Origin of the sequence: uncultured Pelagimonas sp., from assembly GCF_947498515.1 — a bacterium.
Lineage (GTDB): Bacteria > Pseudomonadota > Alphaproteobacteria > Rhodobacterales > Rhodobacteraceae > Pelagimonas.
Genome location: NZ_CANMKO010000010.1, coordinates 114,241 through 162,263 on the forward strand (window position 1 = coordinate 114,241; position 48,023 = coordinate 162,263).

51 protein-coding genes and 1 tRNA gene (1 of these 52 running past the window's edge) are annotated in these 48,023 nt (G+C 55.0%); 18 read left to right on the plus strand and 34 right to left on the minus strand.

The genetic code is table 11. The features are described 5' to 3' along the window. A protein-coding gene (gene hpaR, locus Q1A43_RS18280; RefSeq protein ID WP_299924315.1) for a homoprotocatechuate degradation operon regulator HpaR crosses the window boundary here: on the minus strand, nucleotides 1-264 show its 5' portion. Its footprint begins 186 nt before the window's first position; the window shows 264 of its 450 coding nt (coding positions 1-264); it begins with the start codon at nucleotides 262-264; its stop codon lies beyond the left edge, outside the window. 469 nt (nucleotides 265-733) lie between these two features. Here hpaR and napF point away from each other — a divergent pair, with 469 nt between their 5' ends. The 9 genes from napF (at nucleotide 734) to Q1A43_RS18325 (ending at nucleotide 8,399) form a co-directional block, all read left to right on the plus strand. Next, entirely contained in the window at nucleotides 734-1,264 is a 531-nt protein-coding gene (napF, locus tag Q1A43_RS18285; protein ID WP_299924312.1) for a ferredoxin-type protein NapF, read from the plus strand. After that, nucleotides 1,258-1,545 carry a chaperone NapD gene (locus Q1A43_RS18290; RefSeq protein ID WP_299937568.1) on the plus strand — a complete coding sequence of 96 codons (288 nt, stop codon included), beginning with the start codon at nucleotides 1,258-1,260 and terminating at the stop codon, nucleotides 1,543-1,545. The genes napF and Q1A43_RS18290 overlap by 7 nt, the downstream gene beginning before the upstream one ends. A gap of 12 nt (nucleotides 1,546-1,557) precedes the next feature. After that, on the plus strand, nucleotides 1,558-4,047 hold the full coding sequence (napA, locus tag Q1A43_RS18295; protein WP_299937570.1) for a nitrate reductase catalytic subunit NapA: 2,490 nt from the start codon (nucleotides 1,558-1,560) through the stop codon (nucleotides 4,045-4,047). A 26-nt stretch (nucleotides 4,048-4,073) separates the two neighbouring features. Next, complete coding sequence (gene napG / locus Q1A43_RS18300; protein ID WP_299937573.1) at nucleotides 4,074-4,934, plus strand: ferredoxin-type protein NapG; 861 nt, start codon at nucleotides 4,074-4,076, stop codon at nucleotides 4,932-4,934. Further along, nucleotides 4,931-5,851: a quinol dehydrogenase ferredoxin subunit NapH gene (gene napH / locus Q1A43_RS18305; protein ID WP_299924303.1), complete on the plus strand. Its 921-nt coding sequence runs from the start codon at nucleotides 4,931-4,933 to the stop codon at nucleotides 5,849-5,851. Before napG ends, napH begins: the two co-directional genes overlap by 4 nt. Nucleotides 5,852-5,885: 34 nt before the next feature. Beyond that, nucleotides 5,886-6,329, plus strand: a complete 444-nt coding sequence (locus tag Q1A43_RS18310) for a nitrate reductase cytochrome c-type subunit (protein WP_299924300.1) — start codon at nucleotides 5,886-5,888, stop codon at nucleotides 6,327-6,329. Nucleotides 6,330-6,350: 21 nt separating this feature from the next. Further along, nucleotides 6,351-7,049: a NapC/NirT family cytochrome c gene (locus Q1A43_RS18315; protein ID WP_299937575.1), complete on the plus strand. Its 699-nt coding sequence runs from the start codon at nucleotides 6,351-6,353 to the stop codon at nucleotides 7,047-7,049. Nucleotides 7,050-7,080: 31 nt separating this feature from the next. Then, the gene (locus Q1A43_RS18320; protein ID WP_299924294.1) at nucleotides 7,081-7,620 is read left to right on the plus strand and encodes a DUF2478 domain-containing protein; all 540 of its coding nucleotides are present in this window, start codon (nucleotides 7,081-7,083) and stop codon (nucleotides 7,618-7,620) included. Between the two features lie 146 nt (nucleotides 7,621-7,766). Next, entirely contained in the window at nucleotides 7,767-8,399 is a 633-nt protein-coding gene (locus Q1A43_RS18325; RefSeq protein WP_299924291.1) for a 50S ribosomal protein L25/general stress protein Ctc, read from the plus strand. 65 nt (nucleotides 8,400-8,464) lie between these two features. On the opposite strand, the gene Q1A43_RS18330 is transcribed toward Q1A43_RS18325, so the two are convergent. The 3 genes from Q1A43_RS18330 to Q1A43_RS18340 all read right to left on the minus strand — a co-directional run bounded on the left by Q1A43_RS18330 (nucleotide 8,465) and on the right by Q1A43_RS18340 (nucleotide 11,309). After that, nucleotides 8,465-10,066, minus strand: a complete 1,602-nt coding sequence (locus Q1A43_RS18330; protein WP_299937577.1) for an ATP-binding protein — start codon at nucleotides 10,064-10,066, stop codon at nucleotides 8,465-8,467. 419 nt (nucleotides 10,067-10,485) lie between these two features. Further along, on the minus strand, nucleotides 10,486-10,896 hold the full coding sequence (locus Q1A43_RS18335; protein ID WP_299924285.1) for a cytochrome c: 411 nt from the start codon (nucleotides 10,894-10,896) through the stop codon (nucleotides 10,486-10,488). A gap of 5 nt (nucleotides 10,897-10,901) precedes the next feature. Further along, entirely contained in the window at nucleotides 10,902-11,309 is a 408-nt protein-coding gene (locus Q1A43_RS18340; RefSeq protein ID WP_299937579.1) for a cytochrome c, read from the minus strand. Nucleotides 11,310-11,472: 163 nt separating this feature from the next. On the opposite strand from Q1A43_RS18340, the gene Q1A43_RS18345 reads away from it, so the two are divergent. Then, a complete protein-coding gene (locus Q1A43_RS18345) occupies nucleotides 11,473-11,907 on the plus strand; it encodes a DMT family transporter (protein ID WP_299937581.1) in 435 nt (144 codons plus the stop codon). Nucleotides 11,908-11,917: 10 nt separating this feature from the next. Here the strand turns inward: Q1A43_RS18345 and Q1A43_RS18350 are convergent, their stop codons facing one another. Both Q1A43_RS18350 and Q1A43_RS18355 read right to left on the minus strand, forming a co-directional pair. Then, a complete protein-coding gene (locus Q1A43_RS18350) occupies nucleotides 11,918-12,601 on the minus strand; it encodes an ABC transporter ATP-binding protein (RefSeq protein ID WP_299937583.1) in 684 nt (227 codons plus the stop codon). 83 nt (nucleotides 12,602-12,684) lie between these two features. After that, nucleotides 12,685-13,932, minus strand: coding sequence for a lipoprotein-releasing ABC transporter permease subunit (locus tag Q1A43_RS18355; protein WP_299937663.1), 1,248 nt, complete (start codon nucleotides 13,930-13,932; stop codon nucleotides 12,685-12,687). A 173-nt stretch (nucleotides 13,933-14,105) separates the two neighbouring features. Here Q1A43_RS18355 and Q1A43_RS18360 point away from each other — a divergent pair, with 173 nt between their 5' ends. From Q1A43_RS18360 to Q1A43_RS18370, 3 genes are all read left to right on the plus strand, one after another. Next, nucleotides 14,106-14,435 carry a DnaJ family domain-containing protein gene (locus Q1A43_RS18360; RefSeq protein ID WP_299937585.1) on the plus strand — a complete coding sequence of 110 codons (330 nt, stop codon included), beginning with the start codon at nucleotides 14,106-14,108 and terminating at the stop codon, nucleotides 14,433-14,435. A gap of 39 nt (nucleotides 14,436-14,474) precedes the next feature. Further along, nucleotides 14,475-15,587, plus strand: a complete 1,113-nt coding sequence (locus Q1A43_RS18365; protein WP_299937587.1) for a pyridoxal phosphate-dependent aminotransferase — start codon at nucleotides 14,475-14,477, stop codon at nucleotides 15,585-15,587. 145 nt (nucleotides 15,588-15,732) lie between these two features. After that, nucleotides 15,733-15,954 carry a histidinol phosphate aminotransferase gene (locus Q1A43_RS18370; protein ID WP_299924265.1) on the plus strand — a complete coding sequence of 74 codons (222 nt, stop codon included), beginning with the start codon at nucleotides 15,733-15,735 and terminating at the stop codon, nucleotides 15,952-15,954. Here the strand turns inward: Q1A43_RS18370 and Q1A43_RS18375 are convergent. Then, entirely contained in the window at nucleotides 15,951-17,147 is a 1,197-nt protein-coding gene (locus Q1A43_RS18375) for an aminotransferase class V-fold PLP-dependent enzyme (protein WP_299937589.1), read from the minus strand. The two genes, Q1A43_RS18370 and Q1A43_RS18375, sit on opposite strands and share 4 nt — an antisense overlap. A gap of 154 nt (nucleotides 17,148-17,301) precedes the next feature. Here Q1A43_RS18375 and Q1A43_RS18380 point away from each other — a divergent pair, with 154 nt between their 5' ends. Together Q1A43_RS18380 and Q1A43_RS18385 are read left to right on the plus strand one after the other, a co-directional pair. Beyond that, nucleotides 17,302-18,012, plus strand: a complete 711-nt coding sequence (locus tag Q1A43_RS18380) for a tyrosine-protein phosphatase (protein WP_299937592.1) — start codon at nucleotides 17,302-17,304, stop codon at nucleotides 18,010-18,012. Next, on the plus strand, nucleotides 18,009-19,757 hold the full coding sequence (locus tag Q1A43_RS18385; protein ID WP_299937594.1) for an ABC transporter ATP-binding protein: 1,749 nt from the start codon (nucleotides 18,009-18,011) through the stop codon (nucleotides 19,755-19,757). Before Q1A43_RS18380 ends, Q1A43_RS18385 begins: the two co-directional genes overlap by 4 nt. Before the next feature lies 1 nt (nucleotide 19,758). On the opposite strand, the gene Q1A43_RS18390 is transcribed toward Q1A43_RS18385, so the two are convergent. Then, nucleotides 19,759-20,436: a TIGR04283 family arsenosugar biosynthesis glycosyltransferase gene (locus tag Q1A43_RS18390; protein ID WP_299937596.1), complete on the minus strand. Its 678-nt coding sequence runs from the start codon at nucleotides 20,434-20,436 to the stop codon at nucleotides 19,759-19,761. A 61-nt stretch (nucleotides 20,437-20,497) separates the two neighbouring features. Here Q1A43_RS18390 and Q1A43_RS18395 point away from each other — a divergent pair, with 61 nt between their 5' ends. Further along, nucleotides 20,498-21,235, plus strand: coding sequence for a folate-binding protein (locus tag Q1A43_RS18395; RefSeq protein ID WP_299937599.1), 738 nt, complete (start codon nucleotides 20,498-20,500; stop codon nucleotides 21,233-21,235). A gap of 24 nt (nucleotides 21,236-21,259) precedes the next feature. Here Q1A43_RS18395 and Q1A43_RS18400 read toward each other — a convergent pair whose 3' ends face one another. Continuing rightward, complete coding sequence (locus tag Q1A43_RS18400; protein WP_299937602.1) at nucleotides 21,260-21,718, minus strand: GNAT family N-acetyltransferase; 459 nt, start codon at nucleotides 21,716-21,718, stop codon at nucleotides 21,260-21,262. Between the two features lie 88 nt (nucleotides 21,719-21,806). Continuing rightward, nucleotides 21,807-22,370, minus strand: a complete 564-nt coding sequence (gene efp, locus Q1A43_RS18405; RefSeq protein ID WP_299924245.1) for an elongation factor P — start codon at nucleotides 22,368-22,370, stop codon at nucleotides 21,807-21,809. A 216-nt stretch (nucleotides 22,371-22,586) separates the two neighbouring features. On the opposite strand from efp, the gene Q1A43_RS18410 reads away from it, so the two are divergent. Further along, nucleotides 22,587-22,907, plus strand: a complete 321-nt coding sequence (locus Q1A43_RS18410; RefSeq protein ID WP_299924242.1) for a DUF6280 family protein — start codon at nucleotides 22,587-22,589, stop codon at nucleotides 22,905-22,907. A 104-nt stretch (nucleotides 22,908-23,011) separates the two neighbouring features. Here Q1A43_RS18410 and Q1A43_RS18415 read toward each other — a convergent pair whose 3' ends face one another. The 3 genes from Q1A43_RS18415 to Q1A43_RS18425 all read right to left on the minus strand — a co-directional run bounded on the left by Q1A43_RS18415 (nucleotide 23,012) and on the right by Q1A43_RS18425 (nucleotide 26,374). Further along, nucleotides 23,012-24,196 carry a hypothetical protein gene (locus Q1A43_RS18415; RefSeq protein WP_299937605.1) on the minus strand — a complete coding sequence of 395 codons (1,185 nt, stop codon included), beginning with the start codon at nucleotides 24,194-24,196 and terminating at the stop codon, nucleotides 23,012-23,014. A gap of 72 nt (nucleotides 24,197-24,268) precedes the next feature. Continuing rightward, a complete protein-coding gene (locus Q1A43_RS18420) occupies nucleotides 24,269-25,696 on the minus strand; it encodes a TolC family outer membrane protein (protein WP_299924238.1) in 1,428 nt (475 codons plus the stop codon). Between the two features lie 24 nt (nucleotides 25,697-25,720). Continuing rightward, complete coding sequence (locus tag Q1A43_RS18425; protein ID WP_299937608.1) at nucleotides 25,721-26,374, minus strand: protein-L-isoaspartate O-methyltransferase; 654 nt, start codon at nucleotides 26,372-26,374, stop codon at nucleotides 25,721-25,723. Between the two features lie 185 nt (nucleotides 26,375-26,559). Between Q1A43_RS18425 and Q1A43_RS18430 the strand changes: the two genes are divergently transcribed. Further along, a tRNA-Cys gene (locus Q1A43_RS18430) sits at nucleotides 26,560-26,633 on the plus strand. Between the two features lie 125 nt (nucleotides 26,634-26,758). On the opposite strand, the gene Q1A43_RS18435 is transcribed toward Q1A43_RS18430, so the two are convergent. The 21 genes from Q1A43_RS18435 to Q1A43_RS18535 form a co-directional block, all read right to left on the minus strand. Further along, nucleotides 26,759-29,863, minus strand: coding sequence for a type I restriction endonuclease subunit R (locus tag Q1A43_RS18435; RefSeq protein ID WP_299937610.1), 3,105 nt, complete (start codon nucleotides 29,861-29,863; stop codon nucleotides 26,759-26,761). Beyond that, nucleotides 29,856-31,037 carry an AAA family ATPase gene (locus tag Q1A43_RS18440; protein WP_299937613.1) on the minus strand — a complete coding sequence of 394 codons (1,182 nt, stop codon included), beginning with the start codon at nucleotides 31,035-31,037 and terminating at the stop codon, nucleotides 29,856-29,858. Before Q1A43_RS18440 ends, Q1A43_RS18435 begins: the two co-directional genes overlap by 8 nt. A gap of 27 nt (nucleotides 31,038-31,064) precedes the next feature. Next, entirely contained in the window at nucleotides 31,065-32,186 is a 1,122-nt protein-coding gene (locus Q1A43_RS18445; RefSeq protein WP_299937616.1) for a restriction endonuclease subunit S, read from the minus strand. Continuing rightward, on the minus strand, nucleotides 32,183-33,733 hold the full coding sequence (locus Q1A43_RS18450) for a type I restriction-modification system subunit M (RefSeq protein ID WP_299937618.1): 1,551 nt from the start codon (nucleotides 33,731-33,733) through the stop codon (nucleotides 32,183-32,185). Before Q1A43_RS18450 ends, Q1A43_RS18445 begins: the two co-directional genes overlap by 4 nt. Then, nucleotides 33,730-33,924, minus strand: a complete 195-nt coding sequence (locus Q1A43_RS18455; protein WP_299937621.1) for a helix-turn-helix domain-containing protein — start codon at nucleotides 33,922-33,924, stop codon at nucleotides 33,730-33,732. Before Q1A43_RS18455 ends, Q1A43_RS18450 begins: the two co-directional genes overlap by 4 nt. 164 nt (nucleotides 33,925-34,088) lie before the next feature. Then, on the minus strand, nucleotides 34,089-34,316 hold the full coding sequence (locus Q1A43_RS18460; protein ID WP_299937624.1) for a hypothetical protein: 228 nt from the start codon (nucleotides 34,314-34,316) through the stop codon (nucleotides 34,089-34,091). A 68-nt stretch (nucleotides 34,317-34,384) separates the two neighbouring features. Further along, the gene (locus tag Q1A43_RS18465; RefSeq protein ID WP_299937627.1) at nucleotides 34,385-34,747 is read right to left on the minus strand and encodes a hypothetical protein; all 363 of its coding nucleotides are present in this window, start codon (nucleotides 34,745-34,747) and stop codon (nucleotides 34,385-34,387) included. A 17-nt stretch (nucleotides 34,748-34,764) separates the two neighbouring features. Next, nucleotides 34,765-35,160 carry a hypothetical protein gene (locus tag Q1A43_RS18470; protein ID WP_299937629.1) on the minus strand — a complete coding sequence of 132 codons (396 nt, stop codon included), beginning with the start codon at nucleotides 35,158-35,160 and terminating at the stop codon, nucleotides 34,765-34,767. Between the two features lie 13 nt (nucleotides 35,161-35,173). Beyond that, nucleotides 35,174-36,871, minus strand: a complete 1,698-nt coding sequence (locus Q1A43_RS18475) for a relaxase/mobilization nuclease domain-containing protein (protein WP_299937631.1) — start codon at nucleotides 36,869-36,871, stop codon at nucleotides 35,174-35,176. Then, complete coding sequence (gene mobC, locus Q1A43_RS18480; RefSeq protein WP_299937633.1) at nucleotides 36,865-37,221, minus strand: plasmid mobilization relaxosome protein MobC; 357 nt, start codon at nucleotides 37,219-37,221, stop codon at nucleotides 36,865-36,867. The genes Q1A43_RS18475 and mobC overlap by 7 nt, the downstream gene beginning before the upstream one ends. Nucleotides 37,222-37,334: 113 nt before the next feature. After that, a complete protein-coding gene (locus Q1A43_RS18485; protein WP_299937635.1) occupies nucleotides 37,335-38,120 on the minus strand; it encodes a hypothetical protein in 786 nt (261 codons plus the stop codon). A 275-nt stretch (nucleotides 38,121-38,395) separates the two neighbouring features. Continuing rightward, complete coding sequence (locus tag Q1A43_RS18490; protein WP_299937638.1) at nucleotides 38,396-38,584, minus strand: AlpA family transcriptional regulator; 189 nt, start codon at nucleotides 38,582-38,584, stop codon at nucleotides 38,396-38,398. Nucleotides 38,585-38,640: 56 nt separating this feature from the next. After that, nucleotides 38,641-39,231 carry a hypothetical protein gene (locus tag Q1A43_RS18495; RefSeq protein ID WP_299937640.1) on the minus strand — a complete coding sequence of 197 codons (591 nt, stop codon included), beginning with the start codon at nucleotides 39,229-39,231 and terminating at the stop codon, nucleotides 38,641-38,643. Next, nucleotides 39,218-40,483, minus strand: a complete 1,266-nt coding sequence (locus Q1A43_RS18500) for an integrase arm-type DNA-binding domain-containing protein (protein WP_299937642.1) — start codon at nucleotides 40,481-40,483, stop codon at nucleotides 39,218-39,220. The genes Q1A43_RS18495 and Q1A43_RS18500 overlap by 14 nt, the downstream gene beginning before the upstream one ends. A 653-nt stretch (nucleotides 40,484-41,136) precedes the next feature. Beyond that, nucleotides 41,137-42,693 carry an acyl-CoA dehydrogenase family protein gene (locus tag Q1A43_RS18505; RefSeq protein WP_299937644.1) on the minus strand — a complete coding sequence of 519 codons (1,557 nt, stop codon included), beginning with the start codon at nucleotides 42,691-42,693 and terminating at the stop codon, nucleotides 41,137-41,139. 3 nt (nucleotides 42,694-42,696) lie between these two features. Next, nucleotides 42,697-43,164 carry a DUF3237 domain-containing protein gene (locus Q1A43_RS18510; protein ID WP_299937647.1) on the minus strand — a complete coding sequence of 156 codons (468 nt, stop codon included), beginning with the start codon at nucleotides 43,162-43,164 and terminating at the stop codon, nucleotides 42,697-42,699. Beyond that, the gene (locus tag Q1A43_RS18515; protein WP_299924161.1) at nucleotides 43,161-44,033 is read right to left on the minus strand and encodes an amidohydrolase family protein; all 873 of its coding nucleotides are present in this window, start codon (nucleotides 44,031-44,033) and stop codon (nucleotides 43,161-43,163) included. Before Q1A43_RS18515 ends, Q1A43_RS18510 begins: the two co-directional genes overlap by 4 nt. Before the next feature lie 11 nt (nucleotides 44,034-44,044). Next, nucleotides 44,045-45,862, minus strand: coding sequence for a feruloyl-CoA synthase (locus tag Q1A43_RS18520; protein ID WP_299937651.1), 1,818 nt, complete (start codon nucleotides 45,860-45,862; stop codon nucleotides 44,045-44,047). A gap of 3 nt (nucleotides 45,863-45,865) precedes the next feature. Then, complete coding sequence (locus Q1A43_RS18525; protein WP_299937653.1) at nucleotides 45,866-46,348, minus strand: MarR family transcriptional regulator; 483 nt, start codon at nucleotides 46,346-46,348, stop codon at nucleotides 45,866-45,868. A gap of 4 nt (nucleotides 46,349-46,352) precedes the next feature. Then, a complete protein-coding gene (locus tag Q1A43_RS18530; RefSeq protein ID WP_299937656.1) occupies nucleotides 46,353-47,120 on the minus strand; it encodes a crotonase/enoyl-CoA hydratase family protein in 768 nt (255 codons plus the stop codon). 11 nt (nucleotides 47,121-47,131) lie between these two features. After that, the gene (locus Q1A43_RS18535; protein ID WP_299924147.1) at nucleotides 47,132-47,896 is read right to left on the minus strand and encodes an SDR family NAD(P)-dependent oxidoreductase; all 765 of its coding nucleotides are present in this window, start codon (nucleotides 47,894-47,896) and stop codon (nucleotides 47,132-47,134) included. Nucleotides 47,897-48,023 lie beyond the last annotated feature (127 nt).

The following is a 48,023-nucleotide window of genomic DNA, read 5'->3' on the forward strand; positions in this document are numbered from 1 at the left end:
GATCAAACCCTTTTCGGTCATCGCCCGCACAATCCGCGTTAGACTAGGCAAAAGCAAACTGGCGCGTTCCGACACTTCGGTGGCGTCAATTGACCCGGCTTCGGACACCACGCGCAACACCCGCCATTGTTGTTCGGTGATCCCGTCTTCCACCAAAATCTTGCGGATTGGGGCCATGATGCTTTCACGGGCGCGGATCAACGAAATCGGGAGCGAGCGCGACGTTGGGGGAAGTTTTGGTTTGCCTGTCATGACATCTGCCATTGTCGATCCACTATCAATTTTGGGCGCACCCTAAATTGCTTTCGATGTTAATGGAAGGGAGCCATAAACCGCAGGCGCGGCAATGGGGTTGCGGGCCCCCGAGGCAGCGTGGCAGGCCCGGTGAAACGCCCTCTTGGTCGCACCCAACAAAAGTCAATTCCTGACTGATTTTCTTATGAAAGCACCAACGAATCAATTCATTGGTAATGCAACGGAAAAACCGGCCAAAACTGAAGATGTGAGATATTGGCACATTTTTTCTCAATTTCTTTAAAACGAGTTCAATCTAAACAAACATTCCCCATACAGCTTAAATTATGAGCAATTTCATGACACTATAATCAATTCAAAAAATCGAATATTATCAATCGCTTGTGACATGAGAGATACATCTTTGAACATGACATAAGTCAATTCGCCGGATTTTGCACAGGAGTACAGCTTGTCCCAAGCCAGATTGGGGCACGCAATGCAACATCAGCCAAAACGACGCGCATTTCTAAAGGGACGGATCAACCGGCCCCTTGCTATGCGTCCGCCCGGTGCCTTGGAAGAGGAAGCTTTCGAAGACGCCTGCACCAAATGCGGTGACTGCGCGACGTCGTGCCCCCAAAACATCATCAGCTTTGATAGCGACGGATTGCCAACCGTCGATCTAACAGTGGCGGAATGCACCTTTTGCAATGTCTGCGCCGAAGTCTGTGAACCAAAGGCCATTGATTATGCCGATAGCTGGGACTGGCGCGCCCGCGCCGATGACAGCTGCCTGTCGGCCAATGGCGTGACCTGCCGCACCTGCGAAGACCAATGCGATCAACAAGCGATCGGGTTCAAGCTTCAAACCGGTGGCCGCTCCGAGGCCCAATTCAACACCGACGCCTGTACTGGGTGCGGGGCCTGTGCCGCCGCCTGCCCGTCTGGCTCGATCAAGTTTTACACCCCCAAAAACGCAAGCCCTCATTCGGGCCCCAACCCAGAAGGAAAGGCAAAGACATGCTGAATATTTGCGGTTGCCTTGTCCACGTGATGCCGGGGATGGCCGATAGTGTCATCGAGGCCATCAACGCGACGGACGGCGGCGAAGTCCACGCCCATGAAAACGGGCGTATTGTCGTGACCGTCGAAGATGCGGGCAACAAGCTCGCTTCGGACCAGATCATGGACATGCACCAGATCCCCGGCGTGCTCACAGTCACGCTGACTTATCACCATTTTGAACCGCTTAACGAAGCGCCCAATGTAACGCCCGGCCTGCAACAGGCCGCCGCGCCAGCTCTCTGAGGAGGCCTAGCCATGACACTAAAAACCGACCGTCGTAAATTCCTAAAGGCATCGGCCGCAGCGGCCACCGCCTCGGCCGCTGGCATTACCCTGCCCAACGCCGCCGCCGCCCAAGTGGGCACACCTGACATTCGCTGGGACAAAGCCGCCTGCCGTTTCTGCGGAACGGGCTGTTCTGTTCTGGTTGGGGTCAAAGATGGCCGCGTCGTTGCGACCCAAGGTGATCCGCAAGCCCCAGTGAACCGTGGTCTGAACTGCATCAAGGGCTATTTCCTGTCCAAGATCATGTACGGCAAAGACCGCCTGACCACGCCGCTTTTGCGCAAGTCAAACGGCGTCTATGACAAAAACGGCGAATTCGAACCGGTAAGCTGGGACGAAGCCTTTGATGTCATGGCCGAAAAGTGGAAAGACTCGATCAAGAAGAAAGGCCCAACCGCCGTTTCTATGTTCGGCTCGGGCCAGTGGACCGTTTGGGAAGGTTATGCCGCCGCCAAGTTCATGAAGGCCGGTCTACGTTCCAACAACATCGACCCCAACGCCCGCCACTGTATGGCCTCGGCGGTAGTCGGCTTTATCCGCACCTTTGGCATTGATGAGCCGATGGGCTGTTATGACGACCTTGAGCACGCCGATACCTTTGTGCTTTGGGGCTCCAACATGGCCGAGATGCACCCGATCCTGTGGTCGCGTCTCACCAACACCCGTCTGACCAAGCCCGGTGCCGAAGTGCACGTGTTGTCGACCTTTGAACATCGCTCGTTTGAGCTTGCTGATAATGGCATGATCTTTACGCCACAGTCGGATTTGGCGATCCTGAACTACATCGCCAACTACATCATCCAGACCGGCGCGGTGAACAAAGAGTTCGTTGAAAAGAACGTCAACTTTACCAAAACCGCCACCGACATCGGCTATGGTCTGCGTCCAACCCACCAGTTGGAAAAAGACGCCGAAAACTCTGGTTCCGGCAAACTGACCCCAATGACCTTTGAGGAATATGCCGAAGCTGTTTCGGAATATACCGTTGAAAAGGCCGAAGAACTCTCTGGGGTTCCTGCCGCCAAGCTCGAAGCGCTGGCCAAACAATACGCCGATCCAAACCGCAAGGTTATGTCTCTCTGGACCATGGGCTTTAACCAGCACACACGCGGTTCCTGGGTCAACTCGCTCATGTACAACGTCCACCTTCTGGTTGGTAAAATCTCTGAGCCCGGCAACTCGCCCTTCTCGCTCACAGGTCAGCCATCCGCCTGTGGCACGGCGCGTGAGGTCGGCACCTTTGCCCACCGTCTACCCGCCGACATGGTTGTCGCCAAAGAAGCGCACCGTGATTTCGCCGAAGACAAATGGATGCTGCCCAAAGGCACCATTCCACCCAAGCCCGGCTTTCACGCCGTGTTGCAGCACCGCAAACTCAAAGATGGTGATCTGAACTGTCACTGGGTGCAGTGTAACAACAACCTGCAAGCCGCGCCGAACATGAACGAAGAAGGGTTCCCGGGCTATCGTAACCCCGAAAACTTCATCACCGTGTCTGACCCTTACCCAACCGTCACCGCACTGGCCGCTGACCTGATCTTGCCCACCGCCATGTGGGTCGAGAAAGAGGGCGCATACGGTAACGCCGAACGCCGCACCCAATTCTGGCGTCAGCAGGTGGATGCACCGGGTGAAGCCAAGTCTGACATGTGGCAGGTGATGGAATTCGCCAAACGCTTCAAGGTCGAAGACGTCTGGCCCGAAGAGCTGATCGCGCAGAAGCCGGAATATCGTGGCAAAACCATCTACGAGATCCTCTACGAAAACGGCAAGGTCAACAAATACCCGCTTTCCGAAACCGCCGAAGGGTTCAACAACGACGAATCCACCCACTTTGGCTACTACGTCCAAAAAGGTCTGTTCGAAGAATATGCCGAATTTGGTCGCGGCAAGGCGCACGATCTGGCGGACTTTGACACCTACCACAAGGCGCGCGGTCTGCGTTGGCCGGTCGTAGATGGCAAGGAAACCCTGTACCGCTTCCGCGAAGGCTATGACCCCTACGTCAAAGAAGGCGAAGGCGTCAAATTCTACGGCAAACCCGATGGCAAGGCGAATATCATCTTCGCCCCCTTCGAACCCGCCGCAGAAGAGCCCGATGAAGAATATGACCTGTGGTTCGTCACCGGCCGCGTTCTTGAACACTGGCATTCGGGCTCGATGACCCGCCGGGTTCCCGAACTACACCGCTCCTTCCCATCGGCTGTGGTGTTCATGCACCCGGCGGATGCCAAGGATCGTGGCCTGCGCCGTGGGCAAGAGATCAACGTCTCGACCCGCCGTGGCGAAGTTCTGTCGCGGGTGGAAACCCGTGGCCGGAACAAGATGCCACGCGGCGTTGTCTTCATGCCTTGGTTCGACGAAGGCCAGCTCACCAACAAGCTGACCTTGGACGCCACTTGCCCGCTCTCGAAAGAGACCGATTTCAAGAAATGTGCATGTAAAATCGAACGCGCATAACGCGCTGATTTAACGGAGAAAAGACCATGTCCGCCCCGAAAAGCAAAAAGCCAATGGATCGGCGTCGCTTCCTTAAGGATGCGTCGCGTGGTGTCGCGGGTTGCGCTTTGGCGGGCATGGGTTTGACGCAATTTGTTTCGGATGCCCGCGCCTTGCCGGCGCAAGCCATCCGTCCGCCAGGGGCGCTTGAGGAGAGCGATTTCCTGGCGGCCTGTATCCGTTGCGGGCTTTGTGTCCGCGACTGTCCCTATGACACGCTGAGCCTCGCCGAACTCGGGCTTGATGGCCCGGCCACAGGGACCCCGTTTTTCACCGCCCGCGACGTCCCTTGTGAGATGTGCGAAGACATCCCCTGTGTCGTCGCCTGCCCCACTGGCGCGCTTGATCACAACCTCACCAACATCGACGATGCCGATATGGGCGTTGCGGTTTTGATCGACGAAGAGGCCTGTTTGAACGCCCTCGGCCTGCGCTGTGACGTCTGTTATCGGGTTTGCCCCGTCATCGACGACGCGATCACACTGGAACTGCGCACCAATGAACGGTCTGGTGCCCACGCGATCTTTATGCCGGTTGTGCACTCTGACGCCTGCACCGGCTGTGGCAAATGCGAAAAATCCTGTGTTCTGCCGGATGAAAGCGCCATCAAAGTGCTTCCCAAACGCATCGCCCAAGCCCATAGCGCCGACCACTACAAACTCGGCTGGGAAGAGAACAACCCGCTGGTGGATGAACTCATCGACCTGCCCGACCGCCTGCCCGGCTCGGGCACCGACAACCTTGCCGCGCCCGGTGGCTTCCTGCCCGGCGATCTGCCTGATCCGTCGATGGAGGGCGGCTTTACCTCGGGCTTCAAACTGCCCGGAACCGGGGGGGCAGGCCAATGAGCGACAAGACAAAACTCCCCGTAGGGTACGAGGCGATCCGCGACAAAGGTTGGCTTAACGCCCATAAATTCCTATTGCTGCGCCGCGCCAGCCAGCTGTTTTTCCTCGCCCTTTTCCTGCTTGGTCCATGGTTTGGCATTTGGTGGTTCAAGGGCAATCTCTCTGGCTCTCTAACCTTCAACTTCCTGCCTCTCACCGACCCCTTTATCACCCTTCAGGGCATGGTCGCCGGGCATTGGCCGGCGCTGACCGCGCTGATCGGCGCGTTGATCGTTGGTGTCGCCTATGCAGTAATCGGCGGCCGGGTCTATTGTTCTTGGGTTTGTCCGATCAACCCCGTCACCGATGGCGCGCATTGGTTGCATGACAAGCTTGGCATGACCAAAGGCTGGCAACCAAAGAAAGAGACCCGCTACTACGTGCTCGGCATGGTTCTGATCGTCTCGATGCTCACTGGCACCATCGCTTGGGAGTTTGTGAACCCGATTAGCATGGTCCATCGCGGTTTGATCTTTGGTGTTGGCTTTGCTTGGGCCTTTGTGCTCGCGGTCTTCCTGTTCGACTTCGCCGTGTCGCGTCGCGGCTGGTGTGGCCATCTTTGCCCGGTCGGCGCCTTTTACGGCTTGCTTGGCACCGGCTCGGTTCTGCGCGTCACCGCCAACAAACGCGAGGCCTGCGACGATTGCATGGATTGCTTTGCCGTCTGCCCTGAAATGCATGTCATCACCCCGGCCCTGCGCGGCTCTGACGATGACACCCCCCTTATTCTGTCGCCCGATTGCACCAATTGCGGACGTTGCATTGATGTCTGTTCGGTCGACGTTTTCGAATTCACCCACCGTTTCGACGACACGCCCGCCCCTGGACGCGTTCGTCAAAAATCAACCCCTGCGCCAAAGGCCGACAAGGCGGCCTGAGCAAGCCCGTCTGGGCATATAGAGGAGAAATGATATGAAAAAGCATAGCCTTATCAGCGCCCCGATTGTCGCCTTGACCGTCTCGGCCCTGCTTGTAGCAGGCGTCGCATATGCGCAGCAGTCCAGCGTTCAGACATTGCGGGGCGCCGACATCGACGAACCCGTGGCTGTCGATCAGGTCCACCGTCAGGATGACAGCGGCCGCTTTACGCGCAACTATCGCCAACAGCCGCCGCTGATCCCGCATTCAACCGAACAGTATCAGATCGATCTGAATGCCAACCAGTGCCTGACCTGCCATGACTGGAGCCGCGCCGGTGATCGTGGGGCCCCGACCCTGTCGATGACCCACTATATGGGCCGTGACGGCGAACAGCTCGACAGTGTCGCTGGGACCCGTTGGTTCTGTACGCAATGTCACGTTCCACAGGCAGACGCGCCGGCGCTGGTCGACAACGTCTTTGAACCCTCGAACTAAACCGCGCAGAGGAGCTGACTGATGTCTGACCAAAATGCATCCAAACCCGGATTGCTCAAGAGGTTCTTTACCCCTTCTGCGGTCTATTCCTTTGGCGGAATCCTAATTGGCGGGTTCATCGCCGGTGTCATTTTCTGGGGCGGTTTCAACTGGTCCCTTGAAATGACCAACACCGAAGAGTTCTGCATCTCATGTCACGAGATGGAGGTGAATGTTTATGCCGAATACCAAGGCACCATTCACCAAAACAACGGGTCTGGCGTACGCGCCACCTGCCCCGATTGTCACGTGCCCAAAGATTGGGGCCCCAAGATGATCCGCAAGATCCAAGCCTCAAAAGAGCTTTACGGCCACTTCATCACCAATGTGATCGACACGCCCGAAAAGTTTGCCGAACACCGGTCTGTTATGGCGTCGCGTGAATGGGCCCGGATGAAAAAGACCGACTCCAAAGAGTGCCGCAACTGTCACAACTTTGACTACATGGATTTCACCCAGCAAGAAAACCGCGCGGCTGAAAACCACCAAAAAGCTTTGGACGAGGGAAAAACCTGTATCGATTGCCACCAGGGTATCGCGCATGACTTGCCTGCCAACTATCTGGAACACTACGAAAATGTTGTGTCCGATCTGGATGAAAAGGGTCTGATCCCACCGGCGGCTGGCACCGAGTTTGCCGATGGCAAGGCCGCAATCGAGCGTCATCTCTCCGACCATTGATGGATTGACGAAACACAAAATAGGGCGTCCCATGCGGGTCGCCCTTTCCTATTTGAGGTCCCAAATGCAGATCGCCTATCTCAAATCCGCCGACGGTGTGGACGTCAACGCGACCCTCGCCGAACTGGCTGCGCGCCTGCTTGATGATGGGCTGCGCGTTGTGGGCACCACCCAAACCAACACCGCCCGGCTCGACACACATAAATGCGACATGGACGTGCGGGTTCTACCCGACGGCGACATCATCCGCATCTCTCAAAACCTTGGGCCCAAGTCCCGCGGCTGCCAGCTTGATCCCGATGCGCTGGAACAGGCGGTTGCCGCCACCTTGACCCGGCTTGAGGGCGCGGATCTTTTGATCATCAACAAATTCGGCAAACACGAGGCCGATGGACGTGGCTTTCGCGAGGTGATCGGGGCCGCCATGGAACGCGGCATTCCGGTGCTTGTCGGCACCAATGGCCTCAACCTTCAGGCCTTTCTCGACTTTACCGATCGCGCCGCCACCTGTCTGCCCTGTGACCTTGATCAGCTCTCCAGCTGGGCCCAAGCGCTCAAGACGGCCGCCTGACGCCGCCCGGCCGCGACCTTTTACAAACAAAACACGCATCCCAACAGAATCGCCTTGTAAAAAAGGCAAATCCAGTCTACGCGCACAGCTTCAACGCGGGGTGACAGCCTTGGAGGCACCCTGCCCTTTATAATGGAGAATACAAAATGGCTAAAGAGATCCCAAATCTCACAGCTACCGTTCGCGCGGGGACAGGCAAGGGCGCCGCTCGCCAAGCACGTCGTGACGGTCAAGTTCCAGGTATCGTTTTCGGGGGCGAAACTGATCCGCAGCCGATCAACGTTCCTTTCAACGTTCTGCTCAAGCACCTCAAAGCCGGTCGCTTTAAGTCCACCCTGTGGAACCTGCAGGTCGAAGGCCAAGAAGACGTGCGCGTCATCTGCCGTGACGTTCAGCGCGATGTTGTCAAAGATCTGCCAACACACGTTGATTTCATGCGTCTGCGCCGCACATCCAAAGTGGCTCTGTTCATTCCCGTTGAAGTGATCAACGAAGAAGACGCCCCCGGCATCAAAAAGGGCGGTGTTCTAACACTGGTCCGTCCTGAGGTTGAGCTGGTTGTGACCGCCGGTGACATCCCTGAGAAACTGGTTGTTGACCTTGCTGGCCGTGACATTGGCGATGTGATCCACATTTCCGACGTGTCCTTGCCCGAAGGCTCCAAAGCCACAATCGACCGTGACTTCGTCATCGCAAACGTTTCGGCCCCATCCGGCCTGAAATCTTCCGACAACGAAGACTCTGGTGATGAAGCTGAAGCGGAAGCCGCCGAAGAATAAGCCGCATCCAAGCGATGCACGGCTAAGCCCCGCTCACACCCGAGCGGGGCTTTTCTTTTGGCCCTCTAAGCCCCTAAACAGGCCCAAAGCTCCTTTTTACGAAACGGCTTGGCCAAAAAACCGTCCATTCCAACCGCCCGACAGGCCTTGGCATCGCTTTTCTGGGTGTTTGCGGTGACTGCCAGAATCTTGCATTTCGTGCGCCCGGTTTTTTCTTCGTACCGCCTGATTATTTTGGTGGCTTCCAACCCGCCCATAACCGGCATGGATAGATCCATTAAGATCAAATCGTATTCGGCGTTTTCAAACGCTTTGACGGCAAGCGCCCCGTTTTTGGCATATGAAATCTCAGCGCCGGAATTCTGAAGCATTTTCCCAACAACCAATTGATTGGTCATATTGTCTTCGGCCACAAGAATCTTCATGCCCTGCGCCCGCAACCCCTGTGGCTCGGCGAGTGTGTTGGGGGCGGGCGTTCTGACGGAGCGCGCCGCTGTCCGATCCAAAGACGGCGCTTTGCTGGCTGTCTCATCAACGGCTGCCTGCACTTCCAAATCAAGCGACACCGTAAACGTGGCACCCTGGCCTTGCACGGATTGAACCGTAAGGTCGCCCCCCATCCGTTCGACAAAAGCCAGCGAAATCGCCAGCCCCAAACCGGTCCCCTCAGACCGGGCACTCGGCGTACTATCGGCCTGCTCAAAGGCCGAAAAAACCTGACCTATCTGATCAGGGCTAATCCCACAGCCGGTATCAGACACATCCAACTTAAGCGCCCCGGCAGGAGCCGATTGGTCATATGAAACAGAGATGGAGATATGACCAGCATCGGTAAATTTGATCGCGTTACCCACCAGATTTAACAAAATTTGCCGGATTTTGCTGGCGTCGCCAACGAAATCCGATGGGACATCGTCGTCATAATGGACATGCAAACCCAACCCTTTATAGGCGGTTTTTGCCGAAAGAAGGATCGCGATGTCGCTGATCAAAGAGCGCAACGAAAACGGTTCATAATACAATGAGACCTTGTTGGCCGTAATCTGGGAGAAATCCAAGACCTCATTGATGACATCCAACAAAGCATTGGTGGAATTGAAAATCGTGTCGGCGAACAGGGTCTGCTCGTCATTTAGCGCCGTTTCCCGCAGCATCTCGCAAATGCCCAAGATACCGTTCATCGGCGTTCGGATCTCATGGCTCATATTGGCCAAAAACCGTTCTTTGGCTTGGTTCGCCTCCTCGGCTTTCTCCTTGGCAATCTTGGTAAGCTCAAGGGCTGCGTCCCGTTCGCGTTCCGAAGTTATGTCCGCACTCGACCCGACAATATGGGTCACGTTGCCCGCAGCATCTAACATCGGTTTCATGGTGGTCCGAATATGCCGCGTTTTTAAAACGGCGGGCACATCAATCTCGTAGGTTGCTTCCTGTTTCGATTGCACCACCCCCATATGCAGGGCGAGCGCGCGTTCACCGATCGTACCGCCAAAGATTTCCAATGCCGTTTTGCCATGCCACCCATGTTTCGGAAGCTTGGTGATTTCCCGAGACCGTTCATTCATGCCGACATAGCGCGGGACCCCGTCGTCACCGACTTTCAAAACGATAACGGCCATATCCACGGCATCCAGTATGGCCTCAAAGTCGTGGTCCGGGCGGCGTTTCACTCACTGTTTCCTTTGCACAAAAGGGCACAGGCCCACTCTGATCAGGCCAGCGCACTCCTATACAAAATAAATAGCGGATCACTCCTAACCAAATCTGAAGACTTAGATAGCTTTGGCATCGAGAATTATCGCCCACCGGCCGGGCAATTAACTTGTCTTAATGGAAATTATTCAAATCCGGTGCATTCGGGCCCAAAGCCTCGGGCTTCATGTGCCAATCTCCCCCAAACAAGGTCAGAATCGGTCAGATTGGGGTCTGTCACGCGCTCTTGTCCCGGAAATTGGGGTGGGCATTCTCCCCTAAATCCGCGGGGTTTTGGACGGTTTGCACCGTTGCGCCAACCGCGCGCGGTGCGTTACCAACCGCGCGCCGTCTTTACCCCTCGGGGCAAAACTTGTGAATGACGGCATACCCGAAGTTAGCGGGTTTCTTGGATGCTTTCGATATATGCCAGCAAAGCCAACAACTTGCGCGGCGTCGGAGTTTCAATCCCATCGCCACTGTCATAGGGGATCAAATCGCCCTCCAATAGCCCGCCAAATTCCGGCATGCCCGGCCCAGCAAGGTCAGATCGCGCATAGCCATCAATAGACGATAACACTTTGGATTCAGGGAACTTATCACCGTTGCGCACCTGAATAAGTGTAAGATCCTTTGGGGCGGGTGTCATGGCGCGCGCCATCGGCCCGTCGCCTTTGCCATTTTCTCCGTGACACGCGGCGCAGTTTTCCATGAAAAGCGCTTTGCCATCAGAAGCTTGAGGCATTTCCGCCTCGACACAGGCCACCAACGTCAGACACCCGATCAAGCCACTGAAAGTCCTCAGCATATCCCTCACTCCTGCAGTGTTTCCAGATAGGTCACTAGGTCTAATAACGGCTGCGGTGTCAACACCGTTTCCCCCTGAGGTGATGTCCATTCCACCATGGGTCCACTGAGAACCGGGCCGAATTCCGGCATCATGCCTTGGTGGTAGCGTCCGGGATATCCATAGACCTGTGTCATCACTCGTTCAGCCGGGAAAACCCCATCATTCGAAGCGCTTAGCATGCTCAAATCGACCGGAGCCGAGGGCAATTGATCGGCGATTGGGCCGTCGCCCTGTCCGCTTGGGCCATGGCAGCTGACGCAGAAACTCTCGTAAATCGATTGGCCTTTGTCGGCGGTCGTATCTTCGGAACCGGCACATCCCGCCAGCCCCGCCGCCATCATCACGGCCACCGCATATCCTGTATTGGTCATCTCACTGCTCCGTCGCGTTTCTTATTGCGCGTTATTTTACGTTGTTGGGCGCCACAATGACATGATTTGCATCAGGCGCAACCATCCCCTCGCGGCACATTTTTCTCGACATTGGAGCCGCCGCGTGTTCGGTTATATAGGAAACATGTTAAGAGAGTTACCCATGCCCCACTACGCTTTGCTCATGCTTGCCGCCGGGATCGGCATCCCGGTTCTTGCCGCTTTGAATGCGGCCCTTGGCACCCGATTGGGTTCTCCTATTTCTGCGGCAATGATCCTGTTTTGCGTGGCCATGCTCTCGACTGCATTGGTCTGGATCGTTGGCGGGCGGCCATCTTTGTCTGCGGCGGCCGACGCGCCCAAGCACCTGTTCCTAGGTGGTGTACTCGTTGCCTTTTACGTGTTGTCCATCACCTTTGTCGCGCCCCGCTTTGGCATTGGAAATGCAGTCTTTTTTGTGCTTCTGGGTCAACTCATAAGCGCGGCGGCCATCGACCATTTCGGCCTCTTTGGAGCTCAGGTCACGGCCCTCAACCTAACTCGCGCCGCTGGGATTTCGGTTATGGTTCTCGGCGTCTGGATCACCCAGCGCGCCTAAACGCGCCGTCTCAATCCTGACGCAAATATCCGCCATCCAAACGGATGCGGCGGTCCATCTGACCGGCCAGTTCAAGGTTGTGCGTCGCCACCAAAGCCGACAACCCAGTTTCGCGCACAAGCCGCATCAAGGCCCCAAAAACCCGATCCGACGTTTCAGGATCAAGGTTGCCGGTGGGTTCATCCGCCAAAAGCAGCTTTGGCGTGTTCGCCATAGCCCGACAAAAGGCGACACGCTGTTGCTCACCGCCCGACAACGCGCCGGGGCGATGGCTGGCTCGATCCTTAATGCCCACACTATCCAAAAGCTCAAGCGCCCGATCATCCGCAGCCCGCCGGACGACACCATTTGCCAGCTGTGGAAGTACGATGTTTTCCAGCGCCGTAAACTCAGGCAGCAAGTGGTGAAATTGGTAAACAAACCCAACATCAGAACGCCGCACCGCCGTCCGCTTACGATCGGACCGCCCTTGCATCGCCTGACCGGCAATATCCACAGAACCTGCATCTGGGGTATCAAGCAATCCGGCGATATGCAGTAAGGTCGATTTCCCGGCCCCAGAGGGCGCTACGAGAGCCACAACTTCCCCGCGTTTTACCGTCAAATCCGCACCGCGCAACACATGCACTTCGTTGGGGGCACCCCGGTTGTAGACCTTTTCGATACCCGTCAATTGCAAAACTGTTTCAGACATTTACCCACTCCCCATGCAACGGGCGCATCCAAATTCCGTGCACGGAATTTGCAAAACGTGTGCACGCGTTTTTTGCGCAACTCTCACTCATAGCGCAACGCCTCCACCGGGTTCATGCGTGCGGCGCGGCGCGCTGGGAAAATCGTGACGACAAAGGACAAGCCTAGTGACAAAGACACCGCAGAGAGCACATCGCCCACCTGCAACTTCGCCGGCAAGGCATAGATGCCACGGATCGACGGATCCCAAACACCGCCGCCCGCCAGATAATTCACAAAGGCAAAAATCGGGTCGATATAGAGCGCAAACAAGCACCCAAGTATTACCCCGAGCGCGGTGCCAATGATCCCGGTAAACGAACCGCAGATGAAAAACACCCGCATGACCGACCCTTCGGTAAGCCCCATAGTGCGCAAAATCCCGATGTCACGGCCCTTGTTTTTGACCAACATAATCAGGCCGGACACAATATTCATCGTCGCAATCAGGACCAGCACCGAGAGAATGACAAACATCACGTTGTCTTCAATCTCAAGCGCATCCAGAAACCCGCCGGATGCGTCCTGCCATGTCCAGATCAGCGTTCCGGTTCCAGCCGCCTGAGCCACCGCGGTCGTCAGGTTTTCGACCTTCTCAGGTTCGGCCACAATCACCTCAAGCTCATCGGCCACAGCATCGCGATTGAAATAAAGCTGCGCCTCGGCGAAGGGCATATAAATGCGCGTCTTGTCAATATCATAGCGCCCGGCGGTGAAGATATAGACCACCTCATAGGCTTTGACCCGCGGGCTGGTGCCAAAGGCGGTTTTCACCCCGTTTGGCGAGATCAGTTTGATCGTATCGCCAACACCGACACCTAGGGTCAAGGCGACTCCCGACCCGATGGCGACCCCGTCACCAAACCGCGCAAGATCGCCGCGCCCAGTCTCTGGGTTCGCCACGCGTGGGATTTGCGCGATGTCCTCGGCCTTGATCCCAAACACTTCGACCCCGGCGTTGGATCCCGGCACATTGGCCATGACCTGCCCCTTGACCAATGGCGCAACACGGATAACGCCGGGCACCTTTCGCACGCCCTCGGCCATGCTAGCATAGTCGGGCAAGGTGCGGGTGGTACGGCCAAATTCATCGACCCGCTGCATGTGATACACGGTGAGATGGGCGTTGCTCCCGAGGATCGTATCGACAAATTCCGCCCGAAACCCGGAACGGACCGCCAAAGTTGCGATCAAGGCAAATACAGCCAAGGTGATGCCGATCAAGCTGATCCATGTCATCACGCTGACGCCGCCCTCGGCGCGTTTGGCACGCAAGTAGCGCCAAGCGATCATCCATTCATAGGGCGCAAACGGCGCGGGTTGTCGTGCTTTTCCTTGTGGTGATCCACTGGGCATCTTCGGCCTCATCTCTGTGCTCTGAACCGCCAGACCAAATCCTGTGCCATGCGTCAAGCGCACAGCGGCCATCACTCGTCTTTCTGGCGGATATGTGCTAGTTTTCCCCTATGTCAAAATTTCGCCGTCTCACCGAAGCGCAAGAACGCAAAGCCTTGGCAGAAGGCAAGCTTTCTGGCCTCGCGGGTGAAGGAAAGCCGCTTCCTAATCGCCCCGGAGATGCCTTGATTGATGCCGCCGATGCGGTTGGTTATCGGATCATGGCCGAAGCTGGCGCGCTTCCCCAAGAGATCGGCCTAAAGGCGCAGTTGGATCAGGCCCGTGCCAATTGGCAGGCCGCCACGGATGAGGCCGAGAAAAAGCGCCTGATGGCCAAGCTTGCAGATTTGCAGATGCGCTATGAAATCGCACGTGATGCACGGCGCAAGTTCCTCAAATAGCCCCCTTGCCTCAGACGGCACATTGTCCAATATGCGTGCATGACTGGACCTCGCTACCCCTCGCTGATCGCCTCTTTGCCCGAAACCGTGCCCTTTGTTGGCCCCGAAGTGCAGGAACGCGCCCGTGGCGCAGAGTTCGACGCGCGCTTGGGGGCGAATGAGAACGTCTTTGGCCCCTCGCCTAAAGCGATCGCGGCGATGCAAGCCGGGGCGGCGGACATTTGGAAATACGCCGACCCAACCAATTTTGATCTGCGCAATGCCCTGTCCGCAAAGATTGGCTGTACGCCGGAAAATCTAATCGTCGGAGAAGGGATTGATGGTTTGCTGGGCTATCTGACCCGGTTGCTGGTTGACAAGGGCGACGCGGTTGTGACCTCGGACGGGGCCTATCCGACGTTCAACTATCATGTGGCGGGCTTTGGCGGCGTGTTGCACAAGCTGCCCTATCGCGACGATCACGAGGACCTTGCCGCGCTTTTGGACAAGGCCGCCGAGGTTGATGCCAAGCTGGTTTACTTTGCCAATCCCGATAACCCGATGGGCACATGGGTTGGCGGGGCCGAAATCGAAGCGGCGCTAGATCGCATCCCAGATGGCTGTGTGCTGATTTTGGACGAGGCCTATATCGAATTTGCCCCCAAGGGCACCGCACCCTATATTGCCTTTGACGACCCGCGCGTCATTCGGTTTCGCACCTTTTCCAAGGGTTACGGTATGGCGGGAGCGCGTGTCGGGTATGGCATCGCTGATCCGGCATTGATCCGGGCCTTTGACAAAATCCGCAATCATTTCGGCATGAACCGCGCGGCGCAAGCCGGTGCTTTGGCCGCGCTGGAGGATGCGGATTGGTTGGCCGAGACCGTGGCCAATGTTGATGAGGGCAAGGCCGAGATTGGCCGGATCGCGGCGCAAAACGGCTTGACCGCACTACCTTCGGCCACCAACTTTGTCGCGGTGGATTGCGGGCACGACGGGGATTTTGCCCGCAGGGTTTTGGCGTCGCTGATTGATCAAGGTGTGTTTGTGCGCATGCCGTTTGTCGCGCCACAAGACCGTTGTATCCGCATCAGCGCCGGACGCCCGCAGGATATGCAGGCCTTTGCGACGGCGCTTCCTGCGGCCTTGGATGCGGCGCGCAACGCTGGGTAAACGTTGCGCCTGACCGGCGGGAATTTACCGAAAATTGACGGCTTTGCGCCAAGCTCGGGCAAATAGCACCGTTTTGTGCTATGCTTGGGCTGTCCCCGATCTGGGGCCGGACCACCTGCAATCCGCTGCAAAAGGAGCCGGACACATGCACGATTCAGATCCTCAAACCCCCGTTTCCTACCGAACGGCCAACCTAACGCTGGTTTTCGTCAACTTGTTTTGGCTTTTGCTGGTGGTGTGGTCGACTCTTGGGATTGGTGCGGTGATGATTGCCGGGGCCATCGGCAACCATCTGATCACACGCTATGAATTTGCACAGCGCCGCCATGCCGCCGGGGTTAATCGCCCCGACAACGATCCGGATTAGCCGACCTCGGCACTGATCTGACACGCGGCGGCCGTGACGCCGCCGGATTGGTGTGGAATGTCCAAGGCATGTAGCCCGGCTTCGACACTGCCCAGCATACCCAACACCATTGTGGCATTTAGATGCCCCATATGACCAAAGCGAAACACACCCGACGCGGTTGGATCATTCTTATCGCCCATGCCAAGCCCGATCCCAAGGGTCACGCCCGCATTGGCGCTACACCATTCGCGCAATCGGTCCCCGTCTGGCGGGCTGATCCGAACGGCCGTCACTGCACAGGACCGATGCGCCGGATTGGCGACATTCAACACCATCGGTGCGCCCCAATGATCAACGGCGGCCCAGATCGCGCGCGCCAAGGAGCGATGCCGCGCCCAGACACCTTCGATGGTTTCGGCGCGGATCATGTCCAAAGCCACACGCAGGGCCCAAAGGTGGTGGGTTGGTGCAGTGCCGCCAAAATACTGATAGAAGATTTCCGGCTCGACCCGTGGGGCCCAATCCCAATAGCCCGACACACGTGGCATAGCGGCCCGAACCGCCGCGGCGCGCTCATTGAACCAGACAAAGCCAAGGCCGGGCGGCACCATCAGGCCCTTTTGGCTGGCCGATACCAAAACATCGACGCCCCAGGCATCCATACGCATTTCTTCGCATCCCAGTGACGCCACACAATCCGCCATCAACAAGGCCGGATGCCCGACCTCGTCCAATACTTTGCGCAGGGCGGCAATGTCGCTCCGCACCGAGGTTGAGGTATCGGTATGCACCGCCAAAACGGCTTTGATCTTTTGCCCGCCGTCCGCCAACAAGGCTTGGCGCACCCGATCTGGATCAATCGGCGTGGTGCGGCCGTGTTCCAAAACCTCAACCTCGGCCCCAATGCTGCGGGCCATTTCAGCCCAGCCATGGCCAAAAATCCCGGTGGTCGGCACCAGAACCGTCTCGCCGGGCGCAATGCAATTGCTCAGCGCCGCCTCCCAAGCCCCATGACCATTGGCAATATAGATCGCCGCATGGCCGTCTGTTTGCGCCACATATCGCAAGTCCCGGATCAACCCTTGGGTCAGCTCGTTCAACTCGGGTGCATAAATATCAGGCGCAGGACGTTGCATGGCCTGCAACACAGCATCCGGCATAACAGAGGGGCCCGGCAGGGCCATATGAAGGCGCCCATTGGCGAGTGACATTTGATATTCTCCTGAAAATCCCCAGTTACAGGTTAAGTGATCCGGGGTGATTTGACGCCAGAGTATCGCGGCGAACCGCATGGTCAATAGCGCGCATGCTTGCCAGCCGCCGCCAGACCCCTTAAACCGCGCCCTTGAACCAAAAGGACATCGCATGCTGGCGAAACTCTGGACCAAACTTGACGATGCCGAACGCCGCTTGCGCCGTTCCTTTGGCAAAGACATCACAGATTCGTCTGCACGCCGGTGGTCCCGGCTCCACTATCATGTGTTTGATCACGCGTTTTTGCGGGTCTTCTGGACCAACTTTTACCAGATCGCGCCGAATGTCTGGCGCTCGAACCAACCGACCCATGCCCGGTTCAAGAAATATGCCGGAATGGGGATCAAAACCGTGATCAACCTGCGTGGCGAAGACAAGTTTTCGTACTATCTTTTTGAAAAAGAAAGCTGCGATGAGCTTGGGCTGACGTTGGTGAATGCCAAACTATGGGCCCGCGAAGCCGCGCCGCGCCGCCGTATCATAGCGGTGATTGATGCCCTGCGCGCCGCCGAACGCCCGATGATGTTTCACTGCAAATCGGGTGCGGATCGCGCTGGGTTTGTTTCGGCGTTGTATGTGTTGATCTTTGAAGGCGCGTCTATCGAAGACGCCAAGAAGCAGCTTAGCCTAAAATACATCCACCTCGATTTCACCAAGACAGGCGTTCAGGATTACATCTTGCGTATCTTTGAAGCCCGCCAAGAGATTGGCCCCATTGGGTTTGAGGATTGGATCCGCACCGAATATGACGCCAAACCCATTCAACGCGCTTGGGACGCCCGGCGCACCGAAGCCGACATTGCCGCCGAGCTTATGGTATGAGCGAAGACGAGCACACATCGTCTTGGGTTTTGTTCAAATGGCTGTGGCACGGCTATCTGCGCCGCTATGTGTGGTTTCTCGCCGTTGCCTTGTTTTTCATGATGCTCGAAGGCGGGCTAACGGCCAGTTTCAGCGTCATGATGCAGCCGCTGTTTGATGATGTGTTCCTTGGTGCCAAACAAGAAGCGCTGCTTTGGGTCGGTCTGGCTGTGCTTGGGATATTTGTGGCACGCGGCTTGGTTAGCCTTGCGCATAAGGTCATTTTGACCTGGGCGTCACAACAATCCATGGCCGATATTCGCAGTGACATGCTTGCCCATCTGATGACGCTGGACGTGGATTTTCATAGCCTTCATGGCCCCGGTCAGCTTATCCAACGCGTCGAAGGTGATGTTGGTGCAATTGCCAAAGTCTGGAAAACGCTGGTCACCGGCGCGGGTCGCGATGCGGTGACATTTGTTGCGCTCTTGGCTGTGGCCTTTTGGACCGATTGGGTCTGGACCCTTGTCGCCCTAGTTGGCGTGCCGTTGATGATCGGGCCAACCGCATTTTTGCAGCGCTTTGTGCGCAAAAATTCGCGCCGTGTTCGTCAGATTGCAGCAGATCAATCCACCCGCCTGAACGAAGTCTTTCACGGTATTTTGCCGGTCAAATTGAACCAGCTTGAAAAACACCAGTCCAAAAACTTTACCAAGCTTCAGCATCAACGCGTCAAAACCGAAGTGCGCGCCGCCGCGGGTCAGGCCTCCTTGCCGACCCTAATCGATGTGATGTCAGGGCTTGGGTTCTTTGGCATTCTTTATATGGCCGGGAACGAAATCCTTGCCGGTGAAAAGACGGTCGGCGAGTTCATGACCTTTTTCACCGCCATTGGCATGATGTTTGAACCCCTGCGCCGGTTGGGTGCCGTGAGTGGGGCTTGGCAAATGGCCGCCGCCGGGATCGAACGCGTCAAGGCGATGCTTGAAACGCCCTCCAACCTTTTGGACCCCGCGCACCCCACCCCCGCCCCGATGGGCACCCCCGGCATTGTCATGCACGACGTGGCACTCAATTACGGCGATGCGAAAATCTTGCGCGGTCTAAGCTTTGACGCCGAGGCCGGGAAAACAACGGCTTTGGTTGGAGCCTCTGGGGCCGGTAAATCAACCGTGTTCAACCTGTTGACCCGTTTGGTCGATCCGGCCTCTGGTGAGGTTCTCATCGGCGGAATTGCCCCGTCGAAGATGACGTCACATGACCTGCGCGGAATGATTTCGGTCGTTAGCCAAGACGCCATGTTGTTCGATGAAACACTACGCGAAAACATCGTTCTTGATCGCGAGGTGAGTGAAGAAAACCTTCAAGCAGCGCTTGAAGCGGCCTTTATCACCGATTTCCTGCCCCGCCTCGAAAACGGGTTGGACACCGCCGTTGGACCACGTGGCTCGAACCTATCGGGTGGGCAACGCCAACGGGTCGCCATTGCTCGCGCGCTCTTGCGCGACACGCCGATCTTGTTGCTTGATGAGGCCACCAGCGCGCTTGATGTGCAGTCCGAAGCCAAGGTCCAAGCCGCGCTTGATAGGCTGGCAATCGGGCGGACAACGCTTGTCATTGCCCACCGCCTGTCAACCGTGCGTAACGCCGACAAGATTGTGGTGATGGATCAGGGGCGCGTTGTCGAAGAAGGCACACACGAAGCATTGATGGGCAAAGGCGGAGCCTATGCCGAGTTGTGCCGCCTGCAATTCGACCGTACGTAATCTAGCGCCGGTAGGCTTGGGCAAGCGTCTCGGAATCGGTTCCTGACAAATGCCGTGCTAGGGTGATCAAATTGCGTGAACCGCGTTTGATCCAGCCTTGATTTTGGTATTTTTTCGCAGAGGTGACCGCTTGGATCGGCAGCTCAGCAAGCTTTCCGCGCAAAGCCCGCACCATTTCGACGTCTTCCATCAACGGCATAGCCCGAAATCCACCGACACCGTCATAAGTTTCGCGATCAATCAACAGACCCTGATCGCCATAGGGCAGCCCAAAGCGGCGTGACCGAAAATTGGCCCACGCCGCGACAAAACGCGGGGCAAACCCCGTTGCATCAAACCGCAACTGGGCGTGATACCCGCCGGGTTTTGTCAGGGAATGTGATACCGGTCCGCTCCAGCCTTCGGACAAGACCGTGTCCGCATGTAAGAAGAACAACCACTCGCCTTGCGCGGCATCTGCGCCTCGCTTTAACTGCTCGCCACGCGAGGCAGGTCCTTTGACAACCACACCTCCGGCGGCCTCGGCAATCTTGATCGTTGCATCAGATGACCCACCATCAGACACCAACAATTCGCGGATCAACCCGGCCTGCAACCCCTCGCCCAAGGCCGCCAAACAGAGCGGCAAGGCATCGGCTGCGTTCAGAGTTGGGATGATGACAGAGATCGGAGCGCGCATGGGGCCTGTTCGTTTGGGGTTTCTCGGCCTATATGGCAATCACGAACAGAAGGAAACGGTGATGAGCAACAAGACACGCAAAGTGCTGCGGCTGAGCGGCAGTGACGTGACGCATTTTTTGCAAGGCTTGGTCACAAACGATGTGGACCGTCTCGCAGATGGGATCGTCTATACAGCGCTTTTGACGCCACAGGGTAAATACCGCGCCGATTTCTTTTTGGTACCGGACGGCGACGATGTTCTGATTGACGTGCAGGAGGATCTGGCCGCCGCCCTCGCGCAGGTGCTTGGCATGTATAAGCTGCGCTCGGATGTGATCATTGCAGAGACCGACATAACCGTGACCCGTGGTGTTGGCGAGACGCCAGAGAGGGCTTTTGCCGATCCGCGCCATGCCTCCTTGGGTTGGCGTGGTTATCATGGGCAACCGGATCAGGATGTGGATTGGGACGCCCTGCGCGTCGCGGCTTGTGTTCCGCAAACCGGAGTTGAGCTTACACCCGACACTTTCATCCTGGAGGCGGGTTTTGAGCGTTTGAACGGCGTTGATTACAAAAAGGGCTGTTATGTTGGGCAAGAGGTAACCGCCCGCATGAAGCACAAGACCGAATTGCGCAAAGGCTTGGCAACGGTCGGTATTTCGGGAAGCGCCCCGGTCGGGACCGAGATCAAAGCCGGCGACAAAACCGCCGGCACCTTATTCACGCAATCGGGCAGTCAGGCCATCGCCTATCTCCGATTTGACCGCGCGACCGGTGATATGAGCGCAGAGACCGCAACGGTAACCTACAGCGGCTAAACTACGGTTTCTGTGGCCTGTCGATCAAAGGGTTTTGCGCAAAACCAAATACTGATCGACGGCCCCAACCGCATGATAAAACGGTTTTGCACCTTGGTTTGTGGCGTCCTGTGTCACCACCCAATTGGTAATCCCTTGCGCCCGCATCTCCGTTTCCATCGCGTCAACCAAACGATGGCCTAACCTTTGGCCACGATGGGTTGGGGCAATGTAGAGGTGGTCAGTTTTCATCCGGCGACCACCCCACCTAAGGCCGTCGGTTTGGATATCCTCTGGCAGTGCAAGAAGATAGGCGACCAAGCCCCAGCCCGCATCAATCGCATAGGTGATGGCCCCACGGTCCGCGAGTGTTTGCAGATGGGATAGATAGTCGGCGTCGCTCCCTTCGGCATGGTATTTGAACGGCGACAGGCACACGTGGAAATTGTGTAATGCCCGAAACAGGGGCAGCACATTGTGCAAGGGTGGATTTACAACAAGCATCAAAAAAGCCTCCTAAGCTTGCGCCGGAGGCTTTTAAGTCAATTCTACACCCCCGGCTGTTCGGGGGATATGCGCGCGGGCCCCGAGGTCAGGCGCGCTCGGAATATTCCATGGTCTCGGTGTTGACGACAATAGCCTCGCCCTGGCCCACAAACGGTGGCACAGAGACACGCACGCCATTGTCCAGCAGCGCTGGCTTAAAGCTATTCGCCGCCGTTTGGCCTTTGACGACCGGCTCGGTCTCTTCGATCACACAGGTGACTTTCTGAGGCACAGTCGCGCTTAGCGCTTCTTCCTCGTGGAACTCCACAACAATGGTCATGCCGTCCTGCAGAAACGGGCGACGCTCGCCTAGAATGGCGGCTGCGATCTGAACTTGATCGTAGGTTTCAGTGTCCATAAAGATCAGCTGACCGTCGTCTTCGTACAGGAACTGCATGTCCTTTTGCTCAAGGCGAACTTTCTCCACCTTGTCGGCGCTGCGAAAGCGTTCGTTAAGTTTGGACCCATTGCGCAGGTTGCGCAGCTCGACCTGAGCAAAGGCACCACCCTTGCCGGGTTTGACGTGGTCGACCTTCACGGCGGCCCAAAGGGCGTTGTTGTGCTCGAGCACGTTTCCGGGGCGGATCTCGTTTCCGTTGATCTTTGGCATGTGACAAAACCTTGACAAAAGGTTGAAGGAAAGTTGACGCACCCTATATCTGGCAGGTCACCGCAAAGCAAGGCAACGATATGTCGTAGTCAACACGTTTAAGCTATGCGTTAACGGAATGGGTGCTATGCATTTGCGGGGTATCCGAATCGGTTTGAATAGGTCATAACCGCCCTCACGCCGAAAAAGACAAGAGCAATAATTATAGGTCGAGATATGAGAGATTTCGTTGACGGCACCGCCTTTAATGCAGAGCAGGGAAACCGTGCTCGCAAGCTGTTCGCAGCGGTGGTGCTTGCTGCCCTAGACGACGCAATCGCTGACGACAAGAAATACGGCAATGGTCCGGAACAAATCGCCCGTTGGGCACGCTCGCGCGATGGTCGCGAAGTGCTGTCTTGCGCGGGTATTGATCCGAACGAACGTGTTGTTTCTGGTTTGATGGATTTTGTTTCCAAAGGTGTCCGCACCTCTGTTGCGCTTTCGCGTGAAGAGAGCGAACGCCGCAATGCAGCACAACAGGCTGAAGCCGCATAAACGCGGATCAGACTGATGAAAAAAACGCGCCCTTTTGGGGCGCGTTTTTTGTTTATGGGTTCGATCTCCCTCAGAAAACCTTAAAGGGGGTTGCCCCCTAGAACTTAGTCGAAATCCTGGCTCATCAGAACACGATGAATTTCACGACGTACAAGTTTGCGTACATTGCGGGTAATTCGTTCGCCCAAGGCACCTTGCAATTCTTGGCGCACAATTTCCGATACCATACCGCGCAATGTTTCTTCGTCGATCGTCAGCGCATCACTGGCACTTGTGCCAATATCGGTATCACCTGTCCCGGCCGTTTCGCTTGCAGGTTGATCATCGGCATCAGGCAAGTCGCCCATTTCATCCGCCCCCTCGGGCGTCTCGGGCAAATGATCCTGCCATTCCAATACATCCGAGGACCGCTGAAAGACCGGCGCGTCAGGCTCAGATTGTTCGGGCTCCCACTCTTCTTCGTGGCTCCGTCCAACCAATTCTTCCAAAGCCGCAATTTTGCTTTCAAGGCTCTCTTCGGCAACCGGCTCAATCTCTGCCTTTTCCTCAACCAGCGCGGCGACAGCCTCATCTTCCTCAGTGAGTACATCAGACACAACGTCTAACACATCGTCTTCCGGCTCGGCTTTGTCCGCTTCGAGGGTTTCAGTTACGTCATCCGCAACATCACTGTCGAAATCTACTTCGCTTAGCGCTTGCTCGACTTCTTCCTCGACAAGTTGGCTTAGCAAATTCGACGTTAGCTCTTCGACGGCATCGGTGTCAGTGTGATCTTGATCGGAGACATCCGTCGGCTCAGGTTCATCAAGATCAGCCTCGTGGACCAACGCCACGTCATCATCGGCATTCGGCGAAGACGAAACCTGATCTTCGGGCTCTTCTAAAATCTCGGTATCGACAGCCTCGATCACATCAGCGGCGTGCTCAAAAGACACATCTTCGATGTCATTTTGAGAAAAATCGTTGGTGGTTTCTAAGCCCTGCTGTTCCGGCGTGGCCTCTTCAACCAAGGGTGCCAAATCTGTCAACAGAATCGGAGCACCGTCCTCCCCCTGCGATTCGGAGGGTTCGCACACCTCGGGAACAGGGCCGGTTGCTTCGACCACAGACACGATTGGCGCGTCATCGGCGTCATCACTGCTGACCCGCAAAGCAGGCGTCAAAACCAACCTGTCAGGCTGTTTTACAGCAGTCGGCCGCGGTTTCACAACGCGCGCGTCGTCGGAAACAAGCCGACGAATAGAGGATAGAACATCCTCGATTTCAACATTCGTTACAGGGTCGGTCATTCTTTGTACCACTCTTGCCTCAGGCCAGAGTGTAGCCCCGCCGCCTGATTCAGACAACAGATGCTGAAAAAGTTACTCTTTTCCCAGAGCACGCAGGACACGGTCCAAATCACGGCCCTGCTTGCTAACAGCCGAGGGCGCATCTTTGACGAGGTTGTAGTAAGCCGCCGGGTCATATTTGGGAACGTTCAGCTGAAGCGCATCTGTCGTCAAAAGACCGATCGAGGCCAAAATCGAATAAGCCGCAATAGTTTCATCAACCTGCGCCGAAATCAGATTGGCACGAGCGTCAATCAAATCCTGTTCGGCATCCAACACGTCAAGCGTGGTTCGCGCCCCGAGCTTGGCTTCTTCACGCACACCTCGGAAAGCAACCGTTGCGGCACGCACCTGCGATTCAAAGGCCTCTCGGCTCGCATCTGCAACGGCACGCTGAACAAAGGCGTTCCCGACATTCTGCTGAACCGAGTGACGCACAACATGGAGGTTCCCTCGCGACGCATCACGATTGGCGCGTGCTTGACGCACAACGGAACGCAGCTTGCCACCCTGGTAAATAGCACCACCCGCGCTCAGCCCGATTGACCCACCATGCGTAAATGACGGATTGTCGATATCTTCGGTGACGCCATACCGCCCCTCTAGGGAAACCGTTGGTTTCATCGATGCTTCGGCGATCTGAATAGCAATTTCGTTTGCTGCCACCTGATGCTGAACCGTAATCATGTCGGGATGGATACGCACGGCTTGTGCTTTTGCAGAATCCACCGACGACGGCAATTTCGGATCACGCTTGGGGCGGACCAGATTGCCCGGCTTGCGCCCTACGGCAGCGCGATATTCTTCCTCGGCGGAGACCAACTGACCACGTGCAGATGCCAAAGCAGATTCGCCCTGAGCAAGGCTCGCCTCAGCAAGAGCCACATCAGTTCGAGTAACCTCACCAACTTCAAATCGATCTTTGGCGGCGCGCACTTCTTGTTGGAAAACGCGCACACCATTACGGCGCAACGACACGATTTCTTTGGCGCGCTCAACTTCCATAAACGCATTTACAGCACGAAGCAGCACTTGTTGTTCAATCGAAACCAGCCCAGCCCGCGTGGCCAAAACAGCCTCTTTGGCGGCTGAAATGCGCAGTCGATTGGCACCGCCGGCATAAAGCGTGATTTCGGCGATGAGGCTCATCCCGACTTCGTTGGTCGCCCCGCCGCTCGTAACATACGCATTGGCAAGGTTATTGAACGAACGTTGGTTGGCAAAGTCACGCGTGATGCCACCCGCCCAGGAAATAACGGGCCGCAGGTCTGCAATTGCCTGCGATACATCTTCGTCTGCTGCGCGCAACACAGCCCGATTTTGTTCGATCAATCCGCTGTGTTTATACGCTCCGATGAGCGCATCAGCCAAGCTTTCAGCCCAAGCAGGAGCAGTACCGGAAACTGATAAGGCGAGTGCCGCAGCACTCCCCACGAAAAACCGTCGAAACCCAAATGTCATCCTGCCCCCGTTTCCGCCCCAGTTCTAGAGAGCGAACGCCGTTTCTTTTTCAAAGCCTTGCAGTACTGGCGCGATACCATTGAAGGCATGTCGCCACGCAATACTACCGTCCCATTTATGACCGACTTTAACGGTTCCAAGAGCGTTCTCAACGAAAATACACGCGATGCGTCCACCTTCTTTCAACTGACTCTCAATTGCATCGGGCAAGGTTTCGATCCCGCCTTCAACGATGATAACATCATATGGGCCATGCTCTGCAGCACCCTCGGCCAATGGACCGGTGTGCAGGATCACATTGTCGGAATGGTTTTCCGTCAACAATCCTTGGGCTTCTGCGACTTGGTCTTCGTCATCCTCAACCGCAACGACCGCCTCGGCAATTCGCGCAATCACAGCGGAGGAGTACCCCAGCCCTGCCCCGATATCGAGCACAAGGTCATCATTCCCAAGGTCAAGAGACTCGAGCATTTTGGCAAACAATCGCGCATCCAAAAGATGCCGGCCGGGCCAAAGCTCGACATGGTCGCCGGCATAGGCCGCTTCGACCTTCTCTCCGGGAACAAAAATCTCACGCGGCACGGTGAGCATGGATTCAATAATGGGGAACTCGGTCACATCCGAGGGACGAACCTGTGTATCAACCATCATGCGGCGGCGGGTGGCAAAATCTGTCATGCACTAAACTCTTTCGTTCAGATACTTGCCCTATGTATTGCCACATCTGCACACAGTCGGCAATGACCGAGGTCGTTCAATATTGCGATATGCGTCAGCGTGACCAATTTTTATTTCCCTTGGCATTTTTTCACAGGTATGTGCTTGACGCCAATCGCCCAACCTCCTAATCAGGCCACCACTCTGGCGAGTTGGCGGAGTGGTTACGCAGCGGATTGCAAATCCGTGTACACCGGTTCGATTCCGGTACTCGCCTCCAAATATTCTATCAAGGTGCTGATTTTACTGATTATTTCAGCAAGACACCTAACCTCCCCGCAACCTACCCCCCATCTTGTATGCATTTGATTGCAACAGATTGACACGGATCATGCTGCCTTTTCGTCACGAAATCTGGCCGCCAACTCCTTTGAATTTCTCGACAAAGGCAGAAATCTTCTCGAAGACAGTCGCCTTCTTAGTCCGAAACTGTGGATTTAGTGGGCTCATTTTGGGGAGTATGGCATTTAAGTCGGCACCGTTTTCACTGGCAAATTCACGCTTTATGGAAGCCGAAATATAACGCTTTGCGGCGTCAGAGTTAAGGTGTTCTGACTTGATAAGCTCCTCTACTTCCTTGCGTTGCTCTGCTTGGGCAAATGAAAAAAATGCGTCAATCACGCCAGCCTTGTCATCAATCTGATCGAGATCAGTTCGGTTGATGTACTCCACTATCAGACTCTCTTTTGCCCTGTTGCCAAGACTGCCGCGAATGACACGGCGAGCATCTTCAATCAGATCTCCCTTGCTCTTCATTTTCTTGTTCTTGTCGAAAATTAGTTCAAGGATGTAATCGAGGTTGATCTCTTGCGATTTAAGAAGGTCGACCTCAAATACGACGTCATCCCACTCGATAGTGTTCTGTTCTTGCTCAACCGACGACTTTTCTCGACGTATCCAATCGCGAATATCATTGTACGACGATCTATAATCTTGAACTGCTCTCTCTGAAGGTAGATCTATCGCCTCCAAGTCACGAAGGTCATCATCGTTCAGGTGGTGCTTTTGCTTAAACTCTTCGACGATATCCGCGTCTTTTGGGTCTAGGCCCCTATAGGCCTTCAGAGCTGAAAATTCATCATAGTTCCGAAGCACATTTTCGACCCTCAGATACTCACCGAAGAGCCTTGCAAACTCCTTCTTGTCTTCTTCTTTGACGATCTCGTCCGGATTGGGAAAGCGTTCGGTTAGCTCCTTAACAACATCTATGAACCCGCGTCGCGCCGCACCGGTATCCTGATCAACAAAACCATTCATGTACTCGTCGTAGCTCTTTTCCAGCACGACGTTCTTTGTGTTCTTGTCACCGAACAACGTGATCGCATCAACTGTCGCTTGCTCAAGGTCCCTGAACGCTACAATATTGCCGAATGTCTTGGTCGCATCGTAGATTCGGTTGGTCCTGGAGAATGCCTGCATCAAGCCATGGTAGCGGAGGTTTTTATCAACAAACAAGGTATTGAGCGTCGGAGCATCGAAGCCAGTAAGGAACATGCCGACGACAATTAACAGGTCGATATCCTTAGAGCGAACCCGGCTGGCAAGGTCGCGGTAGTAGTTCTGAAAACCACTGCTATCGACACTGAAATTCGTCTTGAAAAAAGCATTATAGTCTTCGACTGTGGCGCTCAAAAATTCCTTCGCAGTGCTATTCATCGCTGAGATATCAAAGCTCTCGTCCTGAATGTCCCCGATTGCGTCTTGCTCTTCGTTGGCCGCAAACGAGAAGATCGTCGCGATCTTCAGCGGCTTTTCACTGTCTGCCTGCAGAGCGTTTAGGGTTTCGTAGTAGAGTTTGGCCGCATCTACACTACTGACGGCGAACATAGCGTTGAAGCCACTGCTTCCCGCATGCATTCGGTGGGTTTTCTGACGGAAATTGTTTAGAATGTACTGCGAAACTTCTCGAATACGTTCCGGATGAAGAAGCGCTTCTTTGCTCTCGGCAGCGCTGAGCTTCTTTTCATCTTGCTCCGTTTCAATCGCCTTGAACTGAGGGCGTACGTCGTTGTAGTCGACCTTGAATTTCAGAACCTTTTCGTCGCGTATGGCGTCAGTAATCACATAGGAGTGCAGCTCACGGCCAAACACGCTGGCGGTCGTTTCAGCCCCTAGTGCATTCTCAGGAAAGATCGGCGTTCCGGTGAAGCCAAACTGATAAAATCGCTTGAACTTCTTTTTCAGGTTCTTCTGCGCCTCGCCAAACTGACTGCGATGGCATTCATCGAAGATGAAAACCACCTGCTGATCATAGACCGGCAAATCACCTTCCGATTTCATTAGGTTATTCAACTTCTGGATCGTCGTGACGATAATTCTATTATCGTCTTTGCCCAAATTGCGCTTCAACCCGGCGGTATTGTCAGAGCCGTTGACACTGTCAGGGGAAAATCGCTGGTATTCCTTCATGGTCTGGAAGTCGAGGTCCTTACGGTCCACGACGAAGAAGACCTTGTCGATGAATTTTAGGTCAGACGCTAACCGCGCAGCCTTGAAACTCGTCAGCGTTTTGCCGGAACCTGTGGTGTGCCAAATGAAACCACCGCTCTCCGGCTTCCTCCAGTTTTTGGCCTCATATGAGCTTTTGATCTTCCACAGAATGCGCTCAGTCGCTGCAATCTGGTAAGGGCGCATGATCAGCAACGTGTCGCTGACATCGAAAACCGAATACTGCAACAGAACGTTCAGCAGCGTGCGCTTCTGAAGGAAGGTCGCGGTGAAGTCCTTGAGATCTTTGATCAGTTCGTTGTCAGACTTCGCCCAATTCATGGTGAAGTCGAAGCTGTTCTTGTTGCGCTTGGTCGTGTTGGCGAAATACCGAGTGTCGGTGCCATTCGAAATCACGAAGAGCTGCAGGAATTTGAAGAGGGAGTGTTCAGTGTTGAAGCTTTCTTTGCTGTACCGGTGAATTTGGTTAAACGCCTCGCGAATGGCCACACCGCGCCGCTTTAGCTCGATCTGCACAAAGGGCAGACCATTGACCAAGATCGTCACATCATAGCGGTTGGCATGGGTGCCCACCTGCTCAAATTGTTTAATCACCTGCAGCTTGTTTCGCGCTTTGTTTTTCTTATCAAATAGATAGATGTTCTGGATGCGTCCATCATCAAAGACAAAATCAAGGATGAAGTCATCATGAATTTTTCGCGCTTTGTCGGTAATACTGTCGCTGGGATTGTCCAGATAGCTGTCATTGAACCGCTGCCATTCATCATCGGAGAAACGGACGTTGTTCAAAGCCTCTAGCTGTACCCGTACATTGGCCAGCATGGCTGCGGGGGTGGTCAGGGCGGGTAGGAATTCATAGCCTTGGTTCTGCAAATCCTGTACCAGTTCGCGCTCTAAATCATCTTCGCTTTGGTACTGCTCAGCAGCCTTCCAGTCCTTGGTGTATTTTTCAAGAACGATGTAATTAGGTGTCTCGGCAATCGGCGTTGTCTGCTCAGGCATTCTGTTCTTCCTGGCTAAAATATCCGTAGTTGTTAATGAGGTTCTTGAGCAAAATATCTATGTCTTGCTTCTGCTGATCTGTCGGCTCCGCCACTTCTTCAAACGAAAGCTCGCGGTGGCTGTAATGGTTGGTGAGTTTCTTCAAATAGTCCGCGCGGTCATCGGGGACCGATTTCAGCAACTTGGTCCAATGCTCGTAACCCAAGAAGTTTGCGGTCTTTTCGTAAAGGTTTCGAAGAAGGTTAAAATGAAACTTCTGGATGTTATCCTCAGAAATCGCCTTTTCTAGAATCTGCCTCAAATACAGATGATAGGAAAAGCTCTTGTTGGCCGCGCCCCTCTTTTCCTCAAGAACGAAAGACCCATCCTCCTTGCGCTCCAAGAGGTGGCCCGCTGGATTGGTGATCTCTTTGTGCAGAACGTTGTAAAAAAGTGGGTTGTGGGTCGTCAAAATGAACTTCACACCGGCACCGCCTTCAAAACGGCTGGAGTTGATCAGACCAGCCAAATCGAACGCCAGCTCTATCAGATGGTTTTCATCCAGAGAGCTTACCGGATCGTCGATAAAGACATACTGCAAGCCATCAAATTGATCATCTTCACGCTTGGTCTGGTCCGGTTCCTCCAAGATGCCAACCACCTCTTGCAGCAAGGTCAGGAAAACACTCCAAACAAAGTTGCTTTCTTCGCCTTTGGAAATCTTGATGTTGGTTTTTAGCTCGCCACCACCACCATGTGAGAATTTCACTTCGGGATAGGTGGTTCGGTTTTCCCTTCTGCCTTGCTCGTTGGTGATCTGTACCACCTTTGGAGGGAACTCAGGCGTCAGCTTCTCATCCGTGTAGCGCCGGAAATTTTTGACAATCCCTTCATCCCCTTGAAAATTCAAAATCCAATCGGTGAAATCGTTCGGCTGGATGTCGATTTTGCGAACTTCATCGTTATCCCGATCATTGTCCCAAACGAACAGGTCTTCGGTAAAGGCGCTGTAGTAAAGGATCTTGCGCCGAGTGAGTTCTTCCTCTTCACCATTCTCGGCCTTGGGCGCGACCAGATCTTTCACTGCACGGGACAGACGGGTTTTTCCGGTGCCGTTGAACGCATAGATCAGCTGCACCTTCTTGTCAGATTCGACGAGCTTTTCTGCAACTGCCTTGATCTTGTCTTCTTGCATTTCTTGGGCTTCTACCTGCTCAGGCATCTATGCGACCTCCTCAGGTTTTGGGAAACTTAAGAGCAGATCGCGGTAGTATTCATATTGCTGCTGTCGCAACTTGATTTCGCGCGGCAGGCCCTCGCTGAGTGATGTAGTCAGCGTGTCGAACTTGTCGAGGATGGCAACGATGCGGGTTTGTTCTTCAAAAGAGGGAACCGGAATTTCTAGCTTCGATAAATCGGATTTATTGACAGCAGGAACACCCCCCTCTTTCTTAAGGGAGAGTAGCAACGCCGCCTTTGACTGAAAAAAATAGTATAGGTATTTATTGATCAAGAAGCTCTTATCCAGGGCTTGCAATTTGTAGCAGAGCGGACCCAACCAAAATGGATCCCGCTGATACCCAACAAAGCCAATTCCTCCTTGCCCTCTAGAGGGCGTGGTGACTGTGTCGCCATCACAATTGCTAGCCGCTGCATAACCTGATCGCGTGGTCCCTGCATTGATGTAGTCGAACTCGGTTGTCCTATCGAGAATTTCGGATGGCTTTTGCCCTGTTTTGATCTCGGTGATATCACCCAAAATCTTCCATTCCACATCATCATCTTCAAAGCTCAAAAGCTGGTCGCGGTAATGGTTGTATTGTTGTTTGCGGGCCTTAAGCTCGGCTGTCAGCTCGGCTGTCAGCTCGGTGAAGCTGTCCAAAATCCGAACAATCTCTGCCTGTATCGCCAGCGATTTTTCTGGGTCTTCAGGGCATGGGACGGGGATCTCCAGCCTGTTCAGAATAGCTTGCGTTAGGCTAGGCCTTCCTGACCCAGTATCGAGCGCCATCAAGTCAATAGTCTTGATAAAGTGATACAGATACTTGGGAACCACCTGACCCGTGTCGATATCTGTGTAGTAAATAGTGTCTACATTCCAAAATGGCTCTTCGACGTAAAAGATATTTGTGATCGAACCTTTTCTAGGAATTAGGACGGTGGGTCTATCATGCGAAAATGTATCAACGTACCCCATGATCCCGCCCGAACCGTAAACAGGGACATCACCTTCGTCCAGCTTTTTCCAATCCTTGCCGTGCTTGATTTTTGCAACTTTCTCTAACGGCAGCCATTCCACCGCAGCCCCATCCAGCAGCTTTTCCAGAAAGCCCAGATCGCTCATGCCTCGATCTCCGCAACGATGGCATCGATGTCCGAACGTAGTTTGTTGATGTTGGCAACCGTTGTGACCAGCTCTGCATTCAGCTCGGTGATGTTGATTGCTTCGCGAGTGTCTTTAGGCTCCACATAGGCGCTGACCGACAGGTTGTAGTTGTTCGCGTCCGATGAGATTCTCTCGTAAGGTACGGTCTCGGCGACATGGGCCACGTTTTCTTTGCTGTCGAACAGATCGATGATCGCTTTAATGTGATCAGCATCCATGACGTTGTTGTTGGTTTTTTTGTCAAAGAACTGCTCGCCCGTTGCATCAATGAACTGCACGGCAGTGTCTGTTTTGTTCTTAGCCAGCACCAGAATAGTCACCGCAATCGTCGTGCCGTAAAACAAGTTGGGCGCAAGCGCGATCACGGTTTCAACATAGTTGTTATCCACCAGATACTTGCGGATCTTTTGCTCTGCGCCGCCACGATAGAAAATACCCGGGAAGCAAACAATCGCCGCGCGGCCTTTGGCGGAAAGATAGCTGAGCGCGTGCAACACAAAGGCAAAATCCGCCTTGGATTTCGGGGCGAGCACGCCAGCGGGCGCAAAGCGTTCATCGTTGATCAAAGTCGGATCATCCGCCCCCACCCATTTCACCGAATAAGGCGGGTTAGACACGATGGCATCAAAGGGTTTGTCATCACCGAAATGAGGATCAATCAGGGTGTTGCCCAGCTGGATGTTGAACTTGTCATAGTTAATGTTGTGCAAGAACATATTCATGCGGGCTAGGTTGTAGGTGGTGTGGTTGATTTCCTGCCCGAAGAAACCGTCTTCGACCACGTGATTTTTAAAGTGATCTTGGGCCTGCAACAGCAAAGAGCCTGAACCACAAGCAGGATCGTAAATTTTGTTGACCGTGGTTTGGCCGTGCATGGCAATCTGCGCGATCAGTTTGGACACATGGGTTGGGGTAAAGAACTCGCCCCCTGATTTGCCCGCATTGGCGGCGTAGTTCGAGATCAGGAATTCATATGCATGGCCAAACATGTCTTCTTCGGTGTCATCAAAGTCCAAAGGCAGGCCTGCGACACCTTTGAGAACATCGCCCAAGCGCTTGTTTTTGTCTTTGACAGTGTTGCCAAGGCGGTTACTGGTGGTGTCGAAATCAGCAAACAGGCCTTTGATGTCTTCCTCAGACGGGTAACCGCTGGCCGATGCCTCAATCGCGGTGAAGATGGCTGCCAGATCGGTATTCAGGCTTTCATTGGTATTCGCCGCAGCGACCACGGTTGAAAACAGCTGGCTGGGATAGATGAAGTAGCCCTTGGTTTTAACCGCATCAATAACAACTTCGTCAGGAATGTCGGCGTCGGATATACTAGCATAGTTGACACTATCGTCACCCGCTTCGATATAGTTGGTAAAGTTCTCGCTGATGAACCGATAAAATAGAGCGCCAAGAACAAACTGTTTGAAGTCCCAACCATCGACGGCCCCGCGCACGTCGTTTGCGATCGCCCAGATTTGACGGTGTAATTCGTCGCGTTCTTGCTGGCCTGTCATTTCCCTGCCCCTTCTTGTTTTTGTTCTTGCTCAGCGATCCAGCGATCAATTTCGCTTTTGCGAAACCGCCATGCGCTGCCCACCTTGAAGCCCGGAACCTTGCCCTCTGACGCAAACCGGTATGCTGTTTTCTCAGCGATTTTGAGATACTCGGCGAGCTCTTTCACGGTCAAAATGTCGCCGCTGGCCATTTCGGAAATGTCCTCTCTGGGGGAAACACGTTGAAACTAGTTGAAAGGAGGAGAAGCAGCAAGCGTCCGCGTGATGGGGTCATCGTCGCACGTCATACATGGTAGACTGGCGAGAAACCAATGATTTCAGGACTTTGATGGTTATTGTAGAATAATGCAGAAGTTCACGACGCTTCCGGGAACAGACGCCTCACTGCTATCTCATTAATTGCCAAATCGAAGATTTCATAACAGTGGGCGGCGAGGTCCACACGGTCCTCGAACTCGTCAATCAACACCATGCTGGGAAGCTCTTTAAGGCTCCCTGCGCGGCTGAGGACAACCTCGAAAGCCTCCAGCGCTTCGGGTCCATAACCTTCAAGGCTTGTCTCATAGTCAAAAAGACTTTTCATCTATTACTCTTCCTGCGCGAAATCTACGCCCCACTATAAACGTGACGCACAGCCCATAGCGGCGCTGATTAGGGCTGATGCCCTCGCTGGATTTTGTCTTGAAACAAATCAGGGTGCTTCAACTCAATCGCACCCATTCCCTCATCCTCAATGACGCTGTACAGCAAGTCCACAGCTTGAAAGGGCGGAGACAAGGGAAGCCGCGCAGCGGTCAAGTTCTCTACCATGGCTCGTGTAAGCGTCGTTGCGCGCTCTACTGGGCTCTTCTTGGGATCCGCGATTTCGTTCTCAGCTGTGATGCCATAGCAGGTCGCATGGGCAAGCCAGGCTGCGGCGCTCCCAGTTGTCAGACGGTCAAGAGGGGAGGCATTCTCGCTCACGGCGAAAGCACGCAAACGAATAAAGGCGGCGAGGGTCGGGTTGTACGTCATGGCTAAATCCGTTTTGATTACATCAGGCGAAGGGCTGCGAGGACACCCAAGAGGCCACCGGAAAACCCCGCGGAGAAAGCGACTAACGTTATCATTATTGTGAATTGCCGCGCGGACCTTGATGCCTTCTGCAATTCGCTCACCAGAGGAGAGGTCACAGTCGAAACCTTGGCTATGTGGGCCTTGAGATCAGCATCGATATGCACGGCCACACCCTTTTCGAGTTGCGTCTGAAGGTTCTGCAGGATTCGCCCAATTGCCCCCTCTTGCGATTTCATATGGCTGGTGGAGCTGGCCATCGCTTTGGAGATTTTATTCAAGGAGGCTTGCTGGTCATGAGCATTGTGCAGAAACCGGCGCAGATCGTGAAGGAGCAGGTCAGCCGGTTCGGCAGGATCTTTGAGATTTGTCATAGTGTCATTTATCCTAGGGTTTCGGTGTTAGGCCGACCGAGGGGGGTGAAATCTTTCGAGACAGAGGCCGACGGGGCCGTTGGAAAGGCATTAAAAGCGGTTGTTTGTGAGTGGGGGCGGATTGCTCTTGCTGAGCAGCAACTATGCCGGTTAGGCGTGCCATGGTTGCGCCCTTCTTCTGCAGGTGCCGACACCTTAGCTCTGCTTCAGCTTTTCTTCGGCGGCCTTCGCTAATTGCAAACTCTTCTGCAGTTGATCGTCCAGCACGCTGCAGCTCGCCTCTTCGCTGAGCAAGCCACGCAATGACTTGATAGACACGGCTTGAGAACGCATGAGCAAGCTTACGCAATCGAACAAGCAAGATATCTGTCTCCCAGTCCTGCTGGTCGAACGCGCTTCCAAGCCGTTCAATTCGACTGTTGATGCCTCGCAAGCCTTCACCAACCGCTCGACGCAAGTGAGCAAGTCGCGCTCTAAGGGCGTTAGGGTCGCCTTCATTCACCTCTCCATGATCTTGATGCAGTTGAGCGTCTTGCCCGCAATCTTGCAGCGGCTGAGCTTGACCCTGTCGGGGTCTAGTGTCATCCAGACCTGCCCCCTCTGCTCGATCTTGGTCAGGCCAAGTTCCGTAAACTCCGAACGTGTCAACAGCACCGTCCAGAGCCAACTCGCAGCCATCATCGAGGTAACCCCCATCAAGATCAGACCCGAGATCAGCAAGGGTGAGATCGCCAGCCAGTGCCGGATCGAACGAAGTTGCGTCTCGAAAATGTTCGCCATCTCGATCTGAAAGCTTCGGGTATCTCTTTCGATTGTAACCTGCGCGTTTCGCGCAATTACTTTCAAATTGCGCCTGAAGTCCTTCTGTTGTGCAGCGATCAAGCCGATGTGCTCTTGGCGCATGGCCTCCAACTCCTCGTTCAACTTCTGGCTCAGACGGATCTGTTTGCCAGCCCTCATTAAAAACCTCCCCTTTCATTCGCCAGCGCTCCCCGGTTTCAGGGTCCCTAACGGTCAAGTAAGCTTTGCCCAAACGTGGAAGGTCGAAGCCTGCATCATGAAGCGCCTCAAGCAAGCTATTGCGGTCGGTGATCAGGCCGACACTCACTAAGTCGAGGATCCACGCGTGCAATTCGTCGCGACCATGGGCGCGGATCGGGGCCTCAATGGTGTCGCGCACCTCCTGGGCGCGCTCTAACTCCATCGGATCGGCCCAACCGTGGCACCGGTTCATAACGTCCCGCAGGCTGTCATAGGCGTCCTGGTAGCCGGGCGGCGCGATGTTGAAACTCTTACCTGTCGTCAGCTCCAGGCGCGGCGTGCAGAAATGCAGCTCGACCCGGCCTTCGTGGCGATGGCGGACCCAGAGCACCTCATATTGCTCAGGGTCCAGCCCCGCGAAGGCCAGACGCTCGAACTCGTCCATGACCTCGGCCTGTTGGTCTTCGGTCGGGTCGTCAGTGTCGGCAAAGCTGATCACGCCCGCGCGGTAGGTCCACTGATGGCGGCTGGCGTCGATCAGGGCCTCGGTGCGCTCGGGGTTGCCGCGCAGGACCTCGGGCAGTGGGTCGCGCGTGACGGTGACTGGCTGGCCATTGGCATCACGGATCAGGTCACGGTTGCCGTCATAGGCCAGCACGCGATCTGCCACGAGGTAACCGACCGGACCCGCGCCCGCGCCTTTGCCATTAGAGAAGAACTTGATCAGCACCGCCGCACCTCATCGAGGAGTGCGTCAAGCTGGCGTTCAATCACCACGAGGTGACGCGCGAGGGCCAGCGTGTCGAGGTCCGTCCGCCCGATCTTCATGGCTTGATTCAGCCAACGGGCGATCTGGTTGAGGTTGCCACCGATGCGCCCGACGGCTAGCACAAAGGCCGGATCGACGCGCGGGATGGGCTTGCGGCGGCGCGCTTCGGTGAGGCCAAGCGCCTCGCGCAAAAGCGTCGAGGCAGGCAGGCCAGCAGCCTCGGCCTTGGCGCGCAGTTGGGCCTTCTCGGACGCGGTGCAGCGGAAGACGAAGGTCTCGGTCAGCAGCTCTTTGGTGGGGGCGTTGCCCACGCCGGTGGGGTTCGAAGGGGAGGCTTGCCGCCACTCGCAAGGTCCCGTGTCATCGGCGCAGCCGTATGACATGGGTCGCCTTGCTGATGGCGCTTTGGTCGCTCTCGTGGTGCTCATATTTTGAGACCCGCCGCACGGATTTGCGCCTTGGTCACGAGCTTGGAAGCCAAGAGCGCGTCGATCTGGCTGGGTGTGATGAGGCGGCAAAGTGCATGTTTTTCGGCAATCCAATTCGCCAATCCGGCCAGCATCTCGGCTTCCTTTGCTTTTCTCTCCTCTCGGCCTTTGGTGATGTCCCCGACGTAGGCACGCCAGCGCTCCGATTTGAACCAATTGTCCGAAAAACAGACCTTCGAGCGGGTAAAGTCCGCGCTTTCGGTGGCGTAGGCTTTCACAGCATCCATGAAGTCTTTGGGGCTGACACCTTCGTCCAACGCGGCCCTGATCTTCCTCAGACAGTCCGCCTTCCCGCGCTGACGGTCGCTCGGATAGACAGCCAAGACTTTATCAGCCAATTCATCCTCCACCGCCACGCGCTCGCGCATGGGAGGTTTATGGATGGTTTTAGGGTGGTTTGGGGGGCGCGGTGACCCCAGAACCTCGGTCACTCCGCCTCCCATTCTGGGTTCAGTCAGGACGGGGCCCACCGAGGATTCCATCTCAGTATCGAGCCCAGTGATCGGTTGAAGCGTTCTTACTCTTCCAAGATCGATCTGGTAAACGACCGTGAAACCATTCTTGCATCTCCGCTTACCAGTCTCGACCAAAATGCCTTCTTGCAAGAAGGCCCGGATAGTTCGTTTGACCGTCGTCTCGCCAAGCTCGGTATGCTGACGGATCGTCCCCTTCGAGCACCAAATGTCAGAGCCATCATCCGAGGCCTTGTCCGCAAGGAACATGATGATCTGCTTTCGCGGCGCACTCCCGAACTTCCTGGCAGTGCAGGCCTTTTCCACTCGCCAGCTCATCGGACTACTGGGAGCGACCCCAACTTGGCGAGGCATTCTTTTACGTTGGACATTTTGTGATTTTCCGCTGCGTGGCGCAGTATTTCAGTGGGCTTGGACCATACGCTAGTCCAGGTTTTTAGAGGTAAGGCTTTCTCGCCCCACAAGCAGAAAAAGAAAGCTGGATTGTGTAAGCGCGATGCCAACAATTCACTTGGCATGAGAACTCACCCTACAGAGCGGTTGGCTGAGCTGAGTTCTTCGAGCCAATCATCCACTTCAGCCTTCTTCCATCGCTTACAGCCAGGAGAAAGGGCGTGTGGCTTTGGGAATGAGTTACGTTCTGCCGTCCAGCGCCAGACCGTGGCACGTGAAATCGATAGAAAAGCTGCAAGCTCTTTGTCGGAAAGGAACATTAAGACATCCTCGTTTTTTTGGATGTCTCCCAATCTTCACGCTGCGGGCATCAAATCTATGCCTGATTTAACAGAAGCAGTAGGTCAATTTGCGAAAAAGTGTTCCTCTTGTCCCTGATATCCCTTTCGCGCCGCTCCCAAATCGCCCTTATACCATTGGCTGAATTAGGCTTTTTGCCCAAATTCCGATTTGCTTGAGCGACAATCTCATAGGCGAAGAAAAAACCACTGCTTACAGTTTCGGAGCGCGGAACCCCTCTTTCTTCGAGCTCGTTAACGATCAAATGGATCGTCCTGTCGCGCTCGAAATTCTCTCCGGGAAATGCTCTTCGGGATCTCCGATTACGTTTCGGCTTCGGTAACTTACCGGCTAAGTATTTCCCCAGCCATTCCTCCATAAGCTTGGGTACCGGCTGAGCTGTTCGCACCAAATGCGCAATTGTCAGCTGTACGGCCTCATAGGACAAAGGCTCTGTTGATGCGGTGACGAGGAGCGACTGCAGCGATGCACTATCTCCCGACTGAATGGTGTGGCGATTGAACAGATCCATAATCTCAACTTGACTGTATTGTTGCTCGAAATCCAGCAACGCATCAATTGCGTACTTCAGTGCTTCAAACTCTCCAAACGTGCTAGTTTCCTGCAAGAAAGCCTCCCCAATCTGTCATCATCGCTCGCCTCTTTTCGATGAGATCCGAGCGGGCATATGCGCGCTCGACCTTAGTGCCAAGAAAATGCCAAAGCGCGGCTTCAGATAGCGTCCACTCGTAAGAAGTACGTTCGGAAGCCCAATCCTTGAATGTCGAGCGAAAACCGTGGGCTACGGCCACTTTGCCCGTTTGGGCATCTAAGAAACCACTGCGTTCGCATTTTACATCTTCAGTATGGACGGATTTCAAAACCTTACCGATTGAAGCGTCGGACAACGCTCCACCACGCGGCGCAGCGAACACGTAAGGTGAGTCCGAGCGTCTCGGAACTTGATCCAAAACTATTTGCATCTGTGGCGTAACGGGAACTCGGCGCGCGCCCATCTTCCTTGTTACCTTCGAAGACTTCCTTAGTGGCTGTACTGTCCAGACTTCCTCCGTAGTGTCGAGCTCGTCCCAAGTCATAAACCGAACCGCTCCCGTGCGTGTTGCAGTTAGGAGTTGAAAAGATAGTGCGAGCTTTGAAATGCCCGACCTCCTTTGTATTGCGGCCCAACACCTCTGCGCGTCCTTCAACTGTACTGCCGGGTAGTTACTTTCATCCGAACCGTCGGCCGGACGCGGCAAAATCTTTGAGAGCTCATTCGACCAGACTGCTGGGTTGTCGCCAACAAAATACTCTTTGGCCTTGCAGAAATCCAACGTCTCGCTGAGCTTTCGGCGCAATTTGTCGGCTGTCGGTCGCTTTTCCTCCCAAATGGGGACGAGCACCTCAACGATGTCTTCTCTGGTTAGCTCCGCAACGGACTTATTGCCCAAGATTGGAAGCGCATATTCATCAACACTATTTCGCCAATTCTTCCGATAGCTCGTATCCTTCGCTAGCATTTTTTCTTTTATCGGAACGAACTCTTCGAAGGCTTTTTGAAATGCCACACACCGCTTCGTTTTTGCGACAAGCTCTTTCCGGAGGTGCCTCCTCTCCTCCACCGGATCGACGCCATTCCTGATCGTTGACTTCATCTCAGACGCAGAAACGCGAGCATTTTTGAGTGACACTTCCGGGAAGCCGCCCAAACCAATTTCACGGCGCCTTCCACCCACAATCGTGCGAAGTAGCCATGAACGCGCTCCTGTGCATGAAACTTGAAGGCATAGACCGGAAACCCCTCCAACCGCATGCAGTCCTGGAGCATTTAATCTTTTCACTTCGATCGCCGATAATTCTTTAGCCAGTTTCGGCATCATTCCTACCCACCAAAAAACCCATCATAAACAATACTACTTGATGCGATTTATTGCAACAGCATGAGAGGGGAGAGGTACTCCATTTCAATTATAAATTACCATTATCAGTACGTTATGAGCGCGATTGCGCCCAGATAAGACTATACTGCGGAGTTGGTACTCGCCTCCAATAAAATCAATGACTTAGAGCACCACCCTTCAATTGGGGTGTGAATGCCTAAACATCTGTTTTTGTTCCATTCTTTTCTACCACTTTGGCGCGCCGCCGGCTTTCGCACAGATTGACGCTACTTTTGAGACACGAAATCTGATTTTTAACGTTCGCTGGCTCTGGTCGGACACGCCGAAGACAAGAAAACCCGGCCAAATTGACCGGGTCACATTGGGAATGTTTCCTAATTTGGGAAGACGCTACAAGCTGAGACAACGATCTTCGACTACATTTCTGGCTTTTACGATCCGTGATGCCGACACTCGGAACTGGGCTGGAAAAGCCCCCTCGCATTCGCACCAACAAATGCCAAAATGAGCCCCCGAGCGGCAAACCGCGACAGGTCCAAACCCCTCATATCCATTGCGCAACAGAGCCCATCACCGTAGCAACGCCGCTGACACACATCAGAGCATTCAATTGCCGTTTATCTCAGCCGAAACTAGCAATGATATCCACTGCAATGGGCGGCTACGGCGCGTGCAACTCGTTCGGGGTCATTGTGATGCCTCGTGGCGCTGCTCAGGCGTGCGCCCATACAAGCCACAAGCACCGCAATACTGGCTTTCAAAAACCGATCTGCCAATATCGATGGGTCCGTCCCCTCTAAAAGCTCGGCACGAATGGCCCTCCATGGCTCTAATGCCTGCAAAACGTCGCCGTTTCCTGACTGCTCGGCCTCTTGCAACGCAAAACTTTCAAATGCAGCGCCCGCCGCACCGCCAGCCAGCCTTGTCGCCAATACGCGGGCATGGATGCCGTTGGCCCCTTCGTAGATCGCCGTGATACGTGCATCGCGATAGGTTTGTTCCAACCGGTATTCCCGCAAATACCCATAACCGCCAAGGACTTGAATACCAAGGTCGGCTCCTCGCATACCTGCTTCGGTGCAATAGACTTTGGCAACAGGCGTTAGAAACTCAACCAGATCAGGCGCATCGCCACGTTCCATCATGACAAAAGCCAAATGCGCAATCGCCCGTCCAATCAAAGCCAACCCATCAATTTCATCCAGCATGCGGCGCACGTCAGCATGTTGATCCAAGGTAACCTCTTGTCCATCTGCGCCACGGCCCTGAACCCGATCCGCGGCATAGGCGCTAGCAACATCATAGGCGCGGGCCGCGTGGGCCACTCCCTGCAGGGCAACATCTGCACGGGCGTGGTTCATCATGGTGAACATCGCGGCAAGACCCTTGCCCTCTTGGCCAATCAATTCCGCTTCAGCACCATCAAACGCCAGCTGGCATGTGGGCGAGGCATGTAGGCCCATCTTTTCCTCAATCCGGGTCACAGTCACAGCATTTCTGGCCCCATCAGAGCGGGTACAGGGGCAAAGGAACAGCGACAGACCCTTGACACCATTGTCAGATGTTCGGGCCAAGACCAGATGCAAAATGCGATCACTCATGTCTTGATCGCCACCTGAGATGAAAATCTTTTCACCGTTGATTGACCAGCCATCACCGTTGCGTTCGGCCTTGCAGCGTACTCGGCTTAGGTCAGATCCGGCCCCCGGCTCGGTCAAACACATCGTTGCCAGCGTTTCCCCCGAGGCAAGCGGCGGAATATGGCGGGCTTTCTGCGCATCGGTCCCAAAACGCAACACGGTGCGGATCGCGCCGGGAACGAGCCCGGTCACCATTTGCATACTGTGATTGGCACCCGAGAAAATCTCAGAAGTGATCGCCAGCATCAGCGCGCCCATTCCCTGACCGTCGAATTCCTCCGGCGCGGTCAGCGACGGCCACCCCTGCTCTGCGTAGGCGTTGTAAGCCTCAGCGAACCCGTCGGGCATCGAAACACGCCCATCCTCAAGACGGCATCCTTGTTGATCACCGGGCTCATCCAGCGGTGCAATCTCACCTTCGGCAAAAGCGGCAAAATACCCGCCCAATTCACCGGCAAGCTCAGGGTCCCAATCAGGCAGCTCCGCCGCACGGGCCACATGGGTCAACGAGAACAGGATGTCATCAAGCGGTGCTTGGAATGGTTTCATGGGTTAGGTCACTTTGTAATAGGCTATTTCAACGGCATCTGCGCGGCGTATCCCAGCACAGACAAAGAGGGTGTGATTGACCCAAGCGTAGCGGTCATCCCCGGTTTCAAGACGCGCGGCGGTGCGCATGTAGTATTTTCTGGCGTCAACATCCTCGCCCAAAGCAAGGCGTTTCATGACGTCGTCGGGGCCATGGCGCACGCCGATATTGACGATTTCAATGACCGCTCCGTCATCAGAGCGCAGCGCATAACGCGTGTCCAAATGGGCCGCCCCATCCGCGTGTATTGTCTGCCAATCCGCCCCAAGGTTCATAACCTCGCCGGTGATGTCCGGCCCCAAGGCCGCACCACCGATGATCGGAATAATCCGACGCTGCCCGGCCCGCCCTTGCCCCATCTCGATTGGTGCCGAAAGATCGACCCGCAAGCTAAAGGAATGGACCAAAGCCGGAACCGGGCACGTCATCATTCGACCCCCAACAGACGGGCGGCATTGCCTTTGATGATGTCTGGGCGGATCTCATCCTTGATGTTGATTTTCTCGAAATCAGACAACCAGCGCTCCGGTGTGATCATCGGCCAATCAGACCCGAACAAGACCTTCTTTTTCAGGATAGAATTGCAGTATTTCACCAGAATTTCCGGGAAATACTTCGGGCTCCACCCGCTTAGGTCGATGTAAACATTGGGCTTATGCTGAGCGACCGCAAGCGCCTCTTCCTGCCAAGGAAAACTTGGATGTGCGAGGATGATTTTCATGTCCGGAAAATCCACCGCAACATCGTCCATATACATCGGGTTGGAGTATTTCAGACGCATGCCATTGCCCCCGGGCATGCCCGATCCAACTCCGGTTTGGCCGGTGTGAAAGAGTGCAATCCCGCCCTCTTCGGCGATGGCTTCGTAGAGCTCATAGGCCATGCGATCATTGGGGTAAAACCCCTGCATGGTGGGATGGAACTTGAACCCCTTGATGCCAAAATCTTTCATCAGGCGGCGCGCTTCGCGGGCCCCTAATTTGCCTTTGTGCGGATCGATCGATGCAAAGGGGATCAGAACGTCATCGTTTTCGGCAGCCAACTCAGCCACTTCTTCGTTCTTATAGCGGCGATAGCCCGTTTCACGCTCGGCATCGACCGGGAAGATGACCGCTGCAATGTTTTGCTCGCGGTAGTGGGCGGCGGTTTCAGGGATTGTTGGCGGGTGCTCCCACGGCGCGCGAAAATACTTGGCCATTGTGGCCTGCAAATCGTCATAGCCGTCATCCGAGTGACAGCCGCAGGGTTCTTCGGCATGGGTGTGAATATCGATCGCACGGATTTTGGAAAAATCAACCATTGCGCTTCCTCTCAGAGTTTCGCAATGCCGCTGGCGGCATCGTCATACAGGCGTTTCAAAAGGGCCTCACGGCGGGTGAGTACTTTGCGGAAATTGAGGTTGCCCTTGGCGGTCACCTCGGCATCGGTCAGCGACGGAGGCTCGGCCAAAACGATGGCGCGTGCCACACGGGTCGATGACCCCGAAATGCGCCCTGCCCGTTCGTTCAACCGGTGATGTAATTCCGCCAAAAGCTGCGGACATGTCAGCGCGCCTTCGTCCTCTTCGTCCGAATACCCGGCCGCCTTTAGGCCATCGCGGTTGGGGAATATCATGACCCCGATTTCATTGCGGTCTTGCCCGGTGACAACAAGGTCTGCCGCCAACGGCGCAAGGGTCGCCAGCAAATCGATCCGAAGGCCAGCTGCCCGAACCCATGTCCCGGTTAGCAATTTGAAATCTTCGGAAATCCGCCCATCGAAACGCATCCCCTTGTTCATGTCCTCCTTGTCGACGAAAACCATCGCATCGCCGGTGATGAAATACCCCTCGTCATCAAAGGCATCTGCGGTTTTGTCGGGGGCCTCGAAATAGCCGGGCATAACATTGGGGCCTTTGATGCGCATTTCACAGCGCATGTCCGCGTCCGGGATAAGCTTGAGCGTGATGCCAGTCATCGGGACGCCAACAACACCGGAACGTTCTGTTGGTTCCTGTTGCATCATCGTGGCCGGGGCGGTTTCGGTTAGTCCCCAGCTGGAGGTCATCAAAGGGATTTCACCTTTGACCTCCATCGCCATTTGTTCAAACCCTTGCCAAACATCCTGCGGAAGCGAAGCCCCCGCATAGAAAATCAGATCCAACTCTTCAAAGAAGCGCCGCTTTAGCGCGTCGTCCTTTTGCAACGCGTCGAGCAGCATGGAAAATCCGAGCGGCACGTTGAAAACCAATGTCCCTGTTTTCATCGACAGGTTTTCGAGTGTGCGATCAAACAGACCTTTGACCGGTTTGCCATCGTCGATGTAGAAACTGCCGCCATTGGCCAGCATCATGTTGAAGTTATGTGACCCGCCGAAAACGTGGTTCCACGGCAACCAATCCATCACACGCGGGGGTCGTTCGCGCAGAAACGGCAATGAATCGGCCAGCTGTGTCTGGTTCACACACATCATGCGCTGGGTCGTCATCACCCCTTTGGGGGCCGAGGTCGAGCCGCTGGTCATCAGGATTTTGGCAACAGTATCAGGTGTCACCGTAGCGTATGCGGCATCAACATCAACGCCGCCGTCCCCTTTGATCAGATCATCAAATGCGGTCACGCCCGGGTTGCTTCCGGGGCGGCTGGCAACGATTTCAACACCGTTCAATGCGTCAAGTTTCAACGCCTCCCCATAATGATCGGCGTCAATCACATAGGCCATCTTGGGATGGATCAGTTCAATCGCGTGCTGCAACCGGCCATGGGCACCGTGGATGAGCGAATATTGTTCAGCAACGGGCGCAACGGGAATGCCGACATATTGCGCCGCCAGAGATAGAAGCCCGTGATCAACTCCGTTACCCGACATAATAATAATCGGCGTGTCAGGCCCCATTCCGCGTGCCAAGAGCGACGCGGCAATTGCGCGGGTTTTTTGTAAGGTTTCAGCATAGCTTTCTTCGCGCCACCCGGCCCCATAGCGTTCCGCAAGAAAGACTTGCTCGGGGCTTTGGTCGGCCCATTTATGCAACCATTCGCCAGTGTTATTGGCAACCGGACCCAAATCGTAGTCTGATCGCAACAACATCGTGCCGTCGGCTCGGGTTTCGCGGGTGACCGAATGCGGTAAAAACTCAGTGGTTCGTATCATGGTTTATCCCCTTCCAGCGCCCTGTTCGATCGCTCTCATCGCCGCCTCAATGGAGGCCCGCGCATCCTCATTCAAATGCGTCAGCAACCGGTCTTCATGGGCTGTGACCGCGGCAACGGCCTTGTCACACAACTGCCGACCCGCCAAAGTCGGCTTTAGCGCATAGGCCCGCCGATCTGTCGGAATTCGTTCGCGCAAAATCAAATCACGCCGTTCCAATTCATCAATAATCACCACAAGATTTGGGCGTTCGATATCCATCGCTTTGGCAAGTTGTGACTGACGAATGCCGGGATTATCGGTGATCAAAACCAGTGCTGTATAGGTCAGCATTCGTAGCTCGAACGGCTTTAACGTGCGCACAAGATCGGCTTGAACAACGTTAAACGCCCGCTTCATGTGATAGCCCAAAAACTGACGCAACGTCGCATCGTTGACGCGGGTCACATCTTGGTTGATTGGGTCGGTTTCCATAGATTTCTTCATCACATCACCGGAATTTTGGGGCGCGTTTTTCAAGGAAAGCACGAAGGCCTTCCTCGGCATCTGGGGTGGTTTGCGACAGAGCCGCCGCCAAGGATTCCGTGAACAACCCATCGCTGTGCGACATGTCATTGATCCGCGAAATCGATTGCACCATCAGATAGTTAGACATCGGCGCATTTCTCGAAATCTTGCCCGCCAGGGTTTGGGCCAAATCCTGAGACTCTCCCTCGCCAACCGAATAATGAGCAAGGCCGAGGGCCAACCCTTCATCCGAGCTATACTTGCGCCCGGTCAGCATCATTTCGGTCATTCTGTCAGGGCCAAGCAATCGCCCAACACGCGCCGTCGCCCCACCGCCAACAAAGATGCCACGCCGCCCCTCAGGAAGCTGAAAAATAGTCGAGGCTTCGGCAATGCGTACATGTGTGGCCGCCGCAAGCTCTAGCCCACCACCAATCACCGCGCCAAACATCGCGGACACAGTGATCAACCCGCCAAACTGGATCTTTTCCATCACCCCATGCCAATGGCGGGAATGATACAGGTTCTCTTCGGCAGAGCGATGCACATGTTCCGACAGATCAAGCCCAGAGCAAAAATGCCCCTGGACACCCGTAAGAACCACCACCCGAACCCCGTCTGGCGGTGCAAAGTAAAAGTCCTGAAGCGCAACCAATAACTCTTCGCACATGGCGTTGCGTTTGTCGGGACGGTTCATCGTCAAAGTGGCGATCGCACCATTGATTTCGACCTTGAGAATGGGGTCAGACATAGGAAATTCCCTTATCGCGGAGGAAGGCGGGTAGCGCCATCCAACCGGATTGTTGTGCCGTTCAAGAACGGGTTTGAAACGATGTGCGCCGCCAAAAGCGCATATTCATGCGGATCGCCGAGACGGGCCGGAAACGGGATGTTGGCGGTGATTTTGGCGGTTACGTCGTCGGGCAACCCTTCCATCATTGGAGTGTTGAACAGGCCCGGCGCAATTGACATGACGCGGATGCCCAATTGCGCAAATTCACGCGCAGCCGGTAGGCACATGGCGGCAATTGCCCCCTTAGACGCGGAATAGGCCGCCTGCCCCAATTGTCCGTCTTCCCAAGCCACCGACGCGGTGTTGATCACAACGCCACGTTCACCATCCGCTAGTGTCGCACGCTCGGCCATGCGACGTGCCGCATGGCTCATCACGTTATAGGTGCCAAATAGATTGACCCGAAGGGTCTTTTCAAAGACGTCAAAGGACAGCTTTCCTTCACGCCCAACTATGCGAGCTGCCGTGCCAACACCGGCGCAGCTGATGGCAATCCGCGGGGAAGCGCCAAACTGCTGCTCAACTTGATCAAGTGCTGCATTCACCGCCGCCTCATCGCTGACATCGGCCTGCACAGCGATACCGCCAATTTCTTCAGCCACGTCACTGGCCCGCTCCAAGTCGAAATCTAGGATTGCGACCTTGGCCCCTAGCGCCGCCAGATGCCGAGCGGTCGCAGCCCCAAGGCCACTGCCGCCTCCGGTGACTAATGCGATCTGATTTTCTATCTGCATTGAAATCGCTCCATTTTTGATTTTATTTTCATGTCCCTAGGTGCCGCTACGGTATTAGGAAGAGAGTGATTGCTGGGAAGGCGACGAGGATGACCACTCGGACGATGTCTGAGGTTACGAACCACAT

Bases quoted from the DNA above. Each gene is read 5' to 3' on its own strand.
- Q1A43_RS18505 (WP_299937644.1), bottom strand. From the start codon at position 42,693: ATGAAACCATTCCAAGCACCGCTTGATGACATCCTGTTCTCGTTGACC.
- Q1A43_RS18485 (WP_299937635.1), bottom strand. From the start codon at position 38,120: ATGTTCCTTGCGGACAAGGCCTCGGATGATGGCTCTGACATTTGGTGC.
- napG (WP_299937573.1), top strand. From the start codon at position 4,074: ATGTCCGCCCCGAAAAGCAAAAAGCCAATGGATCGGCGTCGCTTCCTT.
- Q1A43_RS18410 (WP_299924242.1), top strand. From the start codon at position 22,587: ATGAGAGATTTCGTTGACGGCACCGCCTTTAATGCAGAGCAGGGAAAC.
- Q1A43_RS18310 (WP_299924300.1), top strand. From the start codon at position 5,886: ATGAAAAAGCATAGCCTTATCAGCGCCCCGATTGTCGCCTTGACCGTC.
- Q1A43_RS18380 (WP_299937592.1), top strand. From the start codon at position 17,302: ATGCTGGCGAAACTCTGGACCAAACTTGACGATGCCGAACGCCGCTTG.
- Q1A43_RS18320 (WP_299924294.1), top strand. From the start codon at position 7,081: ATGCGGGTCGCCCTTTCCTATTTGAGGTCCCAAATGCAGATCGCCTAT.
- napH (WP_299924303.1), top strand. From the start codon at position 4,931: ATGAGCGACAAGACAAAACTCCCCGTAGGGTACGAGGCGATCCGCGAC.
- Q1A43_RS18460 (WP_299937624.1), bottom strand. From the start codon at position 34,316: ATGAAAAGTCTTTTTGACTATGAGACAAGCCTTGAAGGTTATGGACCC.
- Q1A43_RS18365 (WP_299937587.1), top strand. From the start codon at position 14,475: ATGACTGGACCTCGCTACCCCTCGCTGATCGCCTCTTTGCCCGAAACC.
- Q1A43_RS18500 (WP_299937642.1), bottom strand. From the start codon at position 40,483: ATGATGCCGAAACTGGCTAAAGAATTATCGGCGATCGAAGTGAAAAGA.
- napF (WP_299924312.1), top strand. From the start codon at position 734: ATGCAACATCAGCCAAAACGACGCGCATTTCTAAAGGGACGGATCAAC.
- Q1A43_RS18420 (WP_299924238.1), bottom strand. From the start codon at position 25,696: ATGACATTTGGGTTTCGACGGTTTTTCGTGGGGAGTGCTGCGGCACTC.
- Q1A43_RS18520 (WP_299937651.1), bottom strand. From the start codon at position 45,862: ATGATACGAACCACTGAGTTTTTACCGCATTCGGTCACCCGCGAAACC.
- Q1A43_RS18530 (WP_299937656.1), bottom strand. From the start codon at position 47,120: ATGTCTGACCCCATTCTCAAGGTCGAAATCAATGGTGCGATCGCCACT.
- Q1A43_RS18325 (WP_299924291.1), top strand. From the start codon at position 7,767: ATGGCTAAAGAGATCCCAAATCTCACAGCTACCGTTCGCGCGGGGACA.
- Q1A43_RS18490 (WP_299937638.1), bottom strand. From the start codon at position 38,584: ATGTTCCTTTCCGACAAAGAGCTTGCAGCTTTTCTATCGATTTCACGT.
- Q1A43_RS18395 (WP_299937599.1), top strand. From the start codon at position 20,498: ATGAGCAACAAGACACGCAAAGTGCTGCGGCTGAGCGGCAGTGACGTG.
- Q1A43_RS18360 (WP_299937585.1), top strand. From the start codon at position 14,106: ATGTCAAAATTTCGCCGTCTCACCGAAGCGCAAGAACGCAAAGCCTTG.
- Q1A43_RS18435 (WP_299937610.1), bottom strand. From the start codon at position 29,863: ATGCCTGAGCAGACAACGCCGATTGCCGAGACACCTAATTACATCGTT.
- Q1A43_RS18385 (WP_299937594.1), top strand. From the start codon at position 18,009: ATGAGCGAAGACGAGCACACATCGTCTTGGGTTTTGTTCAAATGGCTG.
- Q1A43_RS18390 (WP_299937596.1), bottom strand. From the start codon at position 20,436: ATGCGCGCTCCGATCTCTGTCATCATCCCAACTCTGAACGCAGCCGAT.
- Q1A43_RS18455 (WP_299937621.1), bottom strand. From the start codon at position 33,924: ATGGCCAGCGGCGACATTTTGACCGTGAAAGAGCTCGCCGAGTATCTC.
- Q1A43_RS18400 (WP_299937602.1), bottom strand. From the start codon at position 21,718: ATGCTTGTTGTAAATCCACCCTTGCACAATGTGCTGCCCCTGTTTCGG.
- Q1A43_RS18450 (WP_299937618.1), bottom strand. From the start codon at position 33,733: ATGACAGGCCAGCAAGAACGCGACGAATTACACCGTCAAATCTGGGCG.
- Q1A43_RS18515 (WP_299924161.1), bottom strand. From the start codon at position 44,033: ATGGTTGATTTTTCCAAAATCCGTGCGATCGATATTCACACCCATGCC.
- Q1A43_RS18510 (WP_299937647.1), bottom strand. From the start codon at position 43,164: ATGATGACGTGCCCGGTTCCGGCTTTGGTCCATTCCTTTAGCTTGCGG.
- Q1A43_RS18345 (WP_299937581.1), top strand. From the start codon at position 11,473: ATGCCCCACTACGCTTTGCTCATGCTTGCCGCCGGGATCGGCATCCCG.
- Q1A43_RS18340 (WP_299937579.1), bottom strand. From the start codon at position 11,309: ATGACCAATACAGGATATGCGGTGGCCGTGATGATGGCGGCGGGGCTG.
- Q1A43_RS18355 (WP_299937663.1), bottom strand. From the start codon at position 13,932: ATGATCGCTTGGCGCTACTTGCGTGCCAAACGCGCCGAGGGCGGCGTC.
- Q1A43_RS18470 (WP_299937629.1), bottom strand. From the start codon at position 35,160: ATGACAAATCTCAAAGATCCTGCCGAACCGGCTGACCTGCTCCTTCAC.
- Q1A43_RS18465 (WP_299937627.1), bottom strand. From the start codon at position 34,747: ATGACGTACAACCCGACCCTCGCCGCCTTTATTCGTTTGCGTGCTTTC.
- Q1A43_RS18335 (WP_299924285.1), bottom strand. From the start codon at position 10,896: ATGCTGAGGACTTTCAGTGGCTTGATCGGGTGTCTGACGTTGGTGGCC.
- Q1A43_RS18445 (WP_299937616.1), bottom strand. From the start codon at position 32,186: ATGAGCGATCTGGGCTTTCTGGAAAAGCTGCTGGATGGGGCTGCGGTG.
- efp (WP_299924245.1), bottom strand. From the start codon at position 22,370: ATGCCAAAGATCAACGGAAACGAGATCCGCCCCGGAAACGTGCTCGAG.
- Q1A43_RS18425 (WP_299937608.1), bottom strand. From the start codon at position 26,374: ATGACAGATTTTGCCACCCGCCGCCGCATGATGGTTGATACACAGGTT.
- Q1A43_RS18375 (WP_299937589.1), bottom strand. From the start codon at position 17,147: ATGTCACTCGCCAATGGGCGCCTTCATATGGCCCTGCCGGGCCCCTCT.
- Q1A43_RS18440 (WP_299937613.1), bottom strand. From the start codon at position 31,037: ATGCAAGAAGACAAGATCAAGGCAGTTGCAGAAAAGCTCGTCGAATCT.
- Q1A43_RS18315 (WP_299937575.1), top strand. From the start codon at position 6,351: ATGTCTGACCAAAATGCATCCAAACCCGGATTGCTCAAGAGGTTCTTT.
- Q1A43_RS18350 (WP_299937583.1), bottom strand. From the start codon at position 12,601: ATGTCTGAAACAGTTTTGCAATTGACGGGTATCGAAAAGGTCTACAAC.
- Q1A43_RS18370 (WP_299924265.1), top strand. From the start codon at position 15,733: ATGCACGATTCAGATCCTCAAACCCCCGTTTCCTACCGAACGGCCAAC.
- napA (WP_299937570.1), top strand. From the start codon at position 1,558: ATGACACTAAAAACCGACCGTCGTAAATTCCTAAAGGCATCGGCCGCA.
- Q1A43_RS18525 (WP_299937653.1), bottom strand. From the start codon at position 46,348: ATGAAGAAATCTATGGAAACCGACCCAATCAACCAAGATGTGACCCGC.
- Q1A43_RS18415 (WP_299937605.1), bottom strand. From the start codon at position 24,196: ATGACCGACCCTGTAACGAATGTTGAAATCGAGGATGTTCTATCCTCT.
- Q1A43_RS18290 (WP_299937568.1), top strand. From the start codon at position 1,258: ATGCTGAATATTTGCGGTTGCCTTGTCCACGTGATGCCGGGGATGGCC.
- Q1A43_RS18535 (WP_299924147.1), bottom strand. From the start codon at position 47,896: ATGCAGATAGAAAATCAGATCGCATTAGTCACCGGAGGCGGCAGTGGC.